At 66.7% G+C, this 57437-nt stretch carries 48 protein-coding genes (2 of these 48 cut by a window edge); 35 read left to right on the top strand and 13 right to left on the bottom strand.

Annotated features, from left to right (window positions below; all coding sequences use genetic code 11):
* Positions 1-2061, top strand: the 3' portion of a protein-coding gene (locus AC1RGU_RS03965; protein ID WP_492739376.1) for an FAD-dependent oxidoreductase. It extends 690 nt beyond the left edge of the window; the window shows 2061 of its 2751 coding nt (coding positions 691-2751); its start codon lies beyond the left edge, outside the window; its stop codon occupies positions 2059-2061.
* A gap of 103 nt (positions 2062-2164) precedes the next feature.
* Here AC1RGU_RS03965 and AC1RGU_RS03960 read toward each other — a convergent pair whose 3' ends face one another.
* Complete coding sequence (locus AC1RGU_RS03960; RefSeq protein ID WP_492694894.1) at positions 2165-3175, bottom strand: AraC family transcriptional regulator; 1011 nt, start codon at positions 3173-3175, stop codon at positions 2165-2167.
* 224 nt (positions 3176-3399) lie between these two features.
* Here AC1RGU_RS03960 and AC1RGU_RS03955 point away from each other — a divergent pair, with 224 nt between their 5' ends.
* The 12 genes from AC1RGU_RS03955 (at position 3400) to AC1RGU_RS03900 (ending at position 17016) form a co-directional block, all read left to right on the top strand.
* The gene (locus AC1RGU_RS03955; protein ID WP_492694893.1) at positions 3400-4971 is read left to right on the top strand and encodes a long-chain-fatty-acid--CoA ligase; all 1572 of its coding nucleotides are present in this window, start codon (positions 3400-3402) and stop codon (positions 4969-4971) included.
* Positions 4972-5014: 43 nt separating this feature from the next.
* Positions 5015-6199, top strand: coding sequence for a lipid-transfer protein (locus AC1RGU_RS03950; RefSeq protein ID WP_492694891.1), 1185 nt, complete (start codon positions 5015-5017; stop codon positions 6197-6199).
* 29 nt (positions 6200-6228) lie between these two features.
* Positions 6229-6669 carry a MaoC family dehydratase N-terminal domain-containing protein gene (locus AC1RGU_RS03945; protein ID WP_492694890.1) on the top strand — a complete coding sequence of 147 codons (441 nt, stop codon included), beginning with the start codon at positions 6229-6231 and terminating at the stop codon, positions 6667-6669.
* An 11-nt stretch (positions 6670-6680) separates the two neighbouring features.
* The gene (locus tag AC1RGU_RS03940; protein WP_492694888.1) at positions 6681-7100 is read left to right on the top strand and encodes a MaoC/PaaZ C-terminal domain-containing protein; all 420 of its coding nucleotides are present in this window, start codon (positions 6681-6683) and stop codon (positions 7098-7100) included.
* A 26-nt stretch (positions 7101-7126) separates the two neighbouring features.
* Positions 7127-7957 carry an SDR family NAD(P)-dependent oxidoreductase gene (locus AC1RGU_RS03935; RefSeq protein ID WP_492694887.1) on the top strand — a complete coding sequence of 277 codons (831 nt, stop codon included), beginning with the start codon at positions 7127-7129 and terminating at the stop codon, positions 7955-7957.
* Positions 7958-7960: 3 nt separating this feature from the next.
* On the top strand, positions 7961-8764 hold the full coding sequence (locus AC1RGU_RS03930) for an enoyl-CoA hydratase/isomerase family protein (protein ID WP_492694885.1): 804 nt from the start codon (positions 7961-7963) through the stop codon (positions 8762-8764).
* Positions 8765-8786: 22 nt separating this feature from the next.
* The gene (locus AC1RGU_RS03925; protein WP_492694884.1) at positions 8787-9938 is read left to right on the top strand and encodes an acyl-CoA dehydrogenase family protein; all 1152 of its coding nucleotides are present in this window, start codon (positions 8787-8789) and stop codon (positions 9936-9938) included.
* Between the two features lie 244 nt (positions 9939-10182).
* Entirely contained in the window at positions 10183-11166 is a 984-nt protein-coding gene (locus tag AC1RGU_RS03920) for a Bug family tripartite tricarboxylate transporter substrate binding protein (protein ID WP_492694882.1), read from the top strand.
* Positions 11167-11220: 54 nt separating this feature from the next.
* Complete coding sequence (locus AC1RGU_RS03915; protein ID WP_492694881.1) at positions 11221-13581, top strand: arylsulfatase; 2361 nt, start codon at positions 11221-11223, stop codon at positions 13579-13581.
* Positions 13578-14909: a DUF1254 domain-containing protein gene (locus AC1RGU_RS03910; protein WP_492694880.1), complete on the top strand. Its 1332-nt coding sequence runs from the start codon at positions 13578-13580 to the stop codon at positions 14907-14909. The genes AC1RGU_RS03915 and AC1RGU_RS03910 overlap by 4 nt, the downstream gene beginning before the upstream one ends.
* A 43-nt stretch (positions 14910-14952) precedes the next feature.
* Complete coding sequence (locus AC1RGU_RS03905; protein WP_492694878.1) at positions 14953-15948, top strand: Bug family tripartite tricarboxylate transporter substrate binding protein; 996 nt, start codon at positions 14953-14955, stop codon at positions 15946-15948.
* Positions 15949-15969: 21 nt separating this feature from the next.
* Positions 15970-17016 (top strand): AraC family transcriptional regulator, encoded by a 1047-nt coding sequence (locus AC1RGU_RS03900; RefSeq protein WP_492694877.1) that lies wholly within the window; start codon positions 15970-15972, stop codon positions 17014-17016.
* A gap of 9 nt (positions 17017-17025) precedes the next feature.
* Here AC1RGU_RS03900 and AC1RGU_RS03895 read toward each other — a convergent pair whose 3' ends face one another.
* Positions 17026-17754 (bottom strand): Crp/Fnr family transcriptional regulator, encoded by a 729-nt coding sequence (locus tag AC1RGU_RS03895; protein WP_082817968.1) that lies wholly within the window; start codon positions 17752-17754, stop codon positions 17026-17028.
* Positions 17755-18176: 422 nt separating this feature from the next.
* Here AC1RGU_RS03895 and AC1RGU_RS03890 point away from each other — a divergent pair, with 422 nt between their 5' ends.
* From AC1RGU_RS03890 to AC1RGU_RS03875, 4 genes are all read left to right on the top strand, one after another.
* Positions 18177-19505, top strand: coding sequence for a porin (locus tag AC1RGU_RS03890; RefSeq protein WP_492694875.1), 1329 nt, complete (start codon positions 18177-18179; stop codon positions 19503-19505).
* A 22-nt stretch (positions 19506-19527) separates the two neighbouring features.
* Positions 19528-20376 carry an acid phosphatase gene (locus AC1RGU_RS03885; RefSeq protein WP_492694873.1) on the top strand — a complete coding sequence of 283 codons (849 nt, stop codon included), beginning with the start codon at positions 19528-19530 and terminating at the stop codon, positions 20374-20376.
* Between the two features lie 123 nt (positions 20377-20499).
* Positions 20500-21183: a hypothetical protein gene (locus AC1RGU_RS03880; protein ID WP_492694871.1), complete on the top strand. Its 684-nt coding sequence runs from the start codon at positions 20500-20502 to the stop codon at positions 21181-21183.
* 85 nt (positions 21184-21268) lie between these two features.
* Positions 21269-22291, top strand: coding sequence for a Bug family tripartite tricarboxylate transporter substrate binding protein (locus AC1RGU_RS03875; protein ID WP_492694869.1), 1023 nt, complete (start codon positions 21269-21271; stop codon positions 22289-22291).
* Positions 22292-22312: 21 nt separating this feature from the next.
* On the opposite strand, the gene AC1RGU_RS03870 is transcribed toward AC1RGU_RS03875, so the two are convergent.
* The gene (locus tag AC1RGU_RS03870; protein ID WP_370869664.1) at positions 22313-23218 is read right to left on the bottom strand and encodes a LysR family transcriptional regulator; all 906 of its coding nucleotides are present in this window, start codon (positions 23216-23218) and stop codon (positions 22313-22315) included.
* A 187-nt stretch (positions 23219-23405) separates the two neighbouring features.
* On the opposite strand from AC1RGU_RS03870, the gene AC1RGU_RS03865 reads away from it, so the two are divergent.
* On the top strand, positions 23406-24410 hold the full coding sequence (locus AC1RGU_RS03865) for a Bug family tripartite tricarboxylate transporter substrate binding protein (protein WP_492694868.1): 1005 nt from the start codon (positions 23406-23408) through the stop codon (positions 24408-24410).
* A gap of 21 nt (positions 24411-24431) precedes the next feature.
* Positions 24432-25979, top strand: a complete 1548-nt coding sequence (locus AC1RGU_RS03860) for an amidase (RefSeq protein ID WP_492694866.1) — start codon at positions 24432-24434, stop codon at positions 25977-25979.
* Between the two features lie 13 nt (positions 25980-25992).
* Here the strand turns inward: AC1RGU_RS03860 and AC1RGU_RS03855 are convergent, their stop codons facing one another.
* Entirely contained in the window at positions 25993-27339 is a 1347-nt protein-coding gene (locus AC1RGU_RS03855) for an aminotransferase-like domain-containing protein (RefSeq protein WP_492694865.1), read from the bottom strand.
* A 127-nt stretch (positions 27340-27466) separates the two neighbouring features.
* Between AC1RGU_RS03855 and AC1RGU_RS03850 the strand changes: the two genes are divergently transcribed.
* The 3 genes from AC1RGU_RS03850 to AC1RGU_RS03840 all read left to right on the top strand — a co-directional run bounded on the left by AC1RGU_RS03850 (position 27467) and on the right by AC1RGU_RS03840 (position 29901).
* A complete protein-coding gene (locus AC1RGU_RS03850) occupies positions 27467-28096 on the top strand; it encodes a LysE family translocator (RefSeq protein ID WP_095744432.1) in 630 nt (209 codons plus the stop codon).
* A 31-nt stretch (positions 28097-28127) separates the two neighbouring features.
* On the top strand, positions 28128-28976 hold the full coding sequence (locus AC1RGU_RS03845; protein ID WP_492694863.1) for a PhzF family phenazine biosynthesis protein: 849 nt from the start codon (positions 28128-28130) through the stop codon (positions 28974-28976).
* Between the two features lie 292 nt (positions 28977-29268).
* Complete coding sequence (locus AC1RGU_RS03840) at positions 29269-29901, top strand: TetR family transcriptional regulator C-terminal domain-containing protein (protein WP_062470962.1); 633 nt, start codon at positions 29269-29271, stop codon at positions 29899-29901.
* Positions 29902-29919: 18 nt separating this feature from the next.
* On the opposite strand, the gene AC1RGU_RS03835 is transcribed toward AC1RGU_RS03840, so the two are convergent.
* The gene (locus AC1RGU_RS03835) at positions 29920-30858 is read right to left on the bottom strand and encodes a LysR family transcriptional regulator (RefSeq protein ID WP_492694861.1); all 939 of its coding nucleotides are present in this window, start codon (positions 30856-30858) and stop codon (positions 29920-29922) included.
* Between the two features lie 111 nt (positions 30859-30969).
* On the opposite strand from AC1RGU_RS03835, the gene AC1RGU_RS03830 reads away from it, so the two are divergent.
* From AC1RGU_RS03830 to AC1RGU_RS03800, 7 genes are all read left to right on the top strand, one after another.
* Positions 30970-32187 (top strand): MFS transporter, encoded by a 1218-nt coding sequence (locus tag AC1RGU_RS03830; protein WP_492694859.1) that lies wholly within the window; start codon positions 30970-30972, stop codon positions 32185-32187.
* A 178-nt stretch (positions 32188-32365) separates the two neighbouring features.
* On the top strand, positions 32366-33634 hold the full coding sequence (locus AC1RGU_RS03825) for an amidohydrolase family protein (RefSeq protein ID WP_492694857.1): 1269 nt from the start codon (positions 32366-32368) through the stop codon (positions 33632-33634).
* A 19-nt stretch (positions 33635-33653) separates the two neighbouring features.
* Positions 33654-34517 carry a creatininase family protein gene (locus AC1RGU_RS03820; protein ID WP_492694855.1) on the top strand — a complete coding sequence of 288 codons (864 nt, stop codon included), beginning with the start codon at positions 33654-33656 and terminating at the stop codon, positions 34515-34517.
* A 61-nt stretch (positions 34518-34578) separates the two neighbouring features.
* Complete coding sequence (locus tag AC1RGU_RS03815; RefSeq protein WP_095744428.1) at positions 34579-35565, top strand: ABC transporter substrate-binding protein; 987 nt, start codon at positions 34579-34581, stop codon at positions 35563-35565.
* A gap of 13 nt (positions 35566-35578) precedes the next feature.
* Entirely contained in the window at positions 35579-36412 is an 834-nt protein-coding gene (locus AC1RGU_RS03810; protein WP_492694853.1) for an ABC transporter ATP-binding protein, read from the top strand.
* Complete coding sequence (locus tag AC1RGU_RS03805) at positions 36409-37227, top strand: ABC transporter permease (protein ID WP_492694851.1); 819 nt, start codon at positions 36409-36411, stop codon at positions 37225-37227. Before AC1RGU_RS03810 ends, AC1RGU_RS03805 begins: the two co-directional genes overlap by 4 nt.
* Positions 37228-37235: 8 nt before the next feature.
* Positions 37236-38606, top strand: coding sequence for an FAD-binding oxidoreductase (locus tag AC1RGU_RS03800; protein WP_492694849.1), 1371 nt, complete (start codon positions 37236-37238; stop codon positions 38604-38606).
* A 22-nt stretch (positions 38607-38628) separates the two neighbouring features.
* On the opposite strand, the gene AC1RGU_RS03795 is transcribed toward AC1RGU_RS03800, so the two are convergent.
* Positions 38629-39555: a LysR family transcriptional regulator gene (locus AC1RGU_RS03795; RefSeq protein WP_492694847.1), complete on the bottom strand. Its 927-nt coding sequence runs from the start codon at positions 39553-39555 to the stop codon at positions 38629-38631.
* Positions 39556-39637: 82 nt separating this feature from the next.
* On the opposite strand from AC1RGU_RS03795, the gene AC1RGU_RS03790 reads away from it, so the two are divergent.
* Both AC1RGU_RS03790 and AC1RGU_RS03785 read left to right on the top strand, forming a co-directional pair.
* Entirely contained in the window at positions 39638-40957 is a 1320-nt protein-coding gene (locus AC1RGU_RS03790; protein ID WP_492694845.1) for an arylsulfatase, read from the top strand.
* Positions 40958-41013: 56 nt separating this feature from the next.
* Positions 41014-41988, top strand: a complete 975-nt coding sequence (locus AC1RGU_RS03785; RefSeq protein WP_492694843.1) for a Bug family tripartite tricarboxylate transporter substrate binding protein — start codon at positions 41014-41016, stop codon at positions 41986-41988.
* 437 nt (positions 41989-42425) lie between these two features.
* Here the strand turns inward: AC1RGU_RS03785 and AC1RGU_RS03780 are convergent, their stop codons facing one another.
* From AC1RGU_RS03780 to AC1RGU_RS03755, 6 genes are all read right to left on the bottom strand, one after another.
* The gene (locus AC1RGU_RS03780) at positions 42426-43535 is read right to left on the bottom strand and encodes a caspase family protein (protein ID WP_492694841.1); all 1110 of its coding nucleotides are present in this window, start codon (positions 43533-43535) and stop codon (positions 42426-42428) included.
* Between the two features lie 23 nt (positions 43536-43558).
* Entirely contained in the window at positions 43559-46045 is a 2487-nt protein-coding gene (locus AC1RGU_RS03775; RefSeq protein ID WP_492694839.1) for a GAP1-N1 domain-containing protein, read from the bottom strand.
* Position 46046: 1 nt separating this feature from the next.
* The gene (locus AC1RGU_RS03770) at positions 46047-46883 is read right to left on the bottom strand and encodes a TRAFAC clade GTPase domain-containing protein (protein WP_492694837.1); all 837 of its coding nucleotides are present in this window, start codon (positions 46881-46883) and stop codon (positions 46047-46049) included.
* A gap of 3 nt (positions 46884-46886) precedes the next feature.
* Entirely contained in the window at positions 46887-47702 is an 816-nt protein-coding gene (locus AC1RGU_RS03765; protein ID WP_492694835.1) for a TRAFAC clade GTPase domain-containing protein, read from the bottom strand.
* 145 nt (positions 47703-47847) lie between these two features.
* The gene (locus AC1RGU_RS03760; RefSeq protein ID WP_492694834.1) at positions 47848-49164 is read right to left on the bottom strand and encodes a GTPase-associated system all-helical protein GASH; all 1317 of its coding nucleotides are present in this window, start codon (positions 49162-49164) and stop codon (positions 47848-47850) included.
* A gap of 525 nt (positions 49165-49689) precedes the next feature.
* Complete coding sequence (locus AC1RGU_RS03755; RefSeq protein ID WP_492694832.1) at positions 49690-50406, bottom strand: hypothetical protein; 717 nt, start codon at positions 50404-50406, stop codon at positions 49690-49692.
* Between the two features lie 164 nt (positions 50407-50570).
* On the opposite strand from AC1RGU_RS03755, the gene AC1RGU_RS03750 reads away from it, so the two are divergent.
* The 3 genes from AC1RGU_RS03750 (at position 50571) to AC1RGU_RS03740 (ending at position 54276) form a co-directional block, all read left to right on the top strand.
* Positions 50571-51503 (top strand): IS5 family transposase, encoded by a 933-nt coding sequence (locus AC1RGU_RS03750; RefSeq protein ID WP_492694830.1) that lies wholly within the window; start codon positions 50571-50573, stop codon positions 51501-51503.
* A gap of 479 nt (positions 51504-51982) precedes the next feature.
* Positions 51983-53305, top strand: a complete 1323-nt coding sequence (locus tag AC1RGU_RS03745; protein ID WP_492694828.1) for a helix-turn-helix transcriptional regulator — start codon at positions 51983-51985, stop codon at positions 53303-53305.
* 260 nt (positions 53306-53565) lie between these two features.
* Positions 53566-54276, top strand: a complete 711-nt coding sequence (locus AC1RGU_RS03740) for a hypothetical protein (protein ID WP_492694826.1) — start codon at positions 53566-53568, stop codon at positions 54274-54276.
* Positions 54277-54373: 97 nt separating this feature from the next.
* Here the strand turns inward: AC1RGU_RS03740 and AC1RGU_RS03735 are convergent, their stop codons facing one another.
* Positions 54374-55456 (bottom strand): YagK/YfjJ domain-containing protein, encoded by a 1083-nt coding sequence (locus AC1RGU_RS03735; protein ID WP_492694825.1) that lies wholly within the window; start codon positions 55454-55456, stop codon positions 54374-54376.
* 946 nt (positions 55457-56402) lie between these two features.
* Here AC1RGU_RS03735 and AC1RGU_RS03730 point away from each other — a divergent pair.
* On the top strand, positions 56403-57437 hold the 5' portion of the coding sequence (locus AC1RGU_RS03730) for a DUF3987 domain-containing protein (protein WP_492694823.1). Its footprint extends 381 nt past the window's final position; only the first 1035 of its 1416 coding nucleotides appear in the window; it begins with the start codon at positions 56403-56405; its stop codon lies beyond the right edge, outside the window.

Raw genomic sequence — 57437 nt, 5'->3', positions numbered from 1 at the left:
TACCTCGTGCCTTCGCCCGCCGAGATCGGCCCCGTCTCCACGGTCATGCAGATGCTGGTCTACATGGCCGCCAGCCTGACGCTCTTCAACCTGATCGAATTGCTGGGCAGCAAGACGCGCAACCTGTCGCCGGTGCTCTTCGCGGCGGCCGCGTTCTCGCTGTACTACTGGTTCACCGCCCCGCTGGTCGTGAGCACCTTGAGCAGCCTGAGCGGCATGGCCATCGCCCCCGAAGTCGTCGCCACGCTGCGCGGCCTGACGATCATCGCGAGCCTGACGTGGATCGCGCGGTCGCTGCATGTCGAGCGCCTGTTCCTTCGCCGTGAACTGCGCAAGGGTGTCCGGGACGGTTCCCGGCTGGCGCCGATCGTCATCGAGACGATGCGGCTGCACCGCGGCCCGAACGACGCCGCGCGCAAGGCGCCGGTTGCAGCCCCGCCGGAGAACGAGGCCGCTGCGGCCGCGCCGGCGGATGCGTCCCCGCAGCCTGCCGAACTCCGCATCGACCCCACCGGCATGAAGACCCCCATCCGCAAGGGCCAGACCCTGCTCGAGGCGCTCGAGGACTGCGGCGCCCCCATCAACGCCGGCTGTCGTTCCGGCGTGTGCGGCGCCGACCCGATCGCCGTCGTGGCGGGCGGCGAGCGGCTCGCCCCCATCGGCAGCGACGAGCGGGCGACGCTGGCCCGGCTCGGCTGCGCCGACGGCACGCGCCTGGCCTGCATGGCGCGCATCCGCAATGCCGGGCCCATCCGCATCGACCTGAAGCGGGAGGCGACCCCGGCGGCACGCGAAACACGCAAGCCCGAGGTCGTGCCCTTCGATGCGTCGATCCGCCGCGTCGTGATCGTGGGCAACGGCGTGGCCGGCCTGACCGCGGCCGACCATGTGCGGCGTCGCCACCCCGACTGCGAGATCCATCTCATCGGCCGCGAGAACCACAACGCCTACAACCGGATGGCCATTGCCAAGCTGATCAGCATGCCGACGGGTGTCCAGGGCCTGCACCTGCTGCCCGAGCAGTGGTATGCCGAGCACCGTGTCACCGCGTGGCTCAACACGCATGTGTCGGGCGTCGACACGCAGCGTCGCGAGCTCACGCTGGCGACCCGCGAGACGCTGGGCTACGACAGGCTCATCCTGTGCTCGGGCAGTTCGGCGTGGGTCCCGCCGCTCGACGGCTACGGCATCGAGGGCAGCTTTGTGCTGCGCGATGCCGACGACGCGATGGCGATCCGCGACTACATGCAGCGCTTCCACGGCACCTGCGCGGTCGTGCTGGGCGCCGGCTTGCTCGGCCTGGAAGCGGCGCAGGCGCTGGCGCAGCTCGGGGCGCAGGTCCAGGTGCTGTCGAACAGCGGCCAGATCCTCGACCGGCAGATCGACACCCCGGCCAGCGCCTTGCTGGAAGCGCACCTGGCAACCCAGGGCATCCATGTCATGACCGGTGCCGACGCCGCGCGGCTGGAGCCGGGCAGCGAGGGCCGCGTGGCGCGGCTCGTGCTGAAGGACGGACGCCAGCTCCCCGCCGACGTGGTCGTGGTGTGCACCGGCGTGCGCGCCAACGTCGACATCGCGCAGTCGGCCGGCCTGGCGCTCGGCCGCGGCATCATCGTCGACGCGCAGATGCGCACCAGCGCCCCCCATGTCTACGCCGCGGGCGATGTGGCCGAGTTCGAGGGCCACTCGATCCCCCTGTGGGCCGTGGCGGCCGAGCAGGGAGAGATCGCGGCCGTCAATGCGCTGGGGGGCAAGCGCGTCTATCGCGGCCATGTGCCCGTGACCGCGCTGAAGGTCTCGGGCATCGACGTCCGCTCCGCGGGCTCCGTGCACGCCGCGCGGCCCGGCGAATTCGAGTTGACGCAGTCCGAGCCTGCGCAGGGCATCTATCGCAAGCTGGTGGTCGCCGAGGGCCGGCTTGTCGGCGCGGTGCTGGTCGGATCGCCGGACGAGGCGGACGAGGTCATTCCCGCCGTGCGCGAGCACGCGCCGGTCTCCGCGATGACCGCCTTGCTGGAGCGTGGGGACTGGCAGCAGCACTCGGTGGCATTGGCGGCCTAGCCTGTGCGGCGGGTCGCCCGTCCCGGCGGCCGGCTTCATCTCCCAGCCTGGACGGCGGCCGTCGTCGGTGTCGGTGTCGGATGGCTGACATCCGCGACGTCGATCACAAGCCGCCGCTTCGGCGGTAGCTCCCGGGCGCGCTGCCCGTCCAGCACTTGAACGCGCGCTGGAAGGCCGAGCTGTTGGCAAACCCGAGCTCGTCGGCCAGTTCGGCCAATGGCACGGCGCTCGTGCTCAGCCGCTGGATGGCCGTGTCGCGGCGCAGCTCGTCCTTCAGCGCCTGGAACGAGGTGCCCTCCAGCGCCAGCCGCCGCTGCAGCGTGGAGACCGTGACATGCAGCGCGGCGGCCGTCGCCACGAGGTCCGGCCATGCGGGCTGCGCGTGCTGCAGGTGGCTGCGCACGCGCGCGCCGATTCCTTCGTCGGTGCGCCTGGGCACGATCATGTGGGCCTGCGCATCGGCCAGGAAGACATGCAGCGCGGCCTCGTCGCGGCGCACCACGTCCTTCAGGCGTGCCGCGTCGAACCAGAACGCCGACAGCTCGCAGTCGAACCGCTGCGGCGCCGGAAAAATCTTGCCGTAGCCGCCGGCATGCGCGGGCGGCCCGAACGCGAAGTCGAAGCGCACCACGGGCAACTGGCCGCCCACGATCCACGCCATGAGGCGCCACGCGGTGCGCAGCAGCACCTCCTGCAGGAAGACCGTCGGCGTGGCAGCGGGTTCGGTGAAGCGCACCACGACGCCGGCCAGGTCGGCCCGGCACACCAGCTCCAGCACCACGTCGTCCTGCAGCAGGCGAAAGGTGCGCGCCGCACGGCGAAGCGCCACCTGCAGCGTGGGCGCGCCGAGGGCCGAACGCGCGATCAACGCGAAGCTCCCGCGCCGCAACGGGCGGCTCAGCAGCCCGATGAAGTCGTCGTCCAGTCGCTCGGTCAGCACGCGGAACAACCTCGCGTACTGCTGCGTCGTCACGCGCGCGTCCGACTGCCCGAGCAGGCCGGGCGCGATGCCGGCCTCGACCAGGAAAGGCTCGAGCGGCTGGCCGCGCGCACGCACCCCGGACAGGATGCCGTGCACGAAGCTGATGGAAACCGTTTGGGGAGGATGAAGCATCGAAGGCGGGCCGCGTCGCGTGGATGTTGCCGGGCCGACTGTGCACCGGCGCGTGCCTGTCATGCAAGCGCCGCGTGGCCCGATCGCGCGCCGCGCAGATTGCGATGTTCTGCCATCCGAACAACGCAAAACGGCATCGTGCCGAGGGCGATCGGTTCCTAACATGGGCCACGCAGGCCAGGGTCTGCGAAACCCAGACCAAGAACCAAACGAGAGACAACGCCATGTACATGACCCAGTCGCTGCACCGCGCCCTGCAGCAGAGTCCCGACAAGGTGGCCGTGCGTTTTGCCGGCCGCACACGCACCTTCCGCGCGTTCGTGGAGCGCGTCGCCCGCCTCGCGGGCGCCCTGCAGCAGCTGGGCATGAAGCCGGGCGACCGCGTGGCGATGCTGGCGCTCAACTCCGACCGCTACCTCGAATACCAGATGGCCGTGCCCTGGGGCGGCGGCGTGCTCAACCCCTGCAACATCCGCTGGTCGGCCGCCGAGATTCTCTATTCGCTCGAAGACTCGGGCTCGACCCTGCTGCTGGTCGACGAGGCCTTCCGCCCGATGGTCGAGAAGATGCGCGGTGAATCCAGGAGCTTGCGCGAAGTGATCTATTGCAGCAGCGGCGAGCACGACGGCGAGCTGCCGCCCGGCATGCACGGCTACGAGGCGCTCCTGGCCGCGGCCTCGCCCGTTCCCGACGCAGTTCGCCGCGACGAAGACCTGGCCGGCATCTTCTACACCGGCGGCACCACGGGCTTTCCCAAGGGCGTGATGCTCAGCCACGCCAACCTGTGCAGCTCGGCCATGGCGATGCAGGCCGAGGGCCTGGCGCCGAGCGGCGGCAACTACCTGCATGCCGCCCCGATGTTCCACCTGGGCGACATGGGCCTGGCCATGCCGCACTGGCCCGCCGGCAACACGCACACGATCATCCCGATGTTCACGCCGCAGGGCGTGCTCGATGCCATCGAGCGCGACCGCGTGACCAACACGCTGCTGGTGCCCACCATGATCCAGATGCTGGTCGACCACCCCGCGATGAAAGAGCCGCGCGACCTCGCCAGCCTGCAGTGCATCTTCTACGGCGCCTCGCCGATGCAGGAAGCCGTGCTGGAACGCGCGATGGCCGCCCTGCCCCACGTGGACTTCGTTCAGGGCTACGGCATGACCGAGCTGGCGCCGCTGGCCACGATCAACCCGCCCAGCTCGTACACGGCCGAGGGCCACCGCCTGGGGCGGCACCGCTCCGCGGGGCGCGCGAGCATCTGCATGGAAGTGCGCATCGTCGACCCCGCCGGCCTCGAGGTGCCGCGCGGCACGGTGGGCGAAGTCACGGTGCGCGGCCCCAACGTGATGCAGGGCTACTGGGGCAAGCCGGAACAGACGGCCGCCGCCGTGCGCGACGGCTGGATGCACACCGGCGACGGCGCCTGGATGGACGACGGCGGCTACATCTTCGTGGTCGACCGCATCAAGGACATGATCATCAGCGGCGGCGAGAACGTCTACTCGGCCGAGGTCGAGAACGCCGTCACCCAGCACCCCGCCGTCGCAGCCTGCGCGGTGATCGGCATCCCCAGCGACGAATGGGGCGAGAGCGTGCACGCGGTGCTGGTCCTCAAGCCGGGACAGCGCGCCGAAGCCGCGGACATCGTCGCCCACTGCAAGACGCTGATCGCCGGCTACAAGTGCCCGCGCAGCGTGGCCTTCGTCGACACGCTGCCGATGTCGGGCGCCGGCAAGGTGCTCAAGACCCAGCTGCGCGAGCCCTTCTGGCAGGGCCGCCAGCGCAACGTCGCATGAGCGCGTCGCCTTCCCCTTTTTTCTCAACCCTCAGGAAACTCCCATGAGCCGCGATGTCTTCGTCACCGGGGTCGGCATGATCCCCTTCACCAAACCGGGCGCCAGCGCGCCCTACCAGGCCATGGCCGCCGACGCCACGCGCCGTGCGCTGGCCGATGCCGGCATCGGCTACGAGCTGGTGCAGCAGGCCTACGTCGGCTACGTGTACGCCGACTCGACCGCCGGCCAGAGCGCGCTGTATGAAGTGGGCATGACCGGCATCCCCGTGGTCAACGTCAACAACAACTGCTCCACCGGATCGACCGCGCTGTTCCTGGCGCGCCAGGCCGTGGCCAGCGGTGCGGCCGACTGCGTGCTGGCGCTCGGCTTCGAACAGATGAGCCCCGGCGCGCTGGGCTCGGCGTTCAGCGACAAGCCCAGCCCCTTCGCGCGCTTCGACAAGGCCACCGATGAACTTGTCAGCGGAATCGACATTCCTCTGGCGCTGCGCTACTTCGGTGGAGCCGGCCTCGCGCACATGCAGCAGTACGGCACGCAGCTGTCAACCTTCGCGAAGATCCGCGCCAAGGCCAGCCGCCATGCCGCCAACAACCCGGTCGCGCTGTTCCGCAACGTCGTCACCGAAGACGAAGTGCTGGCCACGCCCGTCATGTGGCCCGGCGTGATGACGCGGCTGATGGCCTGCCCGCCCACCTGCGGCGCGGCGGCCGCCATCGTCTGCTCGGACGCGTTCGCGCAGCGCCACGGCCTCGATCGCAGCGTGCGCATCAAGGCCCAGGCCATGACCACCGACCGACCCATCACCTTCGAGGCGCGCGACATGCGCGAGGTGGTGGGCTTCAGCATGGCACAGGAGGCCGCGCAGAAGGTGTACGACGCTGCAGGCGTCGGCCCGCAGGACATCGACGTGGTCGAGCTACACGACTGCTTCGCGCACAACGAACTCATCAGCTACGAGGCGCTGGGCCTGTGCCCGGTCGGCGGCGCGGAAAAGTTCGTGATCGATGGCGACAACACCTACGGCGGCAAGGTGGTGACCAACCCCTCGGGCGGCCTGCTGTCGAAGGGCCACCCGCTGGGCGCGACGGGGCTCGCGCAATCCACCGAGCTGGTCCAGCAGCTGCGCGGCACAGCCGACAAGCGCCAGGTCGAGGGTGCGCGGCTCGCGCTCCAGCACAACCTGGGCCTCGGTGGCGCCTGCGTGGTCACGCTCTACGAACGCGTCTGAACCCCACGACAACCCAAGGAGACCCTCTCATGATCGACAAGAAATGGATCGGCCACGCGCTGCCCCCGTCGGTGCTTCCCATCGAGCGCAGCCGGCTGCAGTTCTTTGCCAAGGCCATCGGCGAGACCGACCCGGTCTACACCGATGCCGCCGCCGCGCGCGATGCCGGCTACCCCGACTTGCCCGCGCCGCCCACCTTCCTTTTCGCCGCCGAACTGGACTCGGGCGCCTCGGACCAACTGCTCACCGACCTGCAGATTCCATTGGCCAAGCTGCTGCACGGCGAGCAGAGCTTCAGCTACCACCGCCCGGCCTGCGTGGGCGACACGGTGACGGTGCGCTCCACCGTCAGCGACATCTACAACAAGAAGAACGGCGCGCTCGAATTCGTCGTGAAGACCTCGCGCGCCACCAACCAGCGCGACGAACTCGTGGCCGAGCTGCGCACGGTCATCGTCTGCCGCCACTGAAGGAACACCCCATGACCTCCCCCACCTTCGACTCCGTGCAGGTCGGCGACGAACTTCCGGCCGTGCAGTTGCCGGCCGTGAACCGCACCGCGCTCGCGCTCTTCACGGGCGCCTCGGGCGACCACAACCCGATCCACATCGACACCGACATGGCACGCCGCTCGGGCATGCCCGACGTGTTCGCGCAGGGCATGCTGGGCATGGCCTGGCTGGGCCGCGTGCTCACGCAGTGGGCGCCGCAGAGCCGGCTGCGCCACTTCGAGGCGCGCTTCCAGGGCATCACGCACCTGGGCAACGCCATGCGCTGCAGCGGCCGCATCGCGCAGAAGACCGAGCGCAACGGCGAACGCGGCGTGCGCATCGAACTGCAGAGCACCAACCAGTTCGGCCAGACCAAGATCGTCGGCGAAGCCTTCGTCGCGCTGCCCTGACCACCCAACATCCCGGAAAGAACACCATGACAAACAAACTCGAAGGCAAGGTCGCCCTCATCACCGGTTCGGGCCGCGGCATCGGCCGCTCCATCGCGCTCAAGCTCGCCAGCGAAGGCGCACGCATCGTCGTCAACGACCTCGACGCCGAACCCGCACAAGAGGCCGTGCAGGCCATCCGCGAGGCCGGCGGCCAGGCCGTGGCCTGCGTCGGCAACGTCAACGCGACCGACTTCGCCGAGCGCTTCGTCGGCACGGCGGTGAGCGAATTCAAGGGCCTGGACATCGTCGTCAACAACGCCGGCTACACCTGGGACAACGTGATCCAGAAGATGACCGACGAGCAGTGGTACGCGATGCTCGACTGCCACCTGACGGCGCCGTTTCGCATCCTGCGCGCGGCGCAGCCGGTGATCCGCGCGCTCGGCAAGGCAGAGACCGAAGCCGGGCAGCGCGTGGTGCGCAAGGTCGTCAACATCTCGTCGATGGCGGGCCTGTTCGGCAACCCGGGCCAGACCAACTACGCGGCGGCCAAGGCCGGCATCACCGGCATGACGCAGACACTGGCCAAGGAATGGGGCCGCATGAACGTCACGGTCAACTGCGTGGCCTACGGTCTCATCAAGACCCGCCTGACCGGCAACGCCGCCGATGGCGGCACCGCCAACATCGACGGGCGCGACATCAAGGTGGGCGTGAACCCCGACCTGATGGCCGCGATGGAACGCGGCATTCCGCTGGGCCGTGGCGGCACGCCCGAAGAAGCGGCGGGCGCGGTGTACCTGCTGTGCATTCCCGAGTCCGACTACGTGAGCGGCCAGACGCTGGTGTGCAGCGGCGGCCTCACGGGGTTCTGAGCGATGACCGCCGCTGTCCGGCGCGAGGTGCATGAGGGCATCGCGACGCTCACGCTCGACCGGCCCGATGCCCTCAACGCCCTGGCGCCGCCGTTGCTCGAAGCCCTGCTGGCGGCGCTGCGCGACAGCGCGGCCGACAACCGCGTGCGCGCCATCGTGCTGACGGGCGCGGGCCGCGCCTTTTCCGGCGGGGGCGACATCGGCTACTTCGGCGACGTGCTCGCCGGCGGGCCGGCCCATGCGCAGGAAGAAATCGGGCGCGGCATGCAGGAGGTGGGCAACCCCATCACGCAGGCCATTGCCGACTGCGCCGTGCCGGTGGTGGCCGCCGTCAACGGCCCCTGCGTGGGCGCGGGCGTGGGCATTGCGCTGGCGGCCGACGTCGTGCTCGCGGCGCGCTCGGCCTACTTTTTGGTGCCCCAGGTGCCGCAACTGGGGGCCGTGCCCGACCTGGGCGCCACCTGGTCGCTGCCCCGCCTGCTCGGGCGCAGCCGCGCGCTCGGCATGGCGCTGCTCGGCGAACGCATCGACGCGGCGAAGGCCGAGCAATGGGGCCTTGTCTGGCGCTGCGTCGACGATGCCGTGCTGCTCGAGGAAGCCCGCGCGATCGCCAAGCGACTGGGCCATGCATCGGCCGCCGCCTTGCGCGATACGCGGCAGCTGATCGACGCGGCGAGCGACACCACGCTCGCGCAGCAACTGAGCGACGAATGCACGGCCCAGCGCCGGCACGTGGCCGGTGAATTTTTCAACGACGCCTGCGCGCGCTTCCTGGCCCGCGCCAAGGCCGATCGATCGACCCACTGACTGACCGACCTCGAAGAACACCATGCTTCCACAGCTGTACCGCCATCGCTGGATGGACGAAGACACCGACGCGTTCCGCGAACAGGTGCGCCGCTATATCGCGAGCGAGCTCTCGCCGCACCTGGACGGCTGGCGCCGCCAGGGCTTCATTCCGCGCGAGGCCTGGCGCCCGTTCGGACAGATGGGCTTCCTCCTGCCCGAACTCGACGAAGCCTACGGCGGCGCCGGCGCCTCGCTGGCCTGCCAGATGGTGGTGCAGGACGAGCTGGCCAAGGCCGAGTTTCCCGCGAACACGGGCGTGCACAACCTGGCGGCGCACTACATCCTCGACTACGGCACCGAGGCGCAGAAGCAGCGCTGGCTGCCGAAGCTCGCCAGCGGCGAGCTGCTGGCCGGCATCGCGCTCACCGAGCCCGGCTGCGGTTCGGACCTGAAGGCGCTGCGCACGCGCGCGCGGCGCGACGGCGACCACTACGTGATCGACGGCGCCAAGACCTTCATCACTAACGGCTTCACGGGCAACCTGCTGGTGGTGGCGGTGCGCACCGGCGAGGCGGGCAGCCGCGGCGTGTCGCTGGTCGTGCTAGAGACGGAGGGCCTGCCGGGCTTTCGCGTGGGGCGACGGCTCGAGAAACTGGGCCAGCATGCGTCGGACACCGCCGAGCTCTTCTTCGACGGCGTGCGCGTTCCGGCCGACCACCTGCTGGGCGGCAAGGAAGGCGACGGCTTCGTGCAGCTCATGAGCCAGCTTTCCTATGAGCGCCTGTTCCTGTGCGTGCCGGCCGCCGCGGTGATCGAACGCGCGGTGGAACTCACGGTGGAATACACGCAGCAGCGCAAGGCCTTCGGGCAGGCCGTGTTCGATTTCCAGAACACGCGCTTCAAGCTCGCGGAGTGCGCGACCATCGCGCACGTCGTGCGCACCTTCGTCAACGACTGCATCCAGCGCATGGTCGACGGCACGCTCGACCAGGAGGCCGCCTACATGGCCAAGCTGTGGTGCACCGAGCAACAGGGCAAGGTCCTGGACGAATGCCTGCAGCTGTTCGGCGGCTACGGCTACATGGTCGAGTACCCGATCGCGCGGATGTATGCCGATGCGCGCGTGCAGCGCATCTACGGCGGCACCAGCGAGATCATGAAGGACCTGATTGCGCGCAAGCTGGGCGCATGAAAGCACCCCGTCGAGGGTGCGCGCGACCACGGAACGACAACGCGCCCTCGCCGGCCGACATACGGCCCGCATCCGGCTGAGCCAGAGGGTATTCCCCGAGCCGGTGTCGGCGAATCTGTCGGCTGGTTGACGGAATCGATGACCGCTGTTTCCTAGCATGGAGACGCAGTCCCGCCCCCATAGCCATGGGGGACGCGCCCAGAGGCGCGGGGCCTGCGCGACCCATTCCCAAGGAGACATTTCCGTGAACAGGACATTGCTGCGGCCGGCACTCACCGCGCTGGCTCTTCTCGCCCTCGCCGGCACGGCCACGGCGCAAGACGGCGCCGCCTACCCGGGCAAGACGGTGACCATCGTCGTGCCCACGCCGCCCGCCGGCGGCACCGACCTCATCGCGCGGCTGTTCGCCGACGTGCTGGGCAAGGCCTTCAAGCAGAGCGTGATCGTCGACAACCGCGCCGGCGCCAATGGCATCCTGGGCGTCGACTTCGTCGCCAAGGGGCCGGCCGACGGCACGCGCGTGCTGTTCACCTACGCCGCCACGATGGTGATCAACCCGGCGCTCTACAAGAAGCTGCCCTACGAGCCGCTCAAGGACTTCGCCCCCGTCGCTCAGGTCGGCCGTGGCGGCAACCTGCTGCTGGTGCGCAAGGACCTGCCGCCGAACACGCTCAAGGACTTCGTCGCCCATGCCAAGGCCCACCCCGACAAGCTGAACTACTGCTCGTGGGGCAATGGCTCGGGCGGCCACCTCACGATGGAAAGCCTGAAGAAGCAGGCCGGCATCTCGCTGCTGCACGTGCCCTACAAGGGCAGCAGCCCCTGCGTGCAGGACCTCATGGGCGGCCAGGTGGACGCCGGCTTCGCCGACATCTCCTCCACCATCGAGGTGGTGAAGGCCGGCCGGGCCAAGGCCCTGGCCTACAGCGGCCCCGACCGCCTGCCGATGCTGCCCGACGTGCCCACGATGACGCAGGCCGGGTTCCCGTTCAAGAACTACACCTGGTACGGCTTCTTCGTGCCGGCCAAGACACCGCCCGCCGTCGTCAAGCGCCTGAACGAAGAGATCTATCGCGCCCTGCAGGACCCGGCCGTGACCCAGCGCCTGCGCGAACTCAACTTCACCGACCTGCCGCGCCCCACGCCGGAACAGTTCAAGGAGGTCCTGCGCCAGGACCTGCAGGACTGGAGCGCCCTGGTCAAGTCCATCGGCGTCACGCTGGACTGACGCCCGATCCACCACGACGCCGGGGCTCTGCCTTCGCGCGTTCCGGAGACCCCCATGACACAAGAAAAATCCAACCCGTCCGCCCCCCTCGGCGGCTTCAACACCCTGCCCGGCCAGGGCAGCCACCTGCCCTTCGATGCACCGCCCAGCGCCAGCATCGCGGGGCGCAAGCTGTCGGAGTCCACGCACGAGCGGCGCAAGGCGGTGCCGCACCTGCGCGACGACGCACCGAACGTGCTGATCGTGATGCTCGACGACGCCGGCTTCGCGCACCCCGACACCTTCGGCGGCGAGATCCACACGCCCACGCTGACGCGGCTGGCCGGCAGCGGCATCACCTACAACGCCTTCCACAACTGCGGCGTGTGCTCGCCCACGCGCGCGTCGCTGCTGACGGGGCGCAACGCGCACCGCGTGGGCTACGGCCACATCTCCGAATACGCCACCGACTGGGACGGCTACGTGGGCGTCATTCCCAAGAGCGCCGGCACCCTGGCCGAGGTGCTCGGGGCCTGGGGCTACAACACGGCCGCGTTCGGCAAGTGGCACAACACGCCGGCCAACCTGACCACGCAGATGGGCCCCTTCGACCGCTGGCCCACCGGCCACGGCTTCAACCACTTCTACGGCTTCCTGGGCGGCGAGAGCTCGCAGTACGAGCCGCGCCTGGTCGAGAACACCACGCTCATCGAGCCGCCGCGCGACGAGGGCTACCACCTGAGCGAGGACATGGCCGACAAGGCCTGCGGCTGGCTGCGCCGCCACCGCGCCATCACGCCCGACAAGCCCTTCCTGATGTACTGGGCGCCCGGCGCGGTGCACGGCCCGCACCACGTCTTCAAGGAATGGACCGACAAGTACAAGGGCAAGTTCGACGACGGCTGGGACGCCTACCGCGAACGCGCCTTCGCGCGCCAGAAGGAAATGGGCTGGATTCCCGAGACTGCCGAGCTCACGCCAAGGCCCGAGACGCTCGCCAGCTGGGACAGCATTCCCGAGGCCGAGCGCCCGTTCCAGCGCCGGCTGATGGAGGTCTACGCCGGCTTCCTGGAGCACACCGATGCGCAGATCGGCAAGGTCGTCGACGAGCTGGAGCAGCTCGGGCTGCGCGACAACACGCTGGTGTTCTTCGTGTTCAGCGACAACGGCGGCAGCGCCGAAGGACAGAACGGCACCGTGGTCGAGCTGCTGGCGCAGAACCGCATCTCCACCAAGATCTCGCAGCACCTCGAACTGCTGGAAGGCCTGGGCGGCCTCGACGCACTGGGCGGGCGCAAGACCGACAACATGTACCACGCCGGCTGGGCCTGGGCCGGCTCCACGCCGTTCCAGAGCACCAAGCTGATCGCCGCGCACTTCGGCGGCACGCGCACGCCGCTGGTCGTGTCGTGGCCGCGCGGCATCCGGCCCGACACCACGCCGCGCTCGCAGTTCCACCACGTCAACGACATCGCGCCCACGCTCTACGACATCTTGGGCATCACGCCGCCCATCGAGCTCAACGGCGTGCGGCAGGATTCGCTGGACGGCATCTCGATGGCCTACACCTTCGCCCATCCGCAGGCCGAGGGCCGCAAGGGCGTGCAGTACTTCGAGGTGGCGGGCAGCCGCATGGTGCACCACGACGGCTGGACCGCGGGCGTGTTCGGCCCGCGCATTCCCTGGGTCGCGGGCGCCGCGCCCGGGCTGGCCACCTGGGACCCGGACAACGACGTCTGGGAGCTGTACCACGTCGCGAAGGACTACGCCCAGGCGCACGACCTGGCGCAGGCGCAGCCGGCGAAGCTGGCGCAGATGAAGGAGATGTTCGCGGTGCAGGCAGGCATCAACCACGTCTATCCGCTGGGCGCGATCTACCACCTGACGCTCAAGCCGCAGCACCGCATCGCGCCCCGGCATACCTCGTGGCATTTCAGCGGCGACATCACGCGCATTCCGGAGAACTGCGCGCCCAACATCAAGACGCGCAGCCACACCGCCACCGTCGATGCCACGCTGGGCGAGCGCGCGAGCGGCGTGCTGTTCGCGCTGGGCGGCTTCAATGGCGGCATCTGCCTGTACCTGGACGACGGCCACCTGGCCTACGAATACAACATGCTCGGCATGTACCGCTTCAAGGCACGCTCGCCCGCGCGCATCGCCGCCGGACGCCATGCGATCGACGTCGAGTTCACGATGAGCGACGGCACGGCGCCCCAGCGGCCCGCGCGCGCCGTGCTGCGCGTCGATGGCGCGCAGGTGGCGGCGTGCGACATCGGCGTCACGGTGACGGCCATCTTCTCGGCCTGCGAGACCTTCGACGTCGGCTGCGACCTGGGCTCGCCGGTGGCGGCCGAGTACTTCGACCGAGCGCCGTTCGGCTTCGACGGGCAGATTCACGACGTCTGGCTGCGCTATGCGGAGGTCCAGTCGTGAGCACGTTGATCACTGAAGCAGACGCCTACGCCATCGGCATCGAGGCCTACACCTATGCCTATCCGATGGTGGTGATGGAGCTGACGCGCCGCGTCGCCACCAACGTCGCGCAGCCCGACGGCGCGCGCGTGCGCGGGCCGATGAACCGCTTCGTGCATGTGCCCACCTACCCCGACGCCGGCTTCAAGGACGTGGTGCGTCCCAATGCCGACACGCTGTACTCCAACATCTGGTACGACGTCGGCGAAGAGCCGCTGGTGCTGACGCTGCCGGACATGGGCGATCGCTACCACGTCATTCCGTTCTACGACCTGTGGACCGACGTGTTCGCCACGCTGGGCACGCGCACCAACGGCAACGGCGGCGGCCACTTCGCGCTCGTCGGCCCGCGCTGGAAAGGCACGCTGCCCGAGGGCGTGCGCGCCATCGTGAGCCCCACGGACGTGGGCTGGATCGTCGGGCGCATCCAGACCAACGGCGCGGCCGACTACGCCCACGTGCACACGCTGCAGGCCGGCTTCGAGGCCGTGCCGCTGTCGGCCTGGGGCCAGCCCCATGACCCACCGGCCGGCCACGTCGATGCAGCGCTGGACATGCGCCCGCCCGTCGAGCAGGTGGCCGCGCTCGGTGCTGGCGCCTTCTTCGCGCTCTTCGCCGAACTGCTCCAGCGCAACCCGCCGCATGCCACCGACGGTGCGCTGCTGCTGCGCATGGAGCGCATCGGCCTGGTCCCCGGCCGCGGCTTCGCACTGGCCGAAGCCCCCGAGGCCGTGCAACGCGCCCTGACGCGCGCCGCGCCCGATGCCTACCGGCGCATGCTCGAGCGTGCGCCAGCGATGCGCATGGTGCGCAACGGCTGGAGCCTCGGCAGCAACGTGGGCGTCTACGGCAACGACTACCTGGCGCGCGCCTTCGTCGCCTACGCCGGGCTGGGTGCCCTGCCGCGCGAAGAGGCGATGTACCCGCGCTCGGTCTGCGACAGCGAGGGCCAGCCGCTGTCGGGCACTTCGCGCTATGTGCTGCACTTCGACGCGCACGAGCTGCCGCCGGCCGATGCGTTCTGGTCGCTGACGCTGTACGGTCCCGACCAGTTCTTCGTCGACAACGCGCTCAACCGCTACGCCATCGGCGACCGCGACGCGCTCGCCTTCAACGCCGACGGTTCGCTGGACCTGTACATCCAGCACGCGTCGCCGGGCCCGGCCAAGGCCCCGAACTGGCTGCCCGCGCCCGCCGGGCCCTTCAGCATGAACCTGCGCCTGTACGTGCCGCAGGCACCGGTGCTCGACGGGCGCTGGGCACCGCCCGCGCTGAAGCGCCTGCCCTGATCGTATCGACCGCATCGTCTCCCACCCGAAAGGCACTCACTTCATGACCCGTTTCAGCTTCCGCGCGCTGCGCGCGCCCGGCCTGTGCATCGTCGGGCTCCACCTGGCGGCCGGTGCCGCCCTGGCGCAGGCCGACTACCCGAGCAAGCCGATCCGCATCATCGTCCAGTACCAGGCCGGCGGCTCGGCCGACGCACTCGCGCGGCTGGTGGGCGACGGGCTCGCCAAGCGGCTGAAGCAGCCCGTGCTGGTGGAGAACCGCAGCGGCGCGGGCGGCATCATCGGCACCGACTACGTGGCCAAGAGCGCACCCGACGGCTACACCGTGCTGCTGTCGGTGCCGGGCCCGATCGCCGCGAACCTGGCGCTGTACAAGAAGCTGCCCTACGACCCGCGCACCGACCTGCGCCACGTGTCGGACATCGCGAGCACGCGCACCATCATGGTCGTGCACCCCTCGGTACCGGCGCAGGATTTCAAAAGCCTCGTCGAGGCCGTGCGCAAGGCGCCCGGCAAGTACGCGATGGGCTCCTGGGGCCCCGGCGTGCAGCCGCACCAGATGCAGGTCTTCATGGACAAGACCTACGGCACCCAGACGCTGCATGCGGCCTACAAGGGCGAAAGTCCGATGGCGGTCGACCTGCTCAGCGGCGTGATCCAGATGACCGTGGGCTCCATCAGCACCTTCCAGCCCTACGTCGCGGCCGGCAAGCTGCGCGCCATCGCCGTGCCGGGCGCGCAGCGCGCCAAGGCCGCGCCCACAGTGCCGACCTTCGCCGAGCAGGGCTACAAGGACGACATGTTCATGCTCATGGCGCCGACGTCGCTGCTGGTGCCGGCCAAGACGCCTGACGCCATCGTCGAGAAGCTGAGCCGCGAAGTCGCAGCCGTGGTGAAGCAGCCCGAGGTGCAGCGCCGCATCGAGGACATGGGCGCCGAGCCCATCGGCAACACGCCGGCCGAAGCCTCGGCGGCGTACAAGGCGTTCCTGCCCGTGTCGCTGAAGCTCACGCGGGCCACGGGCGTCACGCTGGACTGATTGCGCCGCCGGCCGAGAACCGTGCATCACCCGCCTCCCGATTTCGAACCCCCGGTGTACACCCCGCAGCGCATCGCCGCGGTCGTCGCCACGCTGGCCTCGGACGGCATCCCCGTCGCACAGGCCCTGGCCGGCAGCGACCTCGACGAGGCCGCGCTGCGCGCGCCCGGCACGCGCGTGTCGTATGCGCAGACGGTCACCGTGCTGCGCAATGCGCTCGCGCTGGCACGCAACCCCACGGTGGCGCTGCGTGCCGGCGCGCGCATGCACCTCACGGCCTACGGCATGTGGGGCTACGCGCTGCAGAGCAGCCCCACCTTCAGCGCGCTGATCGAGTTCGCCATCACCTACCGCCGCGCCATCGGGCCGCTGGCCGACATGCACCACGACCCCGCGCGCGCGCCCGGCACCTGCAGCTTCGAGGTGCTGGTGTCGCCCGACCCGCGCGATCCGCTCTACCGCTTTGCGCTGGCCTTCACCTTCGCGGCCCACCTGACGCTGGCGCGCGACCTGTACGGCGATGGCTTCGGCTTCACGGGCCTGCGCCTGGCCTGCCCCGCGCCCGAGCACGGCGCGGGCGTCTGGGAGGCATGGTTCCAGTGCCCCGTGCAGTTCGACCAGCCCGACAACGCGCTGCAGTTCGACCAGGCCTGGTGCACGCGCGCGCCGCGCCTGCACGATCCGCTCACGCATGCCATGGCCAGCGAGAGCTGCCAGCAGTTCGTGGCCGGGCTGGCGCATGCCGGCGGCATCGCTGCGGCGGTGCGGCGCAAGTTGGTGGAGCAGATGCCGTGGCGTTTTCCGAGCATCGAGTCGATGGCCCGCACGCTCGCGCTGGAGCCCCGCACGCTGCGGCGGCGGCTCGCCACGCATGGCACCACGTACCGGTCGATCCTCAACGAGGTGCGCCTGCGGCTGGCCATCGAGTACCTGCGCAAGACCCGCATGACCACCGAGGAGATCGCGGAGCGCCTGGGCTACAGCGAGGCCGCCAACTTCAGGCATGCCTTCGTGCGCTGGACCGGCACCAGCCCGCACGCCTACCGCCTGACGTGCGCGCCGTGCTGAGGCTTCAGCTCAGTCTTCCGCGGCGATGCGGTGCAGCCGGGGCAGGTCGACCACGGTGACCAGGCGGTAGCCCTCGTTGCAGCCGAGCACGCCCTCGTCCTTGAACTGCGCCAGTTCCTTGCCGACGGTCTGGCGCGACACGCCCAGCATGTTCGCCAGGTCGGTCTGCGACACGCGCAGCTCGGTGTCGCACGGCGCGCCGCTCGCGTCCCCGTAGCGATACACCATGTTGAGCAGCGTGATCGCCGTGCGCCGGCGCACCGAGCCCAGCACCTGGTCCTGCAGGATCTCGGCGCTCATGCGATAGCGCCGCAGCATGGTCTGGGCGATGCTGCGCCACAGCACCGGCTCCGCATCGAGGATGCGCCGCATGGCGGCACCGGGGATGTGGATGATGTGCGAATCGGCGCGCGCATCGAAGGCGAAGATGGGCTGCATGTCGTCGATGAGATGCACCATGCGCGTGATCTGGCCGGCCCCGAGCACCGAGAGGATGTACTTGTCGCCGGCCGCGTTGGTGGCCGCGATCTCGATCGATCCCGACACGATCACGAACACCTCCCGCTGGTGATTGCCGCGACTCACGAGCGGCGTGCGGCGCCGGTAGTGCCTGGCGCGCGCGGCGTTCGCCAACTCGCGCAGCCGGTCTTTCGGCCAATCGAGAAACACCGCGCACGTGCTCAGCCCGTGCTCGATCTCTTCCCTTGTGCTCTGCGATACGGGTTGCGGGTATTCCATGGGATGACTCAGCAAAAACTGTTGCCTGGTTGACGGATTCGAAGAGCAGCGATTCCTATCATAGGACTGGCCAATCAAAGAACAACGAGGAACTCCCTAAGTGAGACATGCACGTTCCCTGCCTGCACGCCTGACGCTGTTTCGCAGCACCGCGGCGCGTTCGTTGATCCGGCTTCTTGCGTCGCCCATGCGACGCGATGCGCGAACGACGAGACCCCTGCGCAGCATGCGCGGCTCGCGCGACGCGATGCGAATGCCGTGATGCACGGCCACACGCCCTGCGCGCGCGGCTAGAGGCCGCACCCCTTTTCCCGAAGTCCCCGAAGGGCATCCGCCCTTCGGAACACCCGAGCCCTGGAACGCAGCGATGCGCACCAGCGGACTCGTTCATCCCTGAAGAAGCAAGCAAAGCAAGACCTGCCATGAAACATCACTCCCTGGCCGCATTGGCTCTCCTCACCGCCGCCGGTACCGCGTCGGCGCAATCGTCCGTCACGGTGTTCGGCATCGTCGACGTCGGCATCAGCCGCTACACGTCCAAGAGCACGTACCACAGCCCCAACCCCTTCGTGCTGCCACCGGCGAACGCCGCGGGCGGCAGTGCGAAGACCAGCCAGACCGCGCTGTCGAACTCGGGCTATGCGGGCAGCCGTGTCGGCTTTCGCGGCACGGAAGACCTCGGTGGCGGCCTGGCGGCGAGCTTCTGGCTGGAGTCGGGCATCACCAACGACGACGGCGCCAAGGGCATCACCAACTTCAACCGCCGCTCGACGATGAGCCTGTCGGGTCCGTTCGGCGAACTGCGCCTGGGCCGCGACTACGCCGCGACCTTCTGGAACGACACCGTCTTCGATCCCTTCGGCACCAACGGCGTGGGCACCAACCTCATCGCCAACATCAACAGCCGCATCGCCGCCATCGCCGGCCCCGGCTCCGTCGTGGCCGCGACCGACAACTACATCCGCACCGGCAACTCGATCGGCTACTTCCTGCCGCCGAACCTGGGCGGCGTCTACGGCCAGCTGCAGTACACGCTGCACGAGAACACCCAGCGCAGCGACCAACCCGGCACGCCGTCGGCCAAGGGCCGCTACGTGGGCGGCCGCCTGGGCTATGCCAGCGGGCCGCTCGACCTGGCCATCGCCTACGGCCAGAGCACGGCCGCCGACAGCACCACGCTCAACGCGCTGGGCATCGCGACCGCCACGCAGGAGCGCAAGATCAACGCGCTGAACCTGGGCGCGTCGTACAACTTCGGCCCCGCCAAGCTGTTCGCCGAGGTCTCGCGCGTGCAGGACAAGAACGAGACCGGCACGCTGCAGAACCTGCCGGGCCTGGCGGTCCCGTTCATGAACACCGCGACGCGCAAGGACAAGTACAACGGCTACATGCTCGGCGTGACCGTGCCCGTGGGCCCGGGCCTCATCCGCGCGTCGTACGCCTCGGTGAAGTACAAGAACGGCGCACCGGCCGCGACCGACCTGAACAGCCTGCTGTGGGGCCTGAACGGCAACCGCGACACCACGGCCAACCAGATCTCGCTGGGCTACGTGCACAACCTGTCCAAGCGCACCGCGCTGTACGCCTCGGTGTCGCGCATCCGCATCAAGGACGGCTGGAACAACCCCGGCGTGATGGGCGCCATCACCGGCGGTTCGGCCGCCTACCTCACGGGCGGCACCGCGCAGGCCGCGGGCTGGGCGCCGCGCTCGTCGATGGGCTACGACTTCGGCATCCGCCACGCGTTCTGAGCGCATGCGAAAGGAGGTACCCATGGCTTTGAAACACCTGTCGCCGCTGCTCATCGCGGCGCTGCTCGCGGGCGGATGCGCCACATCGCCCGCGCCGACCACCTCGGCGGCCGACGTCGGCGAAACACGCCCGGGGTCGGGCTATCTCAAGGGCTACCTGGCCTCGGCCGAGATGCCCGACAGCCTGGCGCTGCTGCCACCGCCGCCCGAGGCCAACTCGGCCGCGCTGGCGGCCGACGTCGCCGCGTTCCGCAGCCTCACCGCGCTGCAGGGTTCGCCGCGCGGCGCGCTCGCGGTGCGCGATGCCAACCTGCGCTTTCCGGAGGCGGCCTCCACCTTCTCCTGCGCGCTGGGCGTGCGCATTTCGGAGCAGCAGACGCCGCACCTGAACATGCTGCTGCGGCGCACGCTGGCCGATGCCGGCGGCGCCACCTACAAGGCCAAGGAGAAGTACCAGCGCACGCGGCCCTTCGTGGCGCTGAAGGCCGCCAGCTGCACGCCGAAGGAAGAGGCGCACCTGGCCAAGGACGGCTCCTACCCCTCCGGGCACTCGGCGCTGGGCTGGGCCTGGGCCCTGGTGCTGACGGAGCTCGCGCCGGAGCGCGCGGACGCGCTGCTGCAGCGTGGCCGCGCCTTCGCGCAAAGCCGCGGCATCTGTGGCGTGCACTGGCGCAGCGACATCGAAGCGGGACGCCTGATCGGCGCGGCCACCGTGGGCCGGCTGCACGCCAACCCGGTGTTCACGGCGCAGATGAGCGCGGCGAAGAACGAGATCGCGCAGGCACGCAGCCGCCCGGACAGCGCTCCGCCCGCGGCCGACTGCGCGGCCGAGGCGAATGCGATCGCGGGTTCCGCGGCGCTGACGCCCTGAGCACGCGCCGCACCCCCTCGACCACCTCGCCCACGGCCAGCGTGTCTGCGGGTTGTCGAGGGGAACGCTGCGTGTGCGAAGCGGGTAGCCTCGCCAACTCCAACCACTCCAAGGAGACCTCGCATGCGCCATCGTTCCGTTCTGTCATGGGGTGCCGCGGCCTCGGCGGTCGCGCTCCTCGCTGCATGCGGCGCCATGTCTTCGGGCAAGGACGCCAACCCGATGAGCTTCTTCATCACGAGTGCCAATCCCGGCAAGGGCGGTGACCTCGGCGGCCTGGCCGGCGCGGACCGCCAGTGCCAGGCGCTGGCCGCGAGCGCCGGTGCGGGCGGCAAGACCTGGCGCGCCTACCTGAGCGCCACCGAAGCGGGCGGCCAGCCGGCCGTCAACGCACGCGACCGCATCGGCGCCGGGCCGTGGCGCAATGCCAAGGGCGTGGTCGTGGCCACCAGCGTGGCCGACCTGCACAGCCCGAACGCAAAGCTCGGCAAGGACACCTCGCTGACCGAAAAGGGCGAGGTGGTCTCGGGCTTCGGCGACCCGGTCAACCGGCACGACATCCTCACCGGCTCGCGCCCCGACGGCACGCTCGCACCGGCCGCCGCCGGCAAGGACACCACCTGCGGCAACTGGACGCGCAGCGTCGACGGCTCGGCCATCGTCGGCCACCACGACAAGAAGGGCACCAACCCCGACCCGGTCGCCAACGCCTCGTGGAACGCGTCGCACGGCACGCGGGGCTGCAGCGTCGACCAGCTCAAGCAAAGCGGCAGTGCCGGCCTGATGTACTGCTTCGCCGTGAACTGAGCCCGCAGGGCGGCGCCCCGGCCCGTGTGTCGATCCACGGGCGGGCGCGCTGCGATGTGCCACAGACGACCCATCGGAGGACTTCATGATCCAAGCCACCCAGCCCCTTCGTGCAGCGCCGCGGCGCCTGCTTCTTTGCCTGGGTGCCGCGGCACTCGGCCTGGGCGCCTTCGGGGCAAGCCCCGCGTGGGCACAGACGGCCTGGCCCAGCAAATCGATCACGCTGCTGATCGGCTTCCCGCCCGGCGGGCAGACCGACTTCGCCGGCCGCGTGTTGACGAACGGCATGCAGGGCGTGCTCGGCCAGCCCGTGGTCATCGACAACAAGGCCGGCGTGAACGGCAACATCGCGTCCGTCGAACTCATGAAGGCGCCACCGGACGGCCACAAGCTGCTGGTGGGCAACGGCTCGATGACGATCATGCCGCACGTGTACACCAAGCTCGGCATCGTCGATCCGCAAAAGATGACGCCCATCGGCATCATGCTGCAGTCGCCGCTGGTCCTGGTGGTGCCCGCCACGTCGCCGATCAAGACCTACGCGCAGTTCGCCGAAGAGGTGAAGTCGCGTGCCAAGAGCGGCAAGGGCATCGACTACGGAACGGGGGGCGCAGGCTCGCTGATCCACGTCACGATGGAACTGCTGCGCGAGCGCCTGGGCAACCCGGCGATGAACCATGTTCCCTACAAGGGCAGCAGCCCGGCGATGGTCGACCTGATGGCCGGTCGCCTCGACGCCATGTTCGACGCCACCTCCGTCGTCGCGCCGTTCGTGAAGTCGGGGCAGTTGCGGCCCCTGCTGGTGACCAGCGACAAGCGTTCGCCGATGCTGCCGAACGTGCCCACCGCCGCGGAAAGCGGCATCAAGGACTTCAGCATCATCTCCTTCATCGGCCTGTACGGACCGCCCGGGTTGAGCCCCGAGGTCGTGAAGAAGGCCAACAGCGCGATGAACGCGGCACTGAAGGAGCCGACCGTCGTCAAGAGCATCGTCGATCGCGGGGACGAGCCCGGTGGCGGCTCGCCCGAGCAGCTCGGCGCGATGACCCGCGACCAGTACAAGATGTGGGGCGCCGTCGTGAAGGCGAACAACATCACGGCCGACTGAGCTTCGGCCCCGCGCCGCGCATCAGGCGCTGAGCACTTCGCGCAGGTGTTCGACGAAAGCGCGCGCCGCATCGGGCAGGCGCCGGCCGGCCATGCTCTGTACCTCGAAATGCCGCTCGTTCATCTCGCGGTCGCGCAAGGCACGCGCCACGATCGTGCCGTTCTCGAGCTGCTGGCGCAGCGCGAGTTCGCCGCAGAAGGTCACGGCCTGGCCGTGCGCCGCGTAGTGCACCAATGGGTAGAGGTGGTCGCTGGTCAATGCCGCCTCGAGCGGCAGGCGCTGGCGGGCGCAGCTGATGTTGAGCAGCTGGCGCAGCGTCGACGTGGGCGCCGGCAGCGCGAGCGGGTAATGGACCACCTGCGCCAGCGACACCTGCCGCCGCTCGGCCAGCGGATGCGAAGGCGCCATGACCGCGCACACGGGCGAGGGGTGCCGGATCTCGACGTTCAGGCCGTGCTCCGAGCCCAGGCTCACCGTCACGCCGAGGTCGACCAGGCCTTCGCGCACGCGGCGCGCCACTTCGCGCTGCACGCACATGTCGAGCGAGAAACGGATGCCGGGACAGCGCGCCTGGAACGCCGCCACCAGGGCCGGCAGGAACTCGTAGGCGAAGCCCTCGGTCGCGGCCACGCGCACCTCGCCCTTGCGCAGGCCGCGCAGCGCGAGGATGTCGTCGGTCACGCGCTCGATGTCGAGCCAGGCCCGGCGCGCGTGCGCCGCCAGCAGCTCGCCGGCTGAGTTGAGCGCCATGCCGCGGGCGCGGCGCTCGAACAGGAGGGTGTCGAGCTCGCGTTCGATGCGGCCGATCTGGCGGCTCACGGCCGACGGCGCCACGTTCAGCCGCACGGCCGCCTCGGTGACCGAGCCAACGCGTGCCACCTCCAGGAAGTAGCGCATCGACTCCTCCTGGAGCACGCGCTGGTTGATCGGGCGTTCGGTGCGCGCCCCGGTGCGAGCCGGGGCGGGAGACTTGGAAGTGGGAGATTTCATCGGCGTGGTCTGCGTTGCGCCAGCAGCAACGCAACCTTCCAATCATTGTGCTTGCTACACCGCAGGGCGTGCCCCAGCATTTCCCCTCCCCCTCTTCTCTTCGCTCTACGGAAGGACCCTGTCAATGAACGCTCCCCGTTCGCAAGCGCCGCAGCGGCGCTGGTGCTGTGCCGTCCTCGCGGGCCTGGCCGCCTGCCTCGGCATGGCCCTGCCCGCGATGGCGCAGTCGGCCTACCCGACGCGCCCCGTCACGCTGGTGGTGCCGTACCCGCCCGGCGGCAGTGCGGACACGGTGGGACGCCTGGTCGGCCAGCGCCTGTCGGAGGAACTGGGGCAGCCGGTGCTCATCGACAACCGCCCCGGTGCCGGCACGGCGGTCGGCGCCGCGTTCGTGGCCAAGGCATCGCCCGACGGCTACACGCTGCTGCTCGGCTCGGGCTCGACCCTCACCATGAACCCGGCCATCCGCCCGAACCTGCCCTACGACGCCCTCGGCAGCTTCGAGCCGGTCGCGATCGTCGCGCGCATTCCGCTGATCCTGCTGGCCAACAAGAACGTGCCCATCGGCAACGTCAAGGAGTTCGCCAGCGCGGTGCGCGCGGCGCCCGACAAGTACTCGTACGCGTCCTTCGGCACGGGCACGTCCTCGCACTTCACCGGCGAGATCATCCTGCAGGCGGTGGGCGCGAAGATCATGCACGTGCCCTACCGGGGCAGCGCACCGGCCATGACGGACCTGATCGGCGGCCAGGTGCCGTTCTCGGTGGACACCGTCACCGCCGCCATTCCGCAGCTCAAGGGCGGCAAGGTCAAGGCGATCGCCGTGACCACCCGGCAGCGCTCCTCGCAGCTGCCGCAGGTCCCGACCTTCGCCGAGGCGGGCTACCCCGAGGTCGATGCCGACACCTGGATCATGGTCGTGGCGCCCAAGGGCACCCCCGCGCCGGTGCGCGAGCGGCTGGAGAAGACGCTCGCCAAGATCGTCGCCACGCCCCAGGCCCAGGCGGCCCTGCAGGCCCAGGGCGCGGAGCCTGCCTTCGCCGGCGCCGCCGCCTCGCTCGCGCAGATCGAACGCGAACTGCCGCTCATGCGCGCCGTCGCCCGGCGCGCCAACATCCAGGCCGACTGAGTGCGGCACATTCCGAAAGCCATGACCCAAGCTTCCTCTTCTTCCTCCTCCGAGCTCGTCGAACTCTCCGCCGTGGAGCTGCGACGGCTGATCGGCACGCGCGCCCTTTCGCCGGTCGAGCTGCTCGAGGCCTGCATCGCGCGCATCGAACAGCTCAACCCCTTCGTCAACGCCGTGACCGCCACCTGCTACGAGCGCGCCCGCGCCGAAGCCTGCGCCGCGGAGCGGGCCGTGAAGAGCGGCGAGCCGCTGGGCCTGTTGCACGGCCTGCCGCTGGGCGTGAAGGACCTCGAGCCGACGGCGGGACTGCTGTCCACCATGGGTACGCCCGCCTTGCGCAACCATGTGCCGTCGAACGACATCGAGCTGGTGCGCCGCCTGCGTGCCGCCGGTGCGATCGTGGTGGGCAAGACCAACGTGCCCGAGATGGGCGCCGGCGCCAACAGCCGCAATCCGGTCTGGGGGGCCACGGGCAATCCCTTCGACCCCAACCTCAACGCCGGCGGTTCGTCGGGCGGTTCGGCCGCGGCGCTGGCGCTGGACATGCTGCCGGTGTGCACCGGCTCCGACACCGGCGGCTCGCTGCGCATCCCGGCCGCCAAGTGCGGCGTGGTAGGCCTGCGGCCGTCGCCGGGCATCGTGCCCAGCGTGCGCAAAAGCCTGGGCTGGTCGCCGATCTCGGTGGTCGGTCCGATGGGACGCGATGTGGCCGACGCCTGCCTCCAGCTCGCGGCCACGGCGGGCCCGCATCCGGGCGATCCCTTGAGCTATCCGCTGGAGGCGGCGGCCTTCGCGCGGCCGGCGCCGCTGGACCTGTCGCGCCTGCGCGTGGCCTGGACCACCGACTTCGGCCTGTGCGATGTCGACCCGTCGATCCGCCGAACGATGCACGACCGCATGGCCACCATGCGCGGGCTCTTTGCGAATTGCGACGAGGTGCGCTTCGACCTGGGCGAGGTGCACCGTTGCTTCGACGTGCTGCGCGCGGAGGCCTTCGTCGCCGGCATGCGCGAGGCCTACGAACGCGCCCCCGAGAGCCTGGGCCCGAACCCGCGCAGCAACTACGAGATGGGTGCGCGCATGAGCCTGCCGGACGCGGCCTGGGCGCAGACGGAACAGACGCGCATCCTCCAGCGCTTCCAGAAGGTGTTCGAAAACTACGACCTGGTGCTCTCGCCCACGACACCGGTCTCGCCCTTTGCCTGGACGCAGTCGCATGCGCTGCAGATCGACGGCCGCCCGCAGGAGAACTACTACCGCTGGCTCGCACTGACCTACGTCGTGACGCTGACCACCCACCCTGCGATCAGCCTGCCGTGCGGCACCGATGAGCGCGGCATGCCCTTCGGCCTGCAGGTGGTGGGGCGCTTTCGCGGCGACCTCGCGCTGCTGTCGGCCGCGCAGGCGATGGAACAGGCCTTCGCGCCCGACCCGCGGCTGCGCCGGCCGCGGCCCGATCTCGCACGCCTTCGCAAGGCCGAGCCCGCCCTCGACTCGATCGTGACCGCACCGCCCGACGACCGGCACGCCAGCGTGCCCACCGACGGCGCCCCGGCACCGGTGGTCTGAGGTCCGCGCCGCGTCAGGCGCTTCGCTTCAGCAAGGTCGCCAGGAGGGCCAGGGCCCCGGTCAGCTCGTCGAAGCCGGGGCCGCCCAGGCAGATCCGCAGGCCGCTCGCCTTGTCCTTCGGGTTCACCATCAGGGTCTGCGGCGGGGTGAGCTTCACGCCGGCTTGCGCCGCCGCGGCCACGACACCCTCGGCGGCATCGCGTCGCATCGGCAGCCAGACGTTGTAGGCATCGGGATGCCAGACCAGCTCGCCGGCAGAGAGCAGCGAGACGGCCAGCCTGGAACGCCGCCGGGCCTCGTGGCGCAGATCGCGCTGGACCGAGGCGACCACGCCGGTGGCCAGCCATTCATCGACCACCGCGCACGAGAACGCCGACGGCGCCATGGGCACGTCCTGAAGCAGCTCCTGCGCGAGGCCGCACAGTTCGGGCGGCAATGCCAGCACGCCGACCTGCAATCCCGGACCGAGCGACTTGGAGAGCCCGTTCACATGCAACGTGATGTCGGGCGCCAATGTGGCCAGCTGGGGCAAGCCGTCGGAGGCCGCCGCGTACACGCCGTCTTCGATGATCCAGGCACCCGCGCGGCGGCACACCGCCACGATGGCCCGCCGTCGCTTCGCGCTCATCGTGGCCGTCGTCGGGTTGTGCAGCGTCGGGGTGAGATAGACCGCCGTGCCACCGGCGGGCGCCACGCCGTCGAGCGCCTGTGCGAGCGCCTGCGGCACCATCCCTTCCGCGTCCATCTCGACACCCTGGATGCGACACCCCTTGCGCCGGGCCAGCGCGAGGGCACCGGGGTAGGTGATCCGTTCGGTGAGCAGCACGCCTTGGCGCCCGCACACCAGATCGAAGGCCAGCGACAGCGCCTGGCGTGCGCTGCTGGTCAGCACCAGCTGCGACGGATCGACGCCCAGGCCGATCGTTTCAAGCCAGCGGGCGAGAACGCGGCGATGTTCCAGGTGCCCGCCGGGCGGCGCGTACAGGTTGAAGTGATCCGCGTCGATCTTGCGCGCGATGCCCGTCAACGTGCGCGCCAGCACGCGCGCACCGAGCGCGGCCGGCGGCGCATTCGACGACAGATCGATCTCCCGGTCGCCGTGCGCCTGGTGGATCGCCACGAAGGTTCCCCGGCCCTTGACGCTGCGCGTGAGGCCCCTGCGCTCCAGGATGGCGTAGGCCTTGGTCACGGTGCCCAGGCCGATCTGCAGCGTCTTCGCCAGATCCCGATGGGCAGGCAGGCGATCGCCGCCCGCGAGCCGCCCCTCGACGATGTCGTCGGCCAGGGCCAGCACCACCCGCTCGGTGGCATTCGTGCCGTTGCTTGCCAGACGGGGCGTCCAGGAGGATCGAAGGAGCACGTGCGCGGCCTCGCAAATAAAAGTGTCACGTGACACTTTTTGAATATCTCAATAGTGTAACTTTCACTGCACGGCCTCCATCGCGCTGAAGGCCGCTGAAGACACCCCTTGGTTTTGGAGCACCCGCATGGCCGTCAGCCAGATCGCACTCGTCTACGGGACGTACCTCATCGCCACCGCCAGCCCGGGGCCGAGCAACATGGCCATCATGGGCACCGCGATGCGTGACGGCCGCCGCCCTGCGCTCGCGCTTGCGGCCGGCGTTGTCACGGGCTCGCTCTTCTGGGCGATCCTGGCGGCGACCGGTGTTTCCGCGGTCTTGACCGCGTATGCGCAGGCGCTTGTCGTGCTCAAGATCGCCGGCGGCCTCTACCTGCTGTACCTGGCTTTTCGCGCGGGCCGGTCCGCCATGCGACCTGGCGCCGACGCGGTGAAGAACAGCGCGGAACGCGGCGCATTGCGCTACCGCACCCTCTACCGCCAGGGCGTGCTCATGCACATCGGCAACCCGAAGGCCATCATGTCGTGGATCGCGATCATCTCGCTCGGCGTGCGCCAGGACACACCCGCCGGTGGGTTGCCGGCCATCGTGGGCGGCTGCGTACTTCTCGGCATCATGGTGTTCGGCGGCTACGCGATCGTCTTTTCCACCGCATCGATGATTGCGCTGTATGCGCGGCTGCGGCGCTGGATCGAAGGCGTGCTCTCGGCGGTGTTCGCGGCCGCGGGGCTCAAGCTGCTGGTCTCGCAGAACTGAATCCAATGAATCCCTTCGAAAGACCGAACGCATGAGCATCACCGTCCACATGGTCGACGTCTTCGGCGCCGGCCCGCTCTCGGGCAATCCGCTGGCGGTCGTCACCGGCGCCGATGCCTTCGCCACGCACGACATGCAGCAGCTGACGCGCTGGTTCAACCTTTCGGAAACCGCATTTGTCTTCGCACCCACGCATCCGGAGGCGGACTACCGCGTGAGGATCTTCACCCTCGACCGGGAGATGCCCTTTGCAGGGCACCCCACGCTCGGCAGCTGCCACGCCTGGCTGTCGGGCCAGGGCGCGCCCAGGCAACACGCCACGGTGATCACGCAGGAGTGCGGCGCGGGGCTGGTCCAGATCCGGCGCGACCAGGGACGGCTCGCGTTCGCCGCGCCACCGCTGATCCGCTCGGGCGCGCCGACCGCGGCCGAACTCGACGACACGCGGCGGCTGCTGGGCATCGAAGCCGACGACATCGAGGACGCGGCCTGGATCGACAACGGTCCCGGCTGGTTGGGAATCCGGCTGGCGTCGGCAGACAAGGTGCTGTCTCTGGAGCCGGCCCGGCGCTGGCCCACGCGCATCGACGTCGGCGTGGTCGGCCCTCATGCCGAGGGCAGCGATGCGGCCTTCGAAGTGCGCGCCTTCTTCACCGACCATCTGGGCGCCATCGTCGAAGACCCCGTCACGGGAAGCCTCAATGCCTCGCTCGCGCAGTGGCTCTTCGCCACGGGCGTGGCACAAGACGACTACGTCGCCGCGCAAGGGACACGCCTTGGCCGGCAGGGCCGCATCCACCTGACCCGCGACGACGCCGGCCAGGTCTGGGTCGGTGGCGACACGCGCACGCACGTCAAGGGCGAACTGGACGGCCTCTGATCCGTTCACGCAAGGCCTGCACAGACTTCACTCTGACTTCACCTGCGTTGCGCACACTACTTTTCGACAGCGGTTCGGCGCTGGTAGAGGCAAGGGGAAGAAAAAAAGTAGCTCAGGGAAACGCCTCGATGCCGACCGCTGTCACCTTTCATCGTCCATCGAGAAAGGCGCAGGCGCACTCATCGCAAGAAAGGGCCACGGGCCAAGGATTACCATCGGCCGGGCGCACGCCGCGCCTCCCACGCCCATGACCGTCGCCACCGCCCCCGTGCCCCCTGCCATCGCCCAAGAAATGCCCGCCCCCGACGGCCCGCTGTCGCGCGCGAGGCCGGGGCGCGAACGCATCATGGCGGCCATCCGCACGGCGGCGGTGACCGAGTTCAGCCTGCACGGCCTGAAGGGCACCTCCACCCAGGCCATCGCCGCGCGCGCCGGCCTCACCAAGCCCCAGCTGCACTACTACATCGCCGGCAAGGAAGAGCTCTACGAAGAGCTGCTGATGCAGGTGCTGCATGCCTGGAAGGTGGTGTTCTCGTTCGAGGACGCCAGCGACCCGGCCACGGTGCTGGGCGACTACATCCGCAAGAAGCTCGACCACGCGTTCGACAACCCGGAGATCTCGCGCATCTTCACGCGCGAGGTGCTCGACGGCGGACGCAACCTCGACCGCTACTGGCCCAACGCGCAGGCGTGGACGCAGAAGAAGGTCGACATCATCAACGGCTGGATCGCGCGCGGGCAGATGCGCCCGCTCGACGCGCGCCTGCTGCTGATGCACATCTGGGCCATGACCCAGAGCTACGCCGACTACGCGATCCAGACGCGCGTGATGCTCGGCCTGCCGCCCGAGGCGCCGATCGACCGCGAACCGATCGCGCGGGAACTGGTGGCATTCGTCCTGGGCGGCTGCGGCATCAAGGCCTGAGTTCCGCACCGCCCTCGCTCAGCCCACGCGCGCCTCCCAGACCTGGCCCGTCGGGTCGGCCAGCGCAAGCCGCATCATCTCGATGAAGCGGCGCAGGCGCGCCGGCTGGAAGCGCGCGTGCGGGTAGGTCAGGTAGACCGGCAGCGGCGCCACATGCCATTGCGGCACGAGCTGCACCAGCCGTCCGGCGGCGATGTCCTCGTTCAGCAGCCAGGCCGAGCCCAGGCAGGCGCCCAGGCCCATGCGCGCCGCGCTTTGCAGCGCATAGAGGCTGTCGGTGCTCATGCGCGGACGGATCGGCACGCGCGCGATCTCGCCGGTCGGCCGGTGCGTGAGCAGCACCTCGTTGCGATAGAAGGTGCGCAGCGCGAGCCACGGCAGCTCGGCCAGTTCCGTCGCGTGCGCGGGCGGTGAACGCCCCTCCAGCAGCGAAGGCGCGGCGACCACCACGCGCGGAACCTCCGAGACCTTGACCGCCACGGCCATCGCGTCGGTCATCTCGCCGACCTGGATCGCGCAGTCGACGCCTTCGGCGATGAAGTCGGGCCGGCGGTCGTTCAGCAGCCATTCGACGGACACGCGCGGATAGGCGCGCAGGTACTCGGCCAGCGGACCGACCAGCAGCAGCTGGCCCAGCGCATGCGGCGCGACCACCCGCAGCGTGCCCTCGGGCTCGTCGCCGACGCCGCGCAGGTCGGCTTCGAAGGCGTGCCAGTCGGCGATCAGCTCCCTGGCCCGCTCGTAGCAACGCTCGCCATCCTCCGTGAGCTTCATGGCGTGCGTGGAGCGGCGCAGCAGCCGCACGCCCAGCGAGCGCTCCAGCGCCTGCAGGCGACGGCTCACGGTGGGCTGGGTCGCGCCCATCTGGAGCGCGGCGGCCGACAGGCTGCCGGCCTCGACGATGTGAAGAAAGGTCTGCATCAGCTCGATGCGGTCGACGGCAGGTGAAGTTGACATGGACTTGTTCATGCGTTTGGCGTATGGGCATTGTGCGATCCGCGGGACTACCAAGCCAAGCCCCCAACGGGCACATTCCAACCCTTGCTTCGATAATCGAGGGTTAACACCATGTCTTCCATTCAAACCACGCATGCACCGGCCACCGCGCCGGGGCACGGCCTGCCGGCCTCGCTGATCCTGCTGCTGGCCGCCGGCGCGGGCCTGTCGGTGGCCTCGCTCTACTACGCCCAGCCGATGCTCGGGGTGCTGGGCGCCGACATCGGCGCCTCCACCCGCGCGGTGGGCTTCATTCCCACGCTCACGCAGCTGGGCTATGCGCTGGGCATCCTGCTGCTGGCGCCGCTGGGCGACCGCTTCGACCGGCGCCGCATCGTGCTGATCAAGGCAGGGGCGCTGTGCGCCGCACTGCTCGTGGCCGGCGCGGCACCGTCGATCGGCGTGCTGCTCGCGGCCAGCCTCGCGATCGGGCTGGCGGCCACGATGGCGCAGGACCTCGTGCCCGCCGCCGCCACGCTGGCGCCCGACGCCACGCGCGGCAAGACGGTCGGCACGGTGATGACGGGGCTGCTGCTGGGCATCCTGCTGTCGCGCGTGGTGAGCGGCTTCGTGGCCGAGCACTTCGGCTGGCGCGCCATGTTCATCGCGGCCGCGGCCAGCATCGCGCTCATCGGCGCCGCGGCCTGGCGCGGGCTGCCGCGTTTTCGGCCGACCACGCACCTGGCCTACGGCGCCCTGCTCGGCTCGCTGGGCACGCTGTGGTCGCGCCACGGCACGCTGCGCCGCGCGGCGCTGGCCCAGGCGCTGCTGGCCGTGGGATTCAGCGCCTTCTGGTCGACGCTGGCCGTGATGCTGCACGGCGCGCCCTTCCACCTGGGCAGCGCGGCGGCAGGCGCCTTCGGCCTGGCCGGCGCGGCGGGCGCGCTGGCGGCGCCGCTGGCGGGGCGGCTGGCCGACCGGCGCGGACCGGAGCTGGTGACGCGCCTGGGCGCAGGGCTGGCGCTGGTGTCGTTCGCGGCCATGGGGCTGACACCGCTGATGACGCCGCATGCGCAGCTGTGGCTGCTGGCACTGGCCGCGATCGGCTTCGACCTGGGCATGCAGGCGGCGCTGATCGCCCACCAGACGATCGTCTACGGCATCGAGCCCGGTGCGCGCAGCCGGCTCAACGCCGTGCTGTTCACCAGCATGTTCATCGGCATGGCGACCGGCTCGGCGCTGGGCGCGCTGGTGCTCGCTTCTTGGGGCTGGGCCGGCGTGACGGCGCTGGCGACCACCACGGCCACCGCCGCGCTGGCGGTGCGGCTCTGGCCGCGCCAGGCAACGTAGTCGCATCAGTCGCGGGCTGACGCCCGCCTCCCCAGTCCGGTGCACCCGGACTGGCACGTCGCTTGCATAACCTGACCAGTTGCTCTGATTGATTGGTCAAATTCATGCACGTCCGCGTTGCCTGCTGTCTGTCGATGGAAACCAGCGCCCCCGCAGGCCCGGCGGAGGCGCGTTTCGCATGACCGCGCCCGCGCTGCTGGACAACGCACGGCTGCCGCGCTGGCTGCTGCCCGCCGACTGGCCGCAGCGCCACGGGGTGCCCGAACTCGCACGCATCGCCATCGAGGCCGGCCACGTCCGCTCGGTGCGGCCCGCGAGGGACATCACGCCGGGCGCCGGCTGGGACCTCGCCGGCACGCTCGCCCTCCCCGCCTTCGTCGACGCGCACACGCACCTGGACAAGGCATTCACGCTGGCGCGCATGCAAAAGGTGCAGCCCGGCCTGCTCGGCGCGATCGACGCGATGCTGGCCGACCGCGTGCACTGGACGCCCGCCGACGTGCGCGAGCGCGCATCGCGCGGCCTGCAGTGGGCCTGGGCATGCGGCACCGCCCATGTGCGCACGCACGTCGACTGGTGGGAGCCCGACGCGCTGCCCACGGCCTGGCCCGTCATGGCCGAGCTGGCGCAGGAATGGGCCGGCCGGGTGCGGCTGGAGCAGGTCGCCCTCATCAAGCTGCCCCTGTTCGAAGACGCTTCGCAGGCGCTGCGCCTGGCGCGGCTGGTGAAGGCCACCGGACCGCACGCGCTGCTCGGCGGCTTCGTGCACTCCACCAATTGGAGCGAGAACGCGCTGCGCAACCTGCTGCTGGCGGCGCAGGCCTGCGAGCTCGACATCGACCTGCACGTGGACGAGGAACTCGACGTCTCGGCCGTGGGCCTGCAGACCACCGCGCGCCTGCTGCGCGAGATCGGCTACGAAGGCCGCGTGGTCTGCGGCCACCTCTGCGCGCTGGCGGCCCAGCCCGAGGCGCAGGCCTTCGCCACGCTGGACGCCGTGGCACGCGCGCCGATCACCGTGGTGTCGCTGCCCGCCACCAACCTGCTGCTGCAGGACGCCGTCACCGGGCGCACGCCGCGCCAGCGCGGCATCACGCTGGTCAAGGAGGCGCATGCGCGCGGCATTCCATTGCTGTTCGCCAGCGACAACGTGCAGGACCCGTTCTGCCGCCTCGGCAGCTTCGATCCGGTCGAGGCACTGGGCACGGCTGCGCTGGTGGCACAGCTCGACGACCCCTTCGACACCTGGTCGCAGGCGCTGTGCCGCAGCGACTGGCTGGAACGCACGCCCGCCACGACGGCGCCCACGCTGGTCGGCGCCAAAGCCGACCTGGTGCTGTTCACGCAGGCCGACCGCCACGGCTGGCCGTCGCGCAGCGCCACCCGCGTGGTGCTGCGCGACGGCCGCGTGACGCACGGCGACGCATCGCCTTTCTTCCCTGAATAAAGAACAAGCAAGGACCCCCATGCTCCACGGCTACATCCCGCCCCACCGCTTCCTGCCCTACCTGAGCTGGACCGAAATCGCCGCCCTGCCCGACCGCGAGAACACCGTCATCGTGCTGCCGTGCGGCGCGATCGAGCAGCGCGGCCCGCACCTGCCGTGCTCGGTCGACAGCGTGATCGCCTCGGGCGTGATGGGCAAGGCGCTGGAGAAGCTGCCGGCCGAGGTGCGCGCCTTTGCCCTGCCGCCGATCACCTACGGCAAGTCGGAAGAGCACCTGCACTTTCCCGGCACGGTGACGCTCACGGGCACCACGCTGCTGTCGACCGTGATCGAAATCGGCGAATCGGTGTATCGCTCGGGCTTTCGCAAGCTGCTGTTCGCCAACGGGCACGGCGGCCAGCCGCAGGTGCTGGAGATGGCGGCGCGCGAACTGCGCCTGCGCCATGGCGACTTCGTGATCGTGCCGCATGGCGTGTCGCGCCTGCCCAGCGCGGCGAGCCGGCAGGTGAGCGAGCAGGAGAAGAAGCTCGCGATGCACGCGGGCCACTCCGAGACCGCGCTGATGCTCGCGCTGGCGCCCGACACCGTGCACATGGAACGCGCGGTGGCCAACTTTCCGCCGCCCTTCCCGATCAAGCTGTTGTCGGCCGACGGCCGCCCGGCCTGCGCCTGGACCGCGCGCGACTTCGGCCCCAGCGGCGTGATCGGCGACCCGACCAGCGCCACGCGCGAACAGGGCCTCGAAATCCTGGACACGCTCTCGGACAGCTGGGCCCAGGCGCTGACGGAGCTTCATGCGCTGCGCTGGGTCGTGCGCGAGGAAGCCACCTGGGAGCGCGGCCACCAGCAGGGCTTCATCCAGCAGTCGTTCGTGCCGGCCTGAGGCGCGCGCCTTGCAACGGCTTCGTTCTTCTTTTTCATCCCGCCTTCGAGAGGTCCCCACCATGCGTTCCTTCGCTCTTTCCCTGGCCGGCGCCGCCGCGCTCTCGCTCCTCACGGCCGTCGCACCCGCACAGGCCCAGGACAAGTTCACCTACATGACCAACTGGTATGCGCAGGCCGAGCACGGCGGCTTCTACCAGGCGGTGGCGCAGGGCATCTACAAGAAGCACGGCCTGGACGTGACCATCCGCATGGGCGGCCCGCAGGTCAACATCACGCAGATGATGGCCGCGGGCCAGGCCGACTGCATCATGGGATCGAGCGACATCCAGATGATGCAGGTGCGCGAAGGCGGCGTGCCCGTGGTCAACGTGGCGGCCTTCTTCCAGAAGGACCCGCAGGTGCTGATCGCGCACGACGACGTCAAGAAGTTCGAGGACCTCAAGGGCAAGACGCTCCTGATCGGCGCGCAGGCCAACCGCGGCTACTGGCCCTGGCTCAAGGCCCGCTTCGGCCTGAAGGACGAACAGACGCGCCCCTACACCTTCAACATCCAGCCCTTCGTGGCCGACCCGAACACCGCGCAGCAGGGCTACCTGACCTCCGAGCCCTACGCCATCCAGAAGGCCGGCGTGAAGAGCACGGTGCTGATGTTCAGCGACCACGGCTACCCCTCCTACGCGGTCACCGTGTCGTGCATGGACAAGACGGTGAAGGAGCGCAGCAAGCAGGTCGCCGCCTTCGTGAAGGCCTCGGCCGAGGGCTGGAAGAGCTATCTGGCCGACCCGGCACCGGCCAACGCGCTGATCAAGAAGGACAACCCCAACATGACCGACGACCAGCTCGCCTACAGCGTGGCCAAGCTCAAGGAGATGGGCATGGTCACCGGCGGCGACGCGGCCAAGCTCGGCATCGGCGTGATCACCGATGCGCGCGCCAAGGCGAGCTACGACTTTCTCGTGGCCTCCAAGCTGCTCGATCCGGCCAAGGTCGACTTGGCCAAAACCTACACGACCGAGTTCGTGAAGGACGCCAAGGTCTTGCCCTGAACCTCGCCGCGCCATGAACCGCATCGAACCCCACACCCTCGCGCCGCCGGTGGCGCCCGCCGTGCCCGCTGTCGAAATCCTCTCGGCCGAGAAGACCTACCCCAACGGCACGCAGGCGCTGCTGCCGGTGGACCTGTCGATCGCCGAAGGCGAGTTCGTCACGCTGCTGGGCCCCTCGGGCTGCGGCAAGAGCACGCTGCTGAAGATGGTGGCGGGCATGCTGGAGCCCAGCGATGGGCGCCTGCTGGTGTGGCGCAAGCCCGTGGCGCAGTTGCACGACTGCTCGCACAAGATGTCGTTCGTGTTCCAGTCGCCCACGCTGATGCCGTGGGCCAGCGTGCAGACCAATGTGCGGCTGCCGCTGGACCTGGCCGGCGTGCCCCGCAAGGAGGCCGATGCGCGGGTGACGGAATCGCTCGCGCTCGTGGGGCTGGAGAAGTTCGCCAGTGCGCTGCCGCGTGCGCTGTCGGGCGGCATGCAGATGCGCGTGTCGATCGCGCGCGGCCTGGTCACGCAGCCCGACCTGCTGCTGATGGACGAGCCCTTCGGCGCGCTCGACGAGATCACGCGCCACAAGCTCGACGCCGACCTGCTCGAGCTGTGGCGCAAGAAGAAGCTCACGGTGATCTTCGTGACGCACTCGATCCACGAGGCGGTGTTCCTCTCGAGCCGCGTGGTGATGATGGCCGCGCGGCCGGGTCGCGTGGTCGAGCAGTTCCAGATCGACGAGCCCTACCCGCGCCAGGCCGACTTCATGGTCACGCCCGAGTTCGCGCGCCACGCGAAGCAATTGCAGGACAGCCTGCTGCGCGCCAGCACCACAGAAGAAGAGGAGGCCGCGCCATGAAGGCAGCGACGAAACCCGCGGCGCCCCTGCTGAGCCAGCCGCGCGTGCAGCGCGTGCTCTACCCCGTGCTCATCGGCGTGGTGCTGGTCGCACTGTGGCAGTGGATGGTGGTGGCCATGGAACTGCCGCCCTACCTCGTGCCCTCGCCCTGGCTGATGGTGCAGACGCTGGTGACCGACTGGGCGCCGCTGGGCAGCGCGCTCCTGGTCACGCTGAAGATCACGGTGCTGTCTTTCGCGCTGGCCACGGTGGCGGGCGTGCTGATCTCGTTCCTGTTCGTGCAGAGCAAGCGCATCGAGACCGCGCTCTTTCCGTACGCGGTGCTGCTGCAGGTCACGCCCATCGTGGCCGTGGCGCCGCTGATCATCATCTGGGTGAAGAACCCGGTCGCGGCCATGACGGTGTGCGCGGCGCTGGTGGCGCTGTTTCCCATCATCAGCAACACCACGCTGGGCCTGCGCAGCATCGACCCCGACCTGCAGAGCTACTTCAAGCTGAACCGCGCCACGCGCTGGCAGCAGCTGGTGCGCCTGCGCATTCCGAGCGCGCTGCCCTACTTCTTCGGCGGGCTGCGCATCTCCAGCGGCCTGGCGCTGATCGGCGCGGTGGTGGCGGAGTTCGTGGCCGGCACGGGCGGCTCCGGCGCGGGGCTGGCCTACCAGATCCTGCAGGCGGGCTTTCAGCTGAACATTCCGCGCATGTTCGCGGCCCTGCTGCTCATCTCCCTCACCGGCGTCGCGCTCTTCGTGCTGATGGCCTGGCTCACCAAGGTGGCGCTGGGCTCGTGGCATGCGAGCGAACTTTCCCAGGATTGAAATCGACCATGAACGCTCCCGCTTCCGCCATCGAACAACTGCTGCTCGAACTCCCCGACCTCGACTGGATCACCGACGAAGGCCGCGTCACGCGCCTCTCGCAGGACTTCTCCTGGTTCAGCCCGGTGCTCACGCGCCAGCTGAAGGACAAGCGCGCCGACGTGGTGGTGCGCCCGCGCACCGAAGAAGACATCCGCGCGGTGGTCGGCGCCTGCGCACGCCGCGGCGTGCCCATCACGATCCGCGGCAGCGGCACCGGCAACTACGGCCAGACCACGCCGCTCGCCGGCGGCGTGGTGCTCGACATGACCGGCTACAACGCCTGCCTGTGGGTGCAGCCCGGCGTGGCGCGCGCGCAGGCCGGCATCCGCCTGGGCGAACTCGAGAAGCAGACGAAGCCCACCGGCCAGGAGATGCGCTGCGTGCCCTCGACCTACCGCAGCGCGACGCTGGGCGGCCTGTTCGGTGGCGGCTTCGGCGGCGTGGGCTCGATCAACTACGGGCCGCTGGGCGCCCCCGGGAATGTGCTGGGCATTCGCGCGATGACCATCGAGGCCGAGCCGCAGGTGGTCGAGCTGCGCGGCGCCGAGGCGATGCGCATGCACCACCTGTGGGGCACCAACGGCCTCGTGCTGGAGCTGGAGATCGCGCTGGCACCTGCGCATCCGTGGCTCGAGACGCTGGTGACCTTCGACGACTTCGAGAACGCGCTGAACTTCGCGGACAAGCTCGCTCATGCACCGGGCATCGTGAAGCGCGGCGTCACCTTCTTCGCGGCGCCCATCGCCGACCACCTCGCGCAACTGGCAGCGCACCTGCCGAAGGGCTGCCACACGGTGCTGTCGCTGGTGGCCGAGCAGAGCGAGCCGGCCATGATGCTTTTGGTGCAGGCGCACGGTGGCACCGTGAGCTACCGCAAGACGGCCGCCGAAGTGCAGAAGAGCAACCGCACGCTGATGGAGTTCACCTGGAACCACACGACGCTGCACGCGCTGAAGATCGACCCGACGCTGACCTACCTGCAAAGCGGGTTCATTCCCGGCAAGCATGTCGAGCAGGTCATCGAGATGGAAAAACTGCTGGGCGGCGAGGTCATGATGCACGTCGAGTTCCTGCGCAACGCGGCGGGGCTCCTCACCTGCAGCGGGCTACAACTCGTGCGCTTCAGTACCGAGGATCGCCTGAACGAGATCATCGACATCCACCGTGCGCACCAGGTGCACATCAACAACCCGCACGTGAACATCGTGGAAGACGGCAAGGCCGGCGGGCCGCTGCCGCCGGAAGTCATCGAGGTGAAGAAGCGCTTCGATCCGATGGGCTTGCTGAACCCGGGCAAGCTGCGCGACTGGCCGGTGAAGGCGACGACCGCGAACTGAAGACGGCCTCAGCGAGCGCCCGTCAGCCCTTGCGCGCCGCGCTGCTTCGCTGCGCCGGCGCCAGTGCCTTGAGCGCCTGCACGAACTCCTCGAGGAGTGGGGAGCGGTAGGTATTCGGACGTGAGAAAAGCGAGATACGCCTTGGAATCGACAGCGCGTCAACGGGAATCACCTTGACACCACGCGCCTGGGGCAGTGCGAGCACGGAGACCGGGACGATGCCCATCAGATCGGTCGCTGCAAGCACCGGCAGCGACCAGGACGCACTGAAGTGCACCTCGATCGCGCCTTGCGGCGGCGTCGCGCCCGCGGAGCGAAATACCTCGTCCAGCTTCGCGCGCGCGGCCGAATGAACGGACGGCAGCACCCAGGAAAATTTCGACAGATCGCCCATCGTGAGACGGCGACGCGCAAAGACCGGATGCCCCACGCGCGCCACGGCGACGAGCGCATCGGTCAGCAGATCCTCATGCACCAGGCCGTGCGGCATGGATTCATAGGTCGGAATCACGGCGACATCGAGCAGGCCCTGGCGCGTCCAGTCGATCAACTCGTCCGAAGACGCCACTTCCAGGCGCACATGCATGCCCGGGCGACGGGGCTGCAGCGCCGCAAGCGCCGGTGAAAGCACGGCATCCAGAACCGCCAGCGTCGCGCCCACACGGATGAGCCCGGCACGTCCCGCGCGGACGTCGCCCGCATGACGAAGCGCCTCGTCGTGCTCGGACTTCATGCGTTGCGCACGTTCGCGGAACGCGACGCCGAACGGCGTGAGCGTCATGCCGTGGCCCGAGCGCTCGAAGAGACCGAGCCCCATCTCGTCCTCCAGCCGACGGATCGCCTTGGAAAGCGCCGCGGCCGTCACCGTCAGGCTGGTTGCCGCACGGGCCAGCTGCCCATGGCGCGCCACTTCCAGGAAGTAGTCGAGGTCGCGTGCCGAGAATGACATGAATAAAAGTTAATGAAGATTTCCCAATTGGAAACACTCGAATCCTAGCCGTTCCTAGACTGCAGTCGCAATGAGTCCCTCCATGAACCCACCCAACATTGTTCTCATCCTGGCCGACAACCTCGGCTGGGGCGAGCTCGGCTGCTACGGCGGCGGAGCGCTGCGGGGCGCGCCTACGCCACGCATCGACGCGCTCGCCAGCCAAGGCCTTCTGCTGCAGAACTTCAATGTCGAGAGCGATTGCGTGCCGACGCGCTCCGCGCTGATGAGCGGGCGGCATCCGATCCGCACGGGCTGCCTGCAGTCGGTGCCGCCCGGCCTGCCCCAGGGCCTGGCACGCCGCGAGATCACCCTGGCGCAGTTGCTCTCGGCGCAGGGTTATGCGACTGCGCACTACGGCAAATGGCACCTGGGCGATGTTCAAGGCCGTTTCCCGAGCGACCGGGGATTCGACGAGTGGTACGGCATTCCGCGCACCACGGACGAGAGCCAGTTCACGGCCAGTGTCGGCTACGACCCGAGCGTGGCGGACATCCCGTACATCATGCAGGGCCGTGCGGGTGCGCCTTCGCAGAACGTGGAGGAATACAACCTGGATTCGCGCCGACGCATCGACGAGACGCTGACGAGCCGGTCCTTGGAATTCATCCAGCGCAACCACGCGGCACAGAAGCCGTTCTTCCTTTACCTGCCGCTCACGCACCTGCATTTCCCCACCCTGCCTCACCGCGATTTCGCGGGCCGCACCGGCCATGGCGATTTCGCCGATTCCATGGTCGAGATGGACCACCGCGTGGGCCAGGTCATCGACGAGATCGAGCGCCTCGGCATTTCAGAAGACACCCTCTTCATCTTCGCGAGCGACAACGGCCCCGAGTTCCGTGCCCCTTACCGCGGCACGGCCGGTCCCTGGCGCGGCACCTATCACACGGCCATGGAAGGCAGCCTTCGCGTGCCGTGCATCGTGCGCTGGCCGGGCAAGATCGCCGCGGGCCGGGTGAGCAACGAGATCGTGCACGTCACCGACCTCTTCTCCACGCTGGCACGCGCGGGCGGCGCCCGCATTCCCGAGGACAGGCCGATCGATGGCATGGACCAGATGCCCTTTTTCCTCGGCGAACAGAAGTCCTTGCGCGAGGGCTTTCTCTTCCATATCAAGAACGAGTTGCGCGCAGTGAAGTGGCGTGACTGGAAGCTGCACTTCTACTGGGAGCCCGAGGTGAACGAAGGCAAGGGCAAGCTCGAATCGCCCTATCTCTTCAACATCACGCGCGACCCCAAGGAGGAGTCCGATGTGCTCGTCTACAACACGTGGGTCCTGGGGCCGATCCAGCGGCTGGTCCGTGCTTTTCATCAGAGTGCGACAGCACATCCTCACACGGCGCCGGGAGCGCCCGACTGAGGCCGCGGGCTCTCGACGCGCTCGCGCATCTCTCCACCGTCCCAGAAGGCTCACCCATGTCCAAGCATCCAGGCGGCCGCCGAGGCCTCTTTCTGATCTTCAGTGCACTCACGGCGCTGGCTTCTTCTCCAACGCTCGCGCAAGAGAAGTACCCCTCTCGAGCGATCACCTGGGTCGTCGGCTACCCACCCGGGGGCAGCGTCGATGTCGTCACGCGCCTTGTCGCCCGCAAGCTGGAGGCGACGCTCGGCCAACCCATCGTGGTCGACAACAAGCCCGGTGCCACGGGCTCGCTCGCGCTGCGGTATGTGGCAACCCAGCCGGCCGACGGCTACACCCTGGTGACGGTTCCCGGCCCGGTGCTCACGAGCATCCCGATGCCGCAGATCGGCAAGGAGATGAGCGCCATCGCCATGCTCGCCAAAGGCTCCACGGTCCTCGTGGGACCGGCACGGCCCGATGCGCCCAAGGACCTCAAGGCCCTGCTCGCAGACGCGTCCGCCCACCCGGACAAGTACAGCTACGGCTCTTCCGGCAACGGCACCGGCCAGCACCTGACCGGGGAACTCATCCAGGCACTGACAGGCGTGACGATGACGCATGTGCCCTACAAAGGCGGCAACCAGGCGGTGACCGACGTGATCGGTGGACAGATCCCCCTGGCCGTGCTGGGCATCACGCCCGTGCTGCCGCACATCAAGTCCGGCAAGCTCAAGGCGTACGGGGTCTCCACGGCGACCCGTTCTGCCTCCTTGCCCGAGGTGCCGACACTCAGGGAAGCCGGCATCACCAACTTCGAAGCGAGTCAGTGGTTCGTCCTCGCTGCGCGCACGGGCCTCCCGGCAGACCGAAGCGATCGCCTCAACGAAGCGGTGGCACAAGCCCTGAAGGACCCGGAGGTCATGAAAGGCTTCGAGAACGTCGGCATGTTTCCCGAATCCCACAGCGCGAAGCAGACCGCCGACTACATCCACACCGACATGCGGCGCTGGGCAGACCTTGTGAAGAAGAACAAGATCGCGATCGACTAGCTAGCGTGTGGAGTGAACCCCATCGACGGGACTGCAGGGGTCGTCATCCAGACGCAGACATCCCGAGTGAGACGGCGAAGCACAGTCAACAGCCGCCTGGCCAATGAAAAAGGGCGTTCACTGAATTTCAGTGAACGCCCTAGGTCGTTGTGTGGGGCTGGGGTCTATTGAAAGTTCTGGCCTATCCGGCATGAATTCTAGATAGTAGATCGACTTGCAGGGTCTCTATACCCCCGTTTGTACCCCCACTTTCGGATCGGTGCTCATGCACCAAGAATCACCCAGTGGCTCCCAAAGAAAGAGCGACGAAATCACCAGCCAATCTGAAACCTAGTATGACTGGCGGCTGTGCAACGGGAACGGTCAGTCGCCGCTCACCAGGGAGTTCACGGTGTGACACTTAAAGCCGGCTGTGAACTCAGTCAACAACACATCGCTCAGGGCGCCTGCAGTGCCATCAGCGTTGGATGAGCGGCAAAGTCTTCAAGCGATGTATTGAGAAGCGTTGCGAAGGTAATCGAGCGTCCACCGCCTCCTTGCCTCAGCTTCCGAAGTGCGGAATGCCATGCAGCTTGACCTGTGGATTGGAATTCCAAGCGAGACAGGTCGCCGCCCGCTCGACTCCAAATTTCCTGGTCCCGAGGCCCGAGCGGGTACAGGGTTACTAGCGCCGATTCAAGAACCGTCCACGGTTCCTGAGTCGGCACTGCGGATCCCACCTCCACCAAACCGCCAAGCACAGCACCCTTCTTGCCACCTAAGCTCAAGGCGACTGCGAAGTTCAGCTCGAGATCGTCTGCTTTGAAGATTGGATGCTGGTCATCCGGGATCTGCTTCGGGACTTCTTCTGCGACGTAGTTAAAGAGGTCGAAAAGCCTGATGAAGCCGCTACCAGCTTTGTCGGCAGCGCCCCGAAGACCTGCCAATAGTGCTGAGGTGAAGACGCTATTTCGGGCGCCTGGGAACACCGCGGAAACTTCGTCAGCACGGCACGACGCCATGAGCGCACGACCGCTGCCTGTGGCTAGCTTTGCGAATGTGTTCGGCGAGTAGCCTGACTTGAACGCGTGGCCTTTGCCGTCCGTCAGTGACTTCGAGACAGCTGCGCCGCCCGCATGGCAGGCATCGATGAAGACAAGCACTCGCTTGGCCTTGATTCTTGACAGCGCCTTGCCGAACTCCTCAGAACTGATGGATGTCCCCTCTATATCAGAGAGATCGGTGTCTACCGTGACCAAAACGCTGTCTTCATCTCCAGGGATGCCAACGACTGCGCCGTGACCCGAGAAAAATACGCAAACCGTGTCATCGGTGCCAGCGCGGACGGCCAACTCCGCCAGGCTAGTCAGAATCGCCGCCCGCGTGGCTTGGCTGTCCAGTAGCGTGGTTACGTTCGCGGGGTTGTAGCCGCAGTAGGCTGTCGACGTCAGGGTGGCTGCGACGTCTCGAGCATCGTTCAAGATGGCGGCAGGCAAGTCCGAGACTTGCTGGTAGTTCGCCACGCCGATGAGCAGGGCGTGACCTTGTGGATAGCTGGGGGGATTCATAGGTCAAAGGCTTTCTGGTCGCGTCAACGCCATCCGACGATGTCGGTGTCGCTCGCGAAAAGGCTAAGCTTGTCGCTCGCGCTGAAATCGTTGCACATCACTCCCAGCAGGTCGCGGACAAGCGGGCGGCCGCCGTAGCGAAGAGACTTGAGCGCGGAGTGCCACCGCGTCCGACCGTTCTGCGACTGCCCTGGGAGGTCGGAATTCTTGCCCCCCGCGCGGGACCAGAGCTGGTCGTGATCCGGTCCGGTGGGATAAAAGTCGCACGCAATCTCTTCAAAGGCCCGCCACTTGTCCTCGATGCTGGGCTTCGAGATTCCAAGCCTCCATCGCTGGAAATAGGATAGAGAATTTGCGCATTGCTGCAGCGCTGGCGTTAAATCGTGCCGGCCGCCAGCGAGACGGTCGCAGAGATGGTGGATCGCACGGTCCCAGCGTCTGGCGGCCACAAGGACACCAAGCTGGATGGAATCTGCGTGGGGCAGGGAGCGATTGACGCGCAACAGATGGTTTAAGAAGCCCATGAATGCGTCCTCGCGGAACGCGGGTAAGGCACTCACGATTGCCAGGCTTGTTTTCGGTGGAACTGCCGCTCCCTGAAGCACCAACTGAAAATCGGAGCTCGCCAACACTGCGCCTTCGAGCTCGGACTCCGGTGTTGTCATGGCGTTGCCGCTAACCGCGGCGTTCAACCATCCATTGGCGGTCGCTTTCAAGTACAAGTCGCGGTGAGAGGCAGGCAGTAGCGACCAAAGCCGCTCCCGATCCGGTGCCGTGGTCAAGTCGGCGAGTGGTGTCCGTGCCAGCGCTTCAATAAGCCCAGCAAATGGGGCGTTGCCGCTGCTGAGCTGAGCGAGGACGTTGTCTCGGGCATCGACAGGGTTGCTCGGCGCACTCCACAAAGAATTGTTCTTCCCAATGGCTCCAGCCCACACCTTCTGCTCCATCAGGTCTGCGCAACGGATGCCCGAAAGCATCTTCGGATGCGTAACCGAGAGATCACCGCACATTTCTACCAGGCGGTCGTCCTTCAGATCGAGCGTGGTCTGCAACATCTCAGCGGATGTCGCATGCCGGAGTGCTGCTTGCAAGCCAGCTTTGTTATCAGGTTTCCTGTCGACCTTGAGCTGTTGCTCCGCAGCTGCGCGAGGGGACATGAGGGCTGCCAGAGCCGTGCCATGGGCCGTCAGCCATCCCTTTTTTAGCAAGAGCGAGGGTGCTGCAGGTGCCTTAGTGGCGCTGAGCTTCCGAGGCGCAGCTCGCACCAACAACGCTTCAGAAGAGGCGTCAGATGGCAGAATCTCCGTCGCGATGGCGAAAGCCGCATGGCTCAACTCGGCCCATCGCCAGATGGCCTCCCAAAGGCCCGATCCCGTTGTACGCCCCGCAATGAATAGCCCGCTCGTCACTGCTTCGCGCCAAGCGGGGAGAGCAAGGTCGCTGTTGGCAGATGCTTCGACAAGCGCGATCAGATCCGCATCCTCGGTCTGCGCAAAGTCGAGCTTGCTGACCAGAAGGCCTACGGCGGACCAGAGCGCCATCGCATTGTCGAAGCTCGGCAGCTCTAGATTCCTCATCAGCATCAGCTGCTTGCAACTGGCGGCGGGGACCAGCGCCGCGAGTAGCGCGATCAGATTCGCCTTCAGCTCTCCGCCGAGATTAGACCTATTGGACAGGCCGTCGACCAGTCGCACGGCTTTGAGTAGATCGTCAAAGCTGTCGACGTTAGCGATCAGGCTGTGAAGCCTTTCGAGCCTGGCCAAGTCTTTGATGGCGATGGCCTCAAGTCCAAGCTTCCGAGCCAAGTCGACGTACGGCCTCGCGTCCTGCTGACCACACAAAACCGCCGCAGACGGCGATTGAGGGGCCTGGTCGGCCGGATTGACGACACGATGCCTTATCCAACGCGCCTGCAACTGCTCTGGTGTGCACACAATCACCGGCCCAGGCTGGGCCTCTAAATCCTTGGGGCCAAAGCTCAGCCGGAAGGCGAAAGTCTGCCTCATGGACGGCCATAGGTGCCGCCACAGCGCAGCCACCAGCCTTTCAAAGCCAGCTACGCCCAACCAAATCACCGGGCCTTGCTGTTCCGCCAAAGCATTGGCGGCACCGACTAGGTCCAACGGGGGACTCTGAGCCCCGGCTTCGACCTCGATGTCTAGGGCGGTGAGTTCGACGGGGAAGGAATCAGGGGACTTGGCCAATCGTTCAAACAGCGCAGCTAGGTCATCGGCCTGGCACATGGCGTCCAAGCGGACGATCAGTGCGTGAGTCAGCACCATGCCGCCGCGCGACGAGCCAGAGTCAAAAAATGTCCGCGCCAGGACGTAATGCCCATCAAAAGGGAAACCTCGAACAAACGGCGACCACGCCAAGACATCCGGCGGAACGCCGTCGGGGAGATCCAGCCTGGCGGCGACACTCACGGCGACCGACGACTCGGTGCTTGAGCCTTTGAGGCCGTGCCCACGCCCTTCGACCTCTCCGTACAGCGCTTGCTCGACGCGCATCTCAGGCCGTTTCAGCCATCAGTCGCTTGATTGGCAGTGTGATGTCGTTGCTTCTCTCGCCGTCCGGCAGGATTACGTAGCCGAACTCCTCGGGGCCTCGAATGGCGTAGTCCGCATCGGGGTCCTTTTTGCTTAGCGGTTTCTCGAGGGCTGACAGACCGATGACACTGGGCGAGGACCAGTTGCTGCGCACGAAGGCCCAGAACATCGGCAACCTGGCCGCCAACAAGTCAGGCGGCAACTCGGCGGTTTTGAGTTCGTCCCAGCAGCTGAGAAGGATGGTCAGGCGTGGCTTGTGTAGCGGCCTGTCGAGGGAAAACTGCGCGAGATACAGCAGCATCTGAAGAAGCTCAATCATTCGCGCTTGGTCTGATGGCTCAAACGCAGCACGCTCGTCCTGGATTGCTACCGCAGCGAAGGACTGTAACGGTCGCGAAAACAGGTCTTCTTCAGACCGAAGTGAGTGCAGCCGGATAAGGACGACCCAGTCTGTGGCTTCCACAACCCGCTCGCGCCAGGTTGGTGGGATGCGGCGTTCGGTCACCAAATTACGGACCTGTTCACCACCATAGTCCGGCCAGACCAGCTCCGCCGACCGGCCCGAGTCATCTCGAATTGGCCAAACGCTCTCCATGTAGCTGCTGGCTGGCGTGTGGTCGGTCGCCTTGCCTTCGGTCAGGCAGCCAAGCGCGGTTGTGAACGCTTCAAGGTTCGTTGGCGCGCCGTGCATCTGCAGGGCACAGGCCTTGACCATGAGCCGCTTCAGGAACTGAGCGCCGTAGTGGGTTTTGCCGACGTTGGACTCGCCGACCAGCAAGATGGTGTGTTGTTCAGCCACGGTCTACTTCCTGCTGAAACGGAAAAGGGGATCATGTCCGGACGGCGGCGTGGAGGGAACCACCACGCCGGGTCGCCTCGCGCTCACGATCCAATCGAACAGCTTTTGGAAGCCGTCTGCAGGGTCGATTTGCTCGCGCTGAGCCACGCTCACGGTGAACTCAGGGGCGGACGGCGACACGGAGGAGACTGCTCGTCGAATCTGGGCCTCCATTGCTGCAGCCACCTCGACATCCCCCTTAGTCCAGACCAGCGCCAAAGGGCGACCACGCGCTTCGGAAATGGCGCGCTGTGCGAGCAACTGGAAGTCGTTACGCGCTGTTCCCAGCCTAGAGCCGGAGAGTGCTTGCCGGTCCGCAATGAGCAGGGTCACGTCAGCATGCTTAGCGATCCAGCGAGCACCTTCTGCGTCAGGTGTTTCCTGGTTGATGGCCCATTTCCTGAACCACTCCCCTGGCGCATCGGCAAACAGCAGGTCGCGGAGCGTTCCGTCCTTGCGGCGAAACGCGAGGTGCAGCATGCCCGGCGCGCGCGCCTTTCCACTGGGCGTGTGCGGCGGAAAGCGGGGTGGCAGTGGGCCTGGCTTCCAGCGCATGGATGCTGCGACCGCCTCCCAACCCGTCAAGGTATACGAGTTGCTGAAGACGTTGTCCTCGGTCGTCAGTGCACCTCGACCGAGCAGGAGATAGAAAGCCCCGAGGATGGTCGTTTTGCCGGCGCTCTCCGGACCAACGATGCCTACCGTTATTGGTTTAACCCGGCCGCTGACGAAGTTAAGGTCTGACTCCCCCATCGCCAGGCCGCTCCACGGAAGGAGCATCTCGTCCGAGACAGACTCCGCTGTAGCCGTCGGGCTACCGACGCGCTGCCACTCTGGGCACTTTCCCCGATCGAGGTGGCCGAGTGTGCACGTGGTGTTGTCGTCGGCGAAGCAATCTTGGTGCGGGCACTTATCCATTCGTTACTCACCGCCTCTTTGCCCGCTTGCCGATGTTGGGGCTCGTTGCGCGGGCCGCCTGAAGCTCGCGGAACAAGAACGTTCCCCATTCACCAGGAGTCATTGTCGATGAGGCATCCACGCCGCCGAGGGCGCGCAGGGTTGCCGCTTCAATGGTTGCGTCATCCTGGCCGTGGCCAATCAGAGCTAGAAGCGGGCCGCGTCCAACCGGTGCCGGCACGTACTGCGCAGCCAGCGCCCGGAACGGCTGCATGAACACAGCGGTTTTGGCCTCGCGAACCAGCGATGCGACATCGCGCCTTCCGCCACCTTCGCCGTCGGGCTCCACCGGTAAGCAGCGAATCGCTTCCTTCAAGAACGCCGACACGCTTGCAGGCGAAAACGTGGGCACCTGCTCATGAAGATCCAACGCCATCAATGCTGAGGCCTGGAAGGCAGGCATCTCAAGATAGCTTTCGTGAACACTCGGCGAGTACAGTGCCTCTTTCCACCACAGCAGGTAGGTGCGACGCTGCAGGCCGGCGGTGGCGCTGCTGAAGCTCGCTAGCGCTGCGTCGACGTGAGCAGTGACTGACTTGGCGAGCGAGGTCAACGGCGCCGACAAATCGACCGGGGCGGGTGCAAGCTCTTCAGCCATTGCATCCATTGTTTCGGCAATGGCTACGCTCATCTTGCTCGCAAACTCCTGCGACCAAGCCTGAGGGTTGTTCTGGACGTAGTGAGGGTTCGGGTTGTTCGCACCCCATGGGCCGGCAGCGGAATGAATTCTCCCTTTCAGGGTAGGTCGATCAACAACAGGTGGCTCAAACTCAACCTTGCCTGGAGCCGGCGGGGTGTATTTGAGCGGCTCGACCAAAATCATCTCCGGGGTCGCCCACTCAGCCTCTGCACGCGCGTCGACCTTGGTCTCAATTTCGCTGATTGCATCGCGCCATATCAGAGCTTCGTCGCCTGTCTCGGCGTGAGCCAGCGCATTTCGCGCCGCGTTTACGAAGGCGACCGCTATGGCGTCGTCCTGACGAGCAGCCTGGACGATCGCATCCAACAGTACCGCTCGCAGCACGGCCACGGGCCGGCCGGTGAACGCGTTTGATACCGTCTCCCAGCGCTTTCGAACGACCGCCATTGCGTCGTCCAGCACAGGGTCTGACGACGGCACTGACGGATCTGCCGCCACCATTGTGAAGCTAGCGGTCTTGGCGGGCGTCTTTTGCAGCGCACCGGCCAAGTCCTTGACAGCTGTACGCAACTTCTCCAGCTTGGTGTCATCGCTGTTGAGGCTGAACGCCCCGATATCGAGGAACCTCATCAGAAACTCTTCCATCTACAGCCTCCCGACTTTGTGGTGATGTAACTGAATAATACTGCGCCCCATAGATGGGTGGTCTTGTCAGACTGCGCACCGGGCGTTGAGACCGAAGGTTCGCGGGGGGCGTGGCCAGCAAACTCGGGCACTCGCATTCAGTTGCGGGCTTCCTCCCCCCGTACCCGCCGGCTGGTCAACAGCGAACGGCGGCTAGCACCATGAAGACGATTGCCGATTTAATAGTGCTCGTCGATGTTCTTGACGCGCCGTGCTTGCGCCCTTGGCAGCTGACTTGATGGAGCTGAAGTATGCCGCCGACCTCGTTGATACAACGCGACGTTTGCCTCTCAGGCCCTAACCGACGGCACCGACCTGTCAGAGCCCCTCAGATCTCGGTCTGCCCAGAAATTTCGAGGGCGTCGTCGACTTCGATGCAGCGTTAGCGGACTTACAGCCAGTCGTCCATCGAAGTTCGGACACCGCCACGTTCCGGATCTCGAATGCTGCGAGGGTCTATGCGCGCTCGAAACTCCAAGCTCGGCATCAATGCATCCGTTCGACTTGCTTGCTTGCTTCACGTACTCGGTGCACCATGCTCACGCTGGCGGAATTGACATGGCCATGGAAAACAAGATTGCGGTACTTGTTGATTTCCATGAGTTCTGCAAAGAAGCCCTGCTCAATCTTCTCGTTCTTTAGTAACGCCTCGATCATCTGCCTGAAGGAATATGACATTCGGGGCCCTCCCCTGCTTGGGATGTAGAGATCTCGACTTTGCAGATACTCGCGGACTAAGCGTTCCAAGTGGAGAAACTCTGCGAAGAATTCAGCGGATGAAATTTGTGGCTCTAAGACAGCAGACGCATCCAGTTCTCTTTTGAGTTCCTTCTCTGCCGCCTTCTCGTACTTGCGCGGGTCCACGATCGACACGACAAACCAGAGTCCTCCGGCGACCGCCGCCAGGTCAACTATTGCAACAACTCCTTGCAGCCATACGGAGACTGCAGCGTTCGATCGGTTCATGTATACCACCACGAGACTTAGAACGATCGCTGCGCCGGTTAAGCAGGCCAACCCTGTAAGCCATCTGTGGTGGGCAATCTTGAGTCGATTGAGCACCTCCTCCAGCGAGTCGTCTCTTTCACGTGCTGACTCCATGAGCGTATGGACGAGGGCATAACCAGTGAGAAGAAAGGCAACAAAAGCGGAAATGCTCTGTGAAGCCGCACTAAATGTCCAAAAAACAAAATCGTTGTTCAACTCAGTCCTCCTATGAAGCTACGCAATGTGTGACGCCACAAAGCAACTGTACCCGGGCCGCCGTCTAGGGAAGTTAAGGCAGCTGCCAACAAGCAGATCTGCAAGGCGTTGTTGCATAACCCCGCGGGAGTGGTCCCCGATCGTGGTTAGGCTAGGCTAGACAGATGAGCAAGCCACCGCGGGCGAAGTACCGCACGACGAACTGGAGTGAGTACAACGCGGCGCTCAAGCGCAGGGGATCCTTGATGGTTTGGCTCGATGCCAACCTTCAATGGCTGGCTCCTGCCAGTGGTCGCTCAGGCCGGCCCGCTGTGTTCAGCGATGCTGCGATCCAGTTCTGCCTGACCTTGAAGTGCATGTTCGGGCTGGGCCTGCGCCAGGCGACGGGCCTGGCCGAGAGCCTGATCAAGTTGGCCCACTTGGACTGGGCCGTGCCCGACTACAGCACCTTGTCGCGGCGTCAGAAGACATTGAGTGTGGCCATTGCCACGCGCCGCAGCAGCGCGGGCCTACACCTGCTGATCGACAGCACCGGCGTGAAGATGCTGGGCGAAGGCGAATGGAAGACGAAGAAGCACGGTGCCGACTACCGCCGGCAGTGGCGCAAGGTGCACCTGGGCATCGATGCGCAGACGCTGGAGATCCGCGCCATCGAAATCACGGACAACGCCATTGGCGATGCGCCGATGCTGCCGGAGTTGCTGGCGCAGATTCCTGCGGGCGAACAACTGCATTCGGTGAGCGCCGATGGTGCTTATGACACCAAAGCGTGCCACGAGGCCATTGCCAGCCGGCAGGCCGCGGCGATCATCCCCACACGCAAGAACGCCAAGCCTTGGGCGGATGGCAAAGCTGGGGCGCAGGCAAGAAACGAAATCCTGAGGGCGACACGCAAGCTTGGTCGTTCAATCTGGAAGAAGTGGAGCGGCTATCACCGCCGCAGCCTGGTGGAGACCAAGATGGGGTGCTTCAAGAGACTGGGCGAGCGCGTGATGGCACGGGACTTCCAGAGGCAGGTGACCGAGCTACAGGTACGGGCATCGATCCTCAACAGGTTCACCAGTCTGGGAACGCCTGAGACTGTGCGCGTGGCATAGCTGCGTCTGGGGTAAGGGGAGGCTCGCCCTGAATTCGGGTTATGCAACAGCGCCCTTGTGAAGCATGAGATGCCCCGCTGAGCATCGCGGACATTTCCAAGCAGGCAAGTTGTCGACGGTAAAGGGTTTACTGAAGGGGGCGCGGTCCATGGTGCGATTGTTGCACCGGCCACTTTGCGACCTGCAAACACAGAATTCCTGAAGTCGGCACCCCAGCAAGTGCATCGGGGCCTTCGCGAGCCCGTGCCAGCCGAAAAGGAGCCGTCGGCTGATTGGAGCTCGAATGACCGCGATCAGTCTTCAGGAGACTTCGATTCATCCGTTGCACGAGGGGCGCCAAATCCTGGGGCAATCCCTCCGGCCTTTCCACCAAGAGGAGCAGGCCCGACGCCTGCGCCAACTGGCATTGAGCGTCGCGGTTGCCCATAGAATCTTTTGCATCGCAAGGCATGCGAATGAGTGGTGTACATCCTCGCACAATGAACGACCTCGGCTTGTCGAATCCCCTTGACCCACAATCAGCCGCGTCTGATCCCCGCGAACTTCGGGCTCAATTTGTTGAGTTGCCCGACAAGGGCTTTCTCACCTGCACTGAGTTGACGTTCGTGATCGCCGACGCGGAGGTCGGCCGACTCGAGGCGATGCCGCCTTCTTCTGATACGCGTGCCACCTGGGTGGATGCACTCACTTCCAGCCCCCTGTACCCACGCTCATACTCTGCGCGCCAACTGATCAAGCGACGCAGGCAAGAGCAAGAGGCAACGCTCTCGGGTGAAATTCTGCAGCCGTTGATTTCGCCAGAAAGGGAGCGGTGGCTGGATGCATGCGCGCACCGCCTGTACGACCTTCAGGCCTGGGTGACCCGCGAGAAACTTCAGATCTTCACCGCATCCCGGACGAAAGCCCTATCCCCAGCGCCGGGAACTTATCTGCGTCGAGAGGATGCCGTCCGGTATTGCCTGGAGTCCGGTTTCGAGATCAGGGAGCGCGCGGTCGCCGAGAGTCAGGCATCGGAGAACGCACCGACGGCACCAACAGTCGCAGAGCCGAGTTCGCATGAGGGAAGCCCCCCGGCACCGAAAGTGCATCGCAAGCCGGAAACGAATGCCGGTTCGGGAATCGTCGTTCCATCGGTCGCCGCGAAGCCAAGCACGCGGCTGTTGCGCCCCAAGGAAGCCATCACCCGCACTGGCCTTTCGCGCTCAAGTTTCTACGAGCGGCAGAATCCAAGGAGTCACTATTTTGACGCCGACTTCCCAAGCCCTGTGCAGCTTGGGAGAAGTGCTATGGGTTACCGAGAGGACGAGCTCGATGTTTGGATCGCATCCAGACCTTCGAGGAGTTCTGAGTTGCGGGCACAGCCCAAGGCCAAGGCGCACATCCCCTCCCCAAAAAACAGCGTCAAACCTGATGACCGCACTCTGACAAAGAGCAGCACAGATCAGCTCGCCGATTTCATGGGCAGACCCCATGAAGTCTCTCCTCCCCTCCCCGGGTTGCCTACACTGCCGCCGGGACCAAGCGGTGAGCCAACTCGAATCGAGAGCTCAGGCTCAGGCTCAGGACCGGCACAGGCACTGGCAACATCAGCGATCGCCAATCGCAAGCCCGGTGAGATCTGGACGCTTGAGCAGATTGAAGAGCTTCGGGCCCTTGATGCCAAGGGCCTTAGCTCTCGCCAGATCGCGGCACACACCGGCGTCAGTAGCGCACGGATTCGGGTGCTACTGGATAGAAGTCGAAAAACGAAATCCCCAGAGGCACATTCACCTCCGACGAGGCAGTCCCTCTTCCCTACCTAGACGAATGGGTCTTCGGTCGACGAGTAGAGCCACATCTGCAACTCGGACCCTAGCAAGGCCGAAACCTGTCTCCCCATAGGCAGTCGCACCTAGTCGTTTTCAGTCTAACGGGCCTTGCAACTCCCGAATGGTCCACCCGCAACCCCGTTGCAGCTTGCCTGCAACCCCTATTGCAGCCATAAAAACTCCATCCTTATCAACTACGGCTTCCGCCGATAACGAGGTCACGACAGCGTCGGGCCTCGAAAGGATGGCGTCCAATGAACGCAGAATCTCCTCCCCCGCTCCAGGCGCTCCTGCAGATGATACGCAGCCGCTATGAACACCTCTGTGCTCCTGCGATGTACGCAGACTTCCAAGCCCATGTCACACGGATGGCGGCCGCTGTCTTGAATGGCGCGCCCGGCGACGCGCGCATCGATTCGAGTGCCTCCTTGCTCGGACAATTGACGCTGCATGTCCCGTCCTTCTACAGCGTTTACGTTGCCCCCGGATTGGCACAGGAGATCACCAAGAAGAAGGCCAAGCGCATCAAGGAGCTCATGGAGCCTTTAGAGCGTGCCCTGCTCCACTGCATGACAGCCCAGCTTCCCATGCTGGCGCCTGTGATCGGTGCACCGGACCATGCTTTGGTGCACATCAAGGCGCACGATAGCATCTTGCAGAAGCATGCCGATGCCGATACGACCACGCGCGAGGGACGCGCCTATGGCGGCTGGCGGCGCCACCAGAACCACCGCAGCCTGCTCACCCAAACGCCCAATCTTCTGGGCAGCTTGGTAGCTGATCCGGGCTGGATGAGCAAGAACCGTGCGGCTGAAGAGGTTGGCGCATATCTGTGCAAGCAGGGTCGCGACAAGCACTTCAGCGTCTCTAGAAGCCCAGCCACATGGAAGGAGACCGTACTCAAGTACATGCGCAAGAACCCGGAAGCAAAAGCCGCCTTTGAACGTCATCGTCGCAAGCCCTAGCTGGTCTTGCTGCAGGTTAGCTTCCGCCACCTCCGCCGACAGCACGTTTTCGGCGGCGCTCGTATGACAATGCATCCGACCAACTCTCCACGTCGGGCTACTGCTTTCGCTTGGCGCCCCCCGGCGAGGGTTGCTTGTAGCGGCGGCTGATCACAAACGCCTTTCCGGAAGTCTTGTAGCGCATCCAGAAGTCCGTCTTGGTCAGGTAAGAAGCCGCCAACTCCAGCAAAGCCTGGCGTACCACCAGGTTGGAGTAGTGGATGCGCCCCAAGACGGGCTTCACGTAGTGCTGAGCGTTGCAGTTGAAGTAGCGCCCCTCCCCTTCGGTGATCCCCCACTCCCAATGCTCGCCCATCTTCTTGGCGATCCCCGCGCCATCCTGGGCGATGTGCCCGTTCAGGAACACCAGCAGGTGGAAGTGGAACCCCGTCTCCGTCCCGTACTCCATGTTGCGCATGTAGCGCACCAGCGGGTAGTGCTCGCGCAAGTAGCGCTCAAACTTCACGATATAGCGGTAGGCCTCGCCTTCCGACACAGCCGGCGCGTAGGGGTAGCCTTCCAGCGGCGAGTGGAAATGCAAGTCCAGGCGAATGGTCAAGTTGTCAGCGCAATCCTGGAATGCTTCGTCCACGGCCTTCTTCATCGACTTTGCGCGCTTGTCTGAGCGGCGCCGCGCCGTGTCCAGCGCCTTACGCACTCCCCCGGATACCCAGCCCTGGCGAATATCTTGCACTACTGCCTCCAACGAGGCCAGTAATACACGTGCCGCTTCGCCGGCATGCCCCTCCCAGAAGCTGAGCGCCATGGGGTCTGAGATGTGCTCTTCGACGCCGCGTCGCAAGAGCTCGTACAGCGGGTTCATGTAGTTGTGCGCCAGTGCCCCCTGGATGTCTGCAAAGGGCAACTGCATCGCCCCCAGCAAGCGCTTGCCGTCGTGGCTTGCGCGGATCACCAAGCAGGTTCCGCCGCTCTCCTTTTCCAGCCAGAAGACTGGTCCCTCCGAGCGAGCGATGACGTATGTCATCAGCGCGGCATGCTTGACGTCCGAGGCGTACTCGTGCTCCTTTCCCAGGACGGTCGTCTGGGCGCGTTCCCCGTGCTTGTTAAGTCCGTTGATATACACGTGACGCTCAGGCGCGTGACGGTTGAAGAGCTTGCGCTCGTAGCCTTTCGAAATCATCGTTGTTCTCCTATCGCATCAGGCCATGAGCTTTCCTCAAGGACTGAAAGTGCTGCCTCACCCAAAAGAAAAATGGCGAGTAGCGTCGTGCTCCACCTCGTGCGGGCATTTCAAATTCAAGGGTTCATGGTCCTTGATGTGTGCATGGATTCTTTCGTCTCTCGACGATTTCATCTCCTCTTTGGGAAAACTGCTGCACTGCTTAATGGCAGTGCCTCTAACAAGACCTTCTCTTGATACCCCTAGGAAGGTCCGATTGGTTGACGGGTATGGATCTTCATGATCCTGAACTCAGGCTCTTTCAAGAGCATTTGCTCACTTCGATCGCCTTCAAATGTCGACTGCAAAACGGCAGTCGATAAGTCTCTACACCTCCTTCTGGAGCAATAACATAGATACCGGATCTCGGCCTTTACACATGCGCGATCGCAATCAGCATGGGCATCAAATTTCTCCGGCCAGACGTGCACTTCCTCTCCTTCCTCTCGTCGTTGACTTGGTCACCGATGGGCTCACCAGAACATGCTGTTCATCGACCCTGCACACGGGCCGATCAACAGCGCAGAACATGAATCATGGACGAGCCAACTTGGAGTAGATAGAGGCTACAGCTCAACCTGCTTATATGTTTTGAGCAGATCCCCCTCCGAGAAGGTTAGGTAGCGGCCGATCGACAAGAAAAAAAGGAGCTTCTTGTTGATCTAGTTCCTGGTCGGTAGATGCAAGACAGTCATCCCCTTGCGAGTCTCGCCTCACGCATCGATTGCCCTCTCGAATCGAAGCTTCGAAAAAAAGGGGAAGGTGCTGAACGAGCACACGTCAATTCAGCTGAAGCAACTAGAACGAGGAGGTGCATTCATCTAAATTTCTCGAGGTGCCACATGACAACGCGGCCCGTATCGCGAATGCGGCTTGGTGTATCTGTAATCGACCTCGGAATGTATTGATGTATCTCCCCGATGACCCCTACCCGGTGCTTTCGAGCGGGCCGCTGATCTCCAGCGCAGCCATCGAGCACAGCCACAACACCGACACTGCACAAGCCATTCCGGCCATCGCTGCAATGACTTCCTCTGCTGCGGCTGTCCAGGATCACTTTGATGTCCAGCGCCCGGATCTGGCGCCGTCGCCCATCGCCATGCTCTCCTTCATTTGCGCCCAATCGGGTGAAGGCAAGAGCACGGGAGCCAAAGTGTTCCTGGAGCCCCACGAGCGCGTGCAGATGCAGTTCGACGAGCAAGCACAGGATCTCCATGAACTCGAAGCCTCGCGGCTTGTGTGGAAGGAGGAATTGGCCCACAAGCGTTCCGAGGTGCGGCGCCTTCTCGCCGAAGAGAAGTCGACCGCGCAGGCGCAAGCAGCCATCGTCGCGCACCTGCGCAATGAGCCAAAGGCGCCGCCGCGAATCCAGCTGCTCTACCAAAACCCGACCCCAACCGGTTTGCGACGTGGCCTTGCAGCCTGGCCCTCCGGGTTCATCGTCTCCATGGATGCAGGCCAGATGCTCAATGGAGCAATGGGCAAGGACTTCGATTTCATGGATTCCACGTGGGATGGCGACACGAACCGGTCTGCAACCGCCGAGCACTCCTTCACCATTTATGGCCCTCGCCTTTCGGTTCTGTGCTTCGTGCAGCCGTTGCCCACGCTTCGGTACTTCAAGCGTCGCGGCGAAGAAGCGCTAGACACAGGTTTTTCTGCACGGGTGGAATGGGCATACCTACTGCCTAAAAGAGCAAACGATCACCCCCCGTATTCGGGACCGAAGAGGCACATCGCCGTTCCGGCGTACCAATCGCGCACCATCTACTTGTTGGAGGAACGCATCCGCACCCGTAGGGCAGGAAACAAGCCACGGCGTGCAATCCCATTCACGAGGGATGGGGCCGCATATTTCCGCGACCTGCGTCAACGCACCGTCTCGATGTCTGCACCTGGAGGGGCTCTTCAACACCTCGGAGGCTACGCGGCCAAGCTTGCG

It is taken from the genome of Variovorax sp. GW823-FHT02B07 (assembly GCF_058797695.1).
Note: the sequence above shows the minus strand (reverse complement) of the source record. Positions and strands in the feature narration are given on the sequence as shown.

What these genes read in the sequence shown, in the direction of transcription:
- AC1RGU_RS03865 (WP_492694868.1), top strand. Translation starts at nt 23,406, where the DNA reads ATGAACGCTCCCCGTTCGCAAGCGCCGCAGCGGCGCTGGTGCTGTGCC.
- AC1RGU_RS03790 (WP_492694845.1), top strand. Translation starts at nt 39,638, where the DNA reads ATGAACCCACCCAACATTGTTCTCATCCTGGCCGACAACCTCGGCTGG.
- AC1RGU_RS03740 (WP_492694826.1), top strand. Translation starts at nt 53,566, where the DNA reads ATGAACGCAGAATCTCCTCCCCCGCTCCAGGCGCTCCTGCAGATGATA.
- AC1RGU_RS03810 (WP_492694853.1), top strand. Translation starts at nt 35,579, where the DNA reads ATGAACCGCATCGAACCCCACACCCTCGCGCCGCCGGTGGCGCCCGCC.
- AC1RGU_RS03915 (WP_492694881.1), top strand. Translation starts at nt 11,221, where the DNA reads ATGACACAAGAAAAATCCAACCCGTCCGCCCCCCTCGGCGGCTTCAAC.
- AC1RGU_RS03925 (WP_492694884.1), top strand. Translation starts at nt 8,787, where the DNA reads ATGCTTCCACAGCTGTACCGCCATCGCTGGATGGACGAAGACACCGAC.
- AC1RGU_RS03840 (WP_062470962.1), top strand. Translation starts at nt 29,269, where the DNA reads ATGCCCGCCCCCGACGGCCCGCTGTCGCGCGCGAGGCCGGGGCGCGAA.
- AC1RGU_RS03930 (WP_492694885.1), top strand. Translation starts at nt 7,961, where the DNA reads ATGACCGCCGCTGTCCGGCGCGAGGTGCATGAGGGCATCGCGACGCTC.
- AC1RGU_RS03905 (WP_492694878.1), top strand. Translation starts at nt 14,953, where the DNA reads ATGACCCGTTTCAGCTTCCGCGCGCTGCGCGCGCCCGGCCTGTGCATC.
- AC1RGU_RS03745 (WP_492694828.1), top strand. Translation starts at nt 51,983, where the DNA reads ATGAACGACCTCGGCTTGTCGAATCCCCTTGACCCACAATCAGCCGCG.
- AC1RGU_RS03820 (WP_492694855.1), top strand. Translation starts at nt 33,654, where the DNA reads ATGCTCCACGGCTACATCCCGCCCCACCGCTTCCTGCCCTACCTGAGC.
- AC1RGU_RS03775 (WP_492694839.1), bottom strand. Translation starts at nt 46,045, where the DNA reads ATGCGCGTCGAGCAAGCGCTGTACGGAGAGGTCGAAGGGCGTGGGCAC.
- AC1RGU_RS03875 (WP_492694869.1), top strand. Translation starts at nt 21,269, where the DNA reads ATGATCCAAGCCACCCAGCCCCTTCGTGCAGCGCCGCGGCGCCTGCTT.
- AC1RGU_RS03750 (WP_492694830.1), top strand. Translation starts at nt 50,571, where the DNA reads ATGAGCAAGCCACCGCGGGCGAAGTACCGCACGACGAACTGGAGTGAG.
- AC1RGU_RS03860 (WP_492694866.1), top strand. Translation starts at nt 24,432, where the DNA reads ATGACCCAAGCTTCCTCTTCTTCCTCCTCCGAGCTCGTCGAACTCTCC.
- AC1RGU_RS03825 (WP_492694857.1), top strand. Translation starts at nt 32,366, where the DNA reads ATGACCGCGCCCGCGCTGCTGGACAACGCACGGCTGCCGCGCTGGCTG.
- AC1RGU_RS03845 (WP_492694863.1), top strand. Translation starts at nt 28,128, where the DNA reads ATGAGCATCACCGTCCACATGGTCGACGTCTTCGGCGCCGGCCCGCTC.
- AC1RGU_RS03885 (WP_492694873.1), top strand. Translation starts at nt 19,528, where the DNA reads ATGGCTTTGAAACACCTGTCGCCGCTGCTCATCGCGGCGCTGCTCGCG.
- AC1RGU_RS03815 (WP_095744428.1), top strand. Translation starts at nt 34,579, where the DNA reads ATGCGTTCCTTCGCTCTTTCCCTGGCCGGCGCCGCCGCGCTCTCGCTC.
- AC1RGU_RS03880 (WP_492694871.1), top strand. Translation starts at nt 20,500, where the DNA reads ATGCGCCATCGTTCCGTTCTGTCATGGGGTGCCGCGGCCTCGGCGGTC.
- AC1RGU_RS03805 (WP_492694851.1), top strand. Translation starts at nt 36,409, where the DNA reads ATGAAGGCAGCGACGAAACCCGCGGCGCCCCTGCTGAGCCAGCCGCGC.
- AC1RGU_RS03895 (WP_082817968.1), bottom strand. Translation starts at nt 17,754, where the DNA reads ATGGAATACCCGCAACCCGTATCGCAGAGCACAAGGGAAGAGATCGAG.
- AC1RGU_RS03960 (WP_492694894.1), bottom strand. Translation starts at nt 3,175, where the DNA reads ATGCTTCATCCTCCCCAAACGGTTTCCATCAGCTTCGTGCACGGCATC.
- AC1RGU_RS03955 (WP_492694893.1), top strand. Translation starts at nt 3,400, where the DNA reads ATGTACATGACCCAGTCGCTGCACCGCGCCCTGCAGCAGAGTCCCGAC.
- AC1RGU_RS03945 (WP_492694890.1), top strand. Translation starts at nt 6,229, where the DNA reads ATGATCGACAAGAAATGGATCGGCCACGCGCTGCCCCCGTCGGTGCTT.
- AC1RGU_RS03835 (WP_492694861.1), bottom strand. Translation starts at nt 30,858, where the DNA reads ATGTCAACTTCACCTGCCGTCGACCGCATCGAGCTGATGCAGACCTTT.
- AC1RGU_RS03890 (WP_492694875.1), top strand. Translation starts at nt 18,177, where the DNA reads ATGAAACATCACTCCCTGGCCGCATTGGCTCTCCTCACCGCCGCCGGT.
- AC1RGU_RS03765 (WP_492694835.1), bottom strand. Translation starts at nt 47,702, where the DNA reads ATGCTCCTTCCGTGGAGCGGCCTGGCGATGGGGGAGTCAGACCTTAAC.
- AC1RGU_RS03830 (WP_492694859.1), top strand. Translation starts at nt 30,970, where the DNA reads ATGTCTTCCATTCAAACCACGCATGCACCGGCCACCGCGCCGGGGCAC.
- AC1RGU_RS03935 (WP_492694887.1), top strand. Translation starts at nt 7,127, where the DNA reads ATGACAAACAAACTCGAAGGCAAGGTCGCCCTCATCACCGGTTCGGGC.
- AC1RGU_RS03735 (WP_492694825.1), bottom strand. Translation starts at nt 55,456, where the DNA reads ATGATTTCGAAAGGCTACGAGCGCAAGCTCTTCAACCGTCACGCGCCT.
- AC1RGU_RS03950 (WP_492694891.1), top strand. Translation starts at nt 5,015, where the DNA reads ATGAGCCGCGATGTCTTCGTCACCGGGGTCGGCATGATCCCCTTCACC.
- AC1RGU_RS03795 (WP_492694847.1), bottom strand. Translation starts at nt 39,555, where the DNA reads ATGTCATTCTCGGCACGCGACCTCGACTACTTCCTGGAAGTGGCGCGC.
- AC1RGU_RS03760 (WP_492694834.1), bottom strand. Translation starts at nt 49,164, where the DNA reads ATGGAAGAGTTTCTGATGAGGTTCCTCGATATCGGGGCGTTCAGCCTC.
- AC1RGU_RS03780 (WP_492694841.1), bottom strand. Translation starts at nt 43,535, where the DNA reads ATGAATCCCCCCAGCTATCCACAAGGTCACGCCCTGCTCATCGGCGTG.
- AC1RGU_RS03940 (WP_492694888.1), top strand. Translation starts at nt 6,681, where the DNA reads ATGACCTCCCCCACCTTCGACTCCGTGCAGGTCGGCGACGAACTTCCG.
- AC1RGU_RS03850 (WP_095744432.1), top strand. Translation starts at nt 27,467, where the DNA reads ATGGCCGTCAGCCAGATCGCACTCGTCTACGGGACGTACCTCATCGCC.
- AC1RGU_RS03785 (WP_492694843.1), top strand. Translation starts at nt 41,014, where the DNA reads ATGTCCAAGCATCCAGGCGGCCGCCGAGGCCTCTTTCTGATCTTCAGT.
- AC1RGU_RS03800 (WP_492694849.1), top strand. Translation starts at nt 37,236, where the DNA reads ATGAACGCTCCCGCTTCCGCCATCGAACAACTGCTGCTCGAACTCCCC.